43 protein-coding genes (1 of these 43 running past the window's edge) are annotated in these 57,671 nt (G+C 61.5%); 18 read left to right on the forward strand and 25 right to left on the reverse strand.

The features are described from left to right. The 18 genes from PRZ01_RS17815 to PRZ01_RS17900 all read right to left on the reverse strand — a co-directional run. Window positions 1-205, reverse strand: a 205-nt coding sequence (locus tag PRZ01_RS17815) for a hypothetical protein (RefSeq protein ID WP_273598193.1), incomplete at its 3' end; no start/stop codon positions are given. Between the two features lie 140 nt (window positions 206-345). After that, window positions 346-2,643 (reverse strand): RelA/SpoT family protein, encoded by a 2,298-nt coding sequence (locus PRZ01_RS17820; RefSeq protein WP_273598194.1) that lies wholly within the window; start codon window positions 2,641-2,643, stop codon window positions 346-348. 127 nt (window positions 2,644-2,770) lie between these two features. Further along, entirely contained in the window at window positions 2,771-2,974 is a 204-nt protein-coding gene (gene rpoZ, locus PRZ01_RS17825; protein ID WP_124452325.1) for a DNA-directed RNA polymerase subunit omega, read from the reverse strand. Window positions 2,975-2,998: 24 nt separating this feature from the next. Beyond that, window positions 2,999-3,619 (reverse strand): guanylate kinase, encoded by a 621-nt coding sequence (gene gmk / locus PRZ01_RS17830; protein WP_273598195.1) that lies wholly within the window; start codon window positions 3,617-3,619, stop codon window positions 2,999-3,001. Between the two features lie 131 nt (window positions 3,620-3,750). Continuing rightward, on the reverse strand, window positions 3,751-4,827 hold the full coding sequence (locus PRZ01_RS17835) for an HD domain-containing phosphohydrolase (RefSeq protein ID WP_273598196.1): 1,077 nt from the start codon (window positions 4,825-4,827) through the stop codon (window positions 3,751-3,753). A 12-nt stretch (window positions 4,828-4,839) separates the two neighbouring features. Further along, a complete protein-coding gene (locus tag PRZ01_RS17840; protein WP_273598197.1) occupies window positions 4,840-8,580 on the reverse strand; it encodes a PAS domain-containing protein in 3,741 nt (1,246 codons plus the stop codon). Between the two features lie 72 nt (window positions 8,581-8,652). Further along, complete coding sequence (locus PRZ01_RS17845) at window positions 8,653-9,873, reverse strand: FIST signal transduction protein (RefSeq protein WP_273598198.1); 1,221 nt, start codon at window positions 9,871-9,873, stop codon at window positions 8,653-8,655. Between the two features lie 174 nt (window positions 9,874-10,047). Continuing rightward, window positions 10,048-10,821 carry a tRNA-uridine aminocarboxypropyltransferase gene (locus PRZ01_RS17850; protein WP_273598199.1) on the reverse strand — a complete coding sequence of 258 codons (774 nt, stop codon included), beginning with the start codon at window positions 10,819-10,821 and terminating at the stop codon, window positions 10,048-10,050. Between the two features lie 25 nt (window positions 10,822-10,846). Further along, entirely contained in the window at window positions 10,847-12,346 is a 1,500-nt protein-coding gene (locus PRZ01_RS17855) for an MFS transporter (RefSeq protein WP_273598200.1), read from the reverse strand. Beyond that, a complete protein-coding gene (locus tag PRZ01_RS17860) occupies window positions 12,343-13,701 on the reverse strand; it encodes a GH1 family beta-glucosidase (RefSeq protein WP_273598201.1) in 1,359 nt (452 codons plus the stop codon). The genes PRZ01_RS17855 and PRZ01_RS17860 overlap by 4 nt, the downstream gene beginning before the upstream one ends. Window positions 13,702-13,770: 69 nt before the next feature. Beyond that, window positions 13,771-15,162: a GDSL-type esterase/lipase family protein gene (locus PRZ01_RS17865; RefSeq protein WP_273598202.1), complete on the reverse strand. Its 1,392-nt coding sequence runs from the start codon at window positions 15,160-15,162 to the stop codon at window positions 13,771-13,773. A gap of 19 nt (window positions 15,163-15,181) precedes the next feature. Beyond that, window positions 15,182-17,611, reverse strand: coding sequence for a glycoside hydrolase family 95 protein (locus PRZ01_RS17870; protein ID WP_273598203.1), 2,430 nt, complete (start codon window positions 17,609-17,611; stop codon window positions 15,182-15,184). Next, entirely contained in the window at window positions 17,608-19,872 is a 2,265-nt protein-coding gene (locus PRZ01_RS19280; RefSeq protein WP_273598204.1) for a WD40/YVTN/BNR-like repeat-containing protein, read from the reverse strand. Before PRZ01_RS19280 ends, PRZ01_RS17870 begins: the two co-directional genes overlap by 4 nt. Window positions 19,873-19,901: 29 nt before the next feature. Further along, complete coding sequence (locus PRZ01_RS17880) at window positions 19,902-21,596, reverse strand: DUF5597 domain-containing protein (protein WP_273598205.1); 1,695 nt, start codon at window positions 21,594-21,596, stop codon at window positions 19,902-19,904. A gap of 209 nt (window positions 21,597-21,805) precedes the next feature. Continuing rightward, a complete protein-coding gene (locus PRZ01_RS17885) occupies window positions 21,806-24,853 on the reverse strand; it encodes a TonB-dependent receptor (protein WP_338111484.1) in 3,048 nt (1,015 codons plus the stop codon). Between the two features lie 342 nt (window positions 24,854-25,195). Further along, window positions 25,196-26,512: a xylose isomerase gene (gene xylA, locus PRZ01_RS17890; RefSeq protein ID WP_273598207.1), complete on the reverse strand. Its 1,317-nt coding sequence runs from the start codon at window positions 26,510-26,512 to the stop codon at window positions 25,196-25,198. 43 nt (window positions 26,513-26,555) lie between these two features. Continuing rightward, the gene (gene xylB, locus PRZ01_RS17895) at window positions 26,556-28,046 is read right to left on the reverse strand and encodes a xylulokinase (RefSeq protein ID WP_273598208.1); all 1,491 of its coding nucleotides are present in this window, start codon (window positions 28,044-28,046) and stop codon (window positions 26,556-26,558) included. Window positions 28,047-28,048: 2 nt separating this feature from the next. Then, the gene (locus tag PRZ01_RS17900; protein WP_273598209.1) at window positions 28,049-29,320 is read right to left on the reverse strand and encodes an ROK family transcriptional regulator; all 1,272 of its coding nucleotides are present in this window, start codon (window positions 29,318-29,320) and stop codon (window positions 28,049-28,051) included. A 279-nt stretch (window positions 29,321-29,599) separates the two neighbouring features. Between PRZ01_RS17900 and PRZ01_RS17905 the strand changes: the two genes are divergently transcribed. The 15 genes from PRZ01_RS17905 to PRZ01_RS17970 all read left to right on the forward strand — a co-directional run bounded on the left by PRZ01_RS17905 (window position 29,600) and on the right by PRZ01_RS17970 (window position 44,986). Beyond that, the gene (locus PRZ01_RS17905) at window positions 29,600-31,150 is read left to right on the forward strand and encodes a tryptophan halogenase family protein (RefSeq protein ID WP_273598210.1); all 1,551 of its coding nucleotides are present in this window, start codon (window positions 29,600-29,602) and stop codon (window positions 31,148-31,150) included. 159 nt (window positions 31,151-31,309) lie between these two features. Then, window positions 31,310-33,595, forward strand: a complete 2,286-nt coding sequence (yicI, locus tag PRZ01_RS17910) for an alpha-xylosidase (protein WP_273598211.1) — start codon at window positions 31,310-31,312, stop codon at window positions 33,593-33,595. Between the two features lie 177 nt (window positions 33,596-33,772). Further along, entirely contained in the window at window positions 33,773-34,498 is a 726-nt protein-coding gene (locus tag PRZ01_RS17915) for a PEP-CTERM sorting domain-containing protein (RefSeq protein WP_273598212.1), read from the forward strand. Window positions 34,499-34,512: 14 nt separating this feature from the next. Continuing rightward, entirely contained in the window at window positions 34,513-34,803 is a 291-nt protein-coding gene (locus PRZ01_RS19330) for a DUF6916 family protein (protein WP_409993873.1), read from the forward strand. Window positions 34,804-34,815: 12 nt separating this feature from the next. Further along, window positions 34,816-35,328 carry a phage tail protein gene (locus PRZ01_RS17920; RefSeq protein ID WP_273598213.1) on the forward strand — a complete coding sequence of 171 codons (513 nt, stop codon included), beginning with the start codon at window positions 34,816-34,818 and terminating at the stop codon, window positions 35,326-35,328. Window positions 35,329-35,356: 28 nt separating this feature from the next. Continuing rightward, window positions 35,357-35,857 carry a phage tail protein gene (locus PRZ01_RS17925; protein WP_273598214.1) on the forward strand — a complete coding sequence of 167 codons (501 nt, stop codon included), beginning with the start codon at window positions 35,357-35,359 and terminating at the stop codon, window positions 35,855-35,857. Window positions 35,858-35,867: 10 nt separating this feature from the next. Then, entirely contained in the window at window positions 35,868-36,386 is a 519-nt protein-coding gene (locus PRZ01_RS17930; RefSeq protein WP_273598215.1) for a phage tail protein, read from the forward strand. 26 nt (window positions 36,387-36,412) lie between these two features. Then, on the forward strand, window positions 36,413-36,943 hold the full coding sequence (locus PRZ01_RS17935) for a GNAT family N-acetyltransferase (protein WP_273598216.1): 531 nt from the start codon (window positions 36,413-36,415) through the stop codon (window positions 36,941-36,943). Further along, window positions 36,940-37,371, forward strand: coding sequence for a DUF6916 family protein (locus PRZ01_RS17940; RefSeq protein WP_273598217.1), 432 nt, complete (start codon window positions 36,940-36,942; stop codon window positions 37,369-37,371). Before PRZ01_RS17935 ends, PRZ01_RS17940 begins: the two co-directional genes overlap by 4 nt. Before the next feature lie 117 nt (window positions 37,372-37,488). Next, entirely contained in the window at window positions 37,489-38,064 is a 576-nt protein-coding gene (gene greB, locus PRZ01_RS17945; RefSeq protein ID WP_273598218.1) for a transcription elongation factor GreB, read from the forward strand. 382 nt (window positions 38,065-38,446) lie between these two features. Further along, complete coding sequence (locus tag PRZ01_RS17950) at window positions 38,447-40,723, forward strand: TonB-dependent siderophore receptor (RefSeq protein ID WP_273598219.1); 2,277 nt, start codon at window positions 38,447-38,449, stop codon at window positions 40,721-40,723. Between the two features lie 20 nt (window positions 40,724-40,743). Next, complete coding sequence (locus PRZ01_RS17955; RefSeq protein ID WP_273598220.1) at window positions 40,744-41,751, forward strand: PfkB family carbohydrate kinase; 1,008 nt, start codon at window positions 40,744-40,746, stop codon at window positions 41,749-41,751. Further along, window positions 41,748-43,148 (forward strand): MFS transporter, encoded by a 1,401-nt coding sequence (locus tag PRZ01_RS17960; protein ID WP_273598221.1) that lies wholly within the window; start codon window positions 41,748-41,750, stop codon window positions 43,146-43,148. Before PRZ01_RS17955 ends, PRZ01_RS17960 begins: the two co-directional genes overlap by 4 nt. 61 nt (window positions 43,149-43,209) lie before the next feature. Continuing rightward, window positions 43,210-44,703, forward strand: a complete 1,494-nt coding sequence (gtfA, locus tag PRZ01_RS17965) for a sucrose phosphorylase (RefSeq protein ID WP_273598222.1) — start codon at window positions 43,210-43,212, stop codon at window positions 44,701-44,703. A gap of 76 nt (window positions 44,704-44,779) precedes the next feature. Then, on the forward strand, window positions 44,780-44,986 hold the full coding sequence (locus PRZ01_RS17970; protein ID WP_273598223.1) for a hypothetical protein: 207 nt from the start codon (window positions 44,780-44,782) through the stop codon (window positions 44,984-44,986). An 80-nt stretch (window positions 44,987-45,066) separates the two neighbouring features. Here the strand turns inward: PRZ01_RS17970 and PRZ01_RS17975 are convergent, their stop codons facing one another. The 3 genes from PRZ01_RS17975 to PRZ01_RS17985 form a co-directional block, all read right to left on the reverse strand. Next, the gene (locus PRZ01_RS17975; RefSeq protein ID WP_273598224.1) at window positions 45,067-45,645 is read right to left on the reverse strand and encodes a porin family protein; all 579 of its coding nucleotides are present in this window, start codon (window positions 45,643-45,645) and stop codon (window positions 45,067-45,069) included. Window positions 45,646-45,806: 161 nt separating this feature from the next. Then, complete coding sequence (locus tag PRZ01_RS17980; protein WP_273598225.1) at window positions 45,807-47,369, reverse strand: sensor histidine kinase; 1,563 nt, start codon at window positions 47,367-47,369, stop codon at window positions 45,807-45,809. A 204-nt stretch (window positions 47,370-47,573) separates the two neighbouring features. Further along, window positions 47,574-48,674 carry a GGDEF domain-containing protein gene (locus tag PRZ01_RS17985; RefSeq protein ID WP_273598226.1) on the reverse strand — a complete coding sequence of 367 codons (1,101 nt, stop codon included), beginning with the start codon at window positions 48,672-48,674 and terminating at the stop codon, window positions 47,574-47,576. Window positions 48,675-49,062: 388 nt separating this feature from the next. Between PRZ01_RS17985 and PRZ01_RS17990 the strand changes: the two genes are divergently transcribed. The 3 genes from PRZ01_RS17990 to PRZ01_RS18000 all read left to right on the forward strand — a co-directional run bounded on the left by PRZ01_RS17990 (window position 49,063) and on the right by PRZ01_RS18000 (window position 52,341). Continuing rightward, on the forward strand, window positions 49,063-50,244 hold the full coding sequence (locus PRZ01_RS17990) for an NAD(P)H-dependent flavin oxidoreductase (protein WP_273598242.1): 1,182 nt from the start codon (window positions 49,063-49,065) through the stop codon (window positions 50,242-50,244). 63 nt (window positions 50,245-50,307) lie between these two features. Then, the gene (locus PRZ01_RS17995) at window positions 50,308-51,228 is read left to right on the forward strand and encodes a DMT family transporter (RefSeq protein ID WP_273598227.1); all 921 of its coding nucleotides are present in this window, start codon (window positions 50,308-50,310) and stop codon (window positions 51,226-51,228) included. A gap of 105 nt (window positions 51,229-51,333) precedes the next feature. Beyond that, complete coding sequence (locus tag PRZ01_RS18000; RefSeq protein WP_273598228.1) at window positions 51,334-52,341, forward strand: quinone oxidoreductase family protein; 1,008 nt, start codon at window positions 51,334-51,336, stop codon at window positions 52,339-52,341. 46 nt (window positions 52,342-52,387) lie between these two features. On the opposite strand, the gene PRZ01_RS18005 is transcribed toward PRZ01_RS18000, so the two are convergent. From PRZ01_RS18005 to ileS, 4 genes are all read right to left on the reverse strand, one after another. Next, complete coding sequence (locus PRZ01_RS18005; RefSeq protein ID WP_273598229.1) at window positions 52,388-53,944, reverse strand: hybrid sensor histidine kinase/response regulator; 1,557 nt, start codon at window positions 53,942-53,944, stop codon at window positions 52,388-52,390. Window positions 53,945-54,140: 196 nt separating this feature from the next. After that, window positions 54,141-54,971 carry a DUF2189 domain-containing protein gene (locus PRZ01_RS18010; protein ID WP_273598230.1) on the reverse strand — a complete coding sequence of 277 codons (831 nt, stop codon included), beginning with the start codon at window positions 54,969-54,971 and terminating at the stop codon, window positions 54,141-54,143. A gap of 98 nt (window positions 54,972-55,069) precedes the next feature. Further along, window positions 55,070-55,579, reverse strand: a complete 510-nt coding sequence (gene lspA, locus PRZ01_RS18015; protein ID WP_273598231.1) for a signal peptidase II — start codon at window positions 55,577-55,579, stop codon at window positions 55,070-55,072. A gap of 23 nt (window positions 55,580-55,602) precedes the next feature. Continuing rightward, on the reverse strand, window positions 55,603-57,671 hold the 3' portion of the coding sequence (gene ileS, locus PRZ01_RS18020) for an isoleucine--tRNA ligase (RefSeq protein WP_273598232.1). 775 nt of this gene lie beyond the right edge of the window; only the last 2,069 of its 2,844 coding nucleotides appear in the window; its start codon lies beyond the right edge, outside the window — the gene reads right to left on this strand; it ends in the stop codon at window positions 55,603-55,605.

Genomic DNA, 57,671 nt, shown 5'->3' on the forward strand with positions numbered 1-57,671 from the left:
GACAGTGAAATGCCTCAGCGCCGATGATAGTGCGGATTCCCGTGTGAAAGTAGGTCATCGTCAGGCTAATATCCAGCAAAACCCCCTTCTCGTCAGAGTTGGGGGTTTTTTGCTTTTGTGGACTATTTTTTGTTTTGAACGGCTGGGGGCGCTCACGTTTTGAGGAATTGTCTGACCTGCCCCCGAGTTCGACATCAAATCCCATTTTTCTGCGATTTGCTATGCCCCCCCTATTTGAATCAAGTACGTAGTCGGACCTGCAAAACCCCGCCAGCCCACATGAACACTGGTGCTTCGGGGTGAATGCCGATAGCCGGAACTCCTAGGACGGTTGCCTGGGGCCGCTCATGGCCCGCTGGGCTTCACTCGCCATACCCGCAATACCGCAGGAGAACGCTTTAGGGTGCGCAATACGTCGGCCAGATGCAGTCGATCGCGCACTGACAAAAGCAGGTTCATTTCGGCAGTTTCCCGGTGCTGTGATTCATCGCTCATTTGAATATGGGTGATGTCAGCTTCGGCACTGCTGACGGCTTGGGCCACTTGAGCCAGCACGCCTTTGCCATTGTTAAGTAGCAGTGATACCGCAGCTTCAAAGGGGCGGGTCAGTTCGTCCGCCCAACTTACGGCGATCCAGTGTTCGCTGTCGCGTTGGAAGAGTTTCCGGCCCACCGCGCATTCGGCGGTATGGACCAGAAGTCCTTCGCCACGTCCTAGGTAGCCTTTGATTTCATCCCCAGGGATGGGTCGGCAGCAGGCCGCTAGGCGGACCGATGCGCCTTCGCTGCCGTCGAGCAAGACCTGTCCCTGAGAGGGCGCATCGTCGTTTACGTAGCGGCCCATCGTCAGCATGACGGCGTCGGGCTTTTGACCTTGATCGGCCAACAGGCGGGCCATTTTTTTGGCGACGATAGTGGCAATTTTCCGGCCAAGACCGATTTCAACCAACAAGTCATCAATGTTGCGGTTGCCCGCCCACCGGGCCAGTTGCTGCCACAGCAGGGCGTCGGCATCGACATCATCGTCCAGGCTCGGCAACGCCAAACCTTCGGCGCGCAAGGCCTGGGAGAGCATTTTTTCGCCCAGATCGCGTGACTCGTCTTGCTCCAGGTTTTTGAGGAAATGGCGAATCTTGGAGCGCGCTCGGCCGGTTCGCACGAAGCTCAGCCACGCAGGATTCGGGCGCGCGCCCGTGGCCGTCACGATTTCGATGACATCGCCGCTGCGAAGCTCTGTTCTGAGCGGGACCGGCTCTCCGTTGATCTGCGCAGCCACACAGTGGTCACCAACATCAGAGTGGATGGCATAGGCGAAGTCCACCGGCGTGGCGCCCCTTGGCAGGGCCATGATCTTGGATTTTGGGGTGAAGACGTAAACAGCGTCCGGAAACAAGTCGATCTTGACGTGCTCCAGAAACTCGTTGGCATCGCGGGTTTCGTCCTGAATGTCGATCAGGGATTGCAGCCATCGTGACCCGAGTTGTTGCGCACTTTGTGGGCCTAGCTTTTCCCCGGTGTTCTTGTAGAGCCAATGGGCGGCAACGCCGGTCTCTGCGACGAGGTGCATGGCTTCGGTGCGGATTTGAAACTCTACCGGTGTCCCCAGGGGGCTTACCAAGGTGGTATGAAGGGACTGATAGCCATTGGGCTTAGGAATGGCGATGTAGTCTTTGAATCGACCGGGCTGTGGCTTGTAGAGTTGGTGCAGCACGCCCAGCGACAAATAGCACTGGGGCAAATCGTGCACCACGATTCGAAACCCGAAGATATCGCTGACCTGGGCAAAGCTCAGGTGTTTGTCGCGCATTTTTTGGTAAATCGAATACACGGTCTTTTCTCGACCCTGCACTTCGACTTTCACCTCGGACTCACTGAAGGCTTTCAGGACATCGCTCTCGATGCGTGAAACTAGGTCGCGTCGGTTGCCTCTGGCTTTAGCAATGGCTTTGGTCAAGGCGCTGTGACGCCAAGGGTGGATGTGGGAGAAGCTGCGCTCTTGTAGTTCGCGGTAGATTTGATTCAAGCCCAGGCGGTGGGCGATCGGGGCGTAGATGTCCAGGGTCTCGCGGGCGATGCGGCGGCGCTTGATGGGGGCCATGGCGTCCATCGTGCGCATATTGTGCAAACGGTCGGCCAGTTTGATGAGGATGACGCGCACGTCGCGCGCCATCGCCAGCAACATCTTGCGGAAGCTCTCTGCCTGCGATTCTTCTTTCGTGGAAAACTGGAGCTTGTCCAGCTTGGTGAGACCATCGACCAGTTCCGCCGTAGGGGCTTCAAAGCGCTCGATCAGCTCGGTTTTGGTGATGCCGCAATCCTCCATGGCATCGTGCATCAGCGCGGCCATGATGGCTTGGGCGTCAAGCCGCCATCCCGCGCAGATGCCTGCCACCGCAATGGGGTGCGTGATGTAGGGTTCGCCGCTGGCTCGGAATTGCCCTAAATGAGCTTCGTCCGCAAATTTGTAGGCATCCCGGACGCGCTTGATGTCCGCCTTGGGCAAGTAGTGCAGGAGATGCAACAGCGCGTCAAATGACGCAGCCTCTGCCGCGGTCGGCTCGGCAGGGGGAGTGACAACGCGCAAGCCTGACAAACCGGAGAGGGCTGCAGGGAAGCGGGAGACAGCAAATGATCGGAAGCCCATGTGTCGAATTTACAGCATCAACGCCGCCAACTTGCACGCTAGGGCTGTTGCACCCATAAAAATGGGCACCCGGAGGTGCCCATTTTGCAATTTGTTCAATTTGCGCTCAGGGCGCGGCAAGCAATGCTCAGACCGGGACCTTGCGCAGCATTTCGATACCGACTTCACCGGCGGCAATTTCACGCAGGGCGGTGACGCCGGGCTTGTTCTTGCTTTCGATCTTGGGCGTGTGGCCTTGGCTCAGCATGCGAGCACGGTATGTGGCGGCCAGAACCAGCTGGAAGCGGTTGGGGATCTTTGTCAGGCAGTCTTCGACAGTGATGCGGGCCATATGTTTTTCCAGTCCAGGTTTCAATCAGGGAAGTTCGAGGGCGCGGAATACCGCAGAGCGGTTTCGTCGCTGAGCCGCGTATTTTAACCGCTGCGCGTGAACAATGGACTTCAAATCGAACACGGCGGTGTCAAACACCGCATTGACCACCACAAAATCGAAGTTTTGGGCTTGTGCCACCTCCAAGCGTGCGTTGCTCATGCGCTGTGCGATCACTGCGGGGTCGGTGTCGCCGCGGCGAGTCAGCCGCTGCTCCAATTCTTCCCAACTGGGGGGCAGGATGAAGATCAGCACTGCATAAGGAAACAATTGCTTGATCTGAAGTGCGCCCTGGAAGTCGATCTCCAGCACGACATCTTCGCCGTGGGCCATGCGTGCTTCAATGGCCGCCCGGGAGGTGCCATACAAGTTGCCATGCACTTCGGCCCATTCGAAAAATTCGTCCCTTGCCGCCATGGTGCGAAATTCGTCCACGGTCGTGAACCAATATTCGCGACCATGTTGTTCTTGGCCCCGTGGTGCACGCGAGGTGTGAGAAATGGACACATTCAGCTTGGAGTCCAATTCCAGCAAGGCCTTGACCAAGCTGGATTTGCCTGCACCACTGGGGGCTGCGACGACGAAGAGATTGCCTGGGTATTCCATCTAAAAATGCGTGTGAGTTCGGGACCGTTGCCGTTGCCGCTGCAGTCCCGCTAACTTTGATGTTTGGGGCCGAGGGCGCAGGATGTTCGTGCATTTTAGGTCTTGACCATATGATCTGTTCCGGTTGGCGGCTACAGGAGGGTGTTTAGCAGCGTTGTCCAGTCGTCTTCCTGGTCGTTGAAGCGTTCTCGGATGACAAGCACCTCGTCCCAAAGCTCCAAAAATACGGCGACACAGGCGGGATCGAAATGCTCGCCTGCGTTGGATTGAATGTGCGCACGGGCAGCCTCCAGCGACCACGCGGGCTTGTAGGGGCGCGCGGAGGTCAGCGCATCGAACACATCAGCCACAGCCACAATGCGGCTGAACAACGGGATGGCCTCACCGCGCAATTGCTGCGGATAGCCGCTGCCATTGAACTTTTCGTGATGACCTAGAGCAATTTCAGCACCCGCTTGCAGGATGGAAGATTTGCTGTCTTTCAGGATTTCGTAGCCGAAGCTGGCGTGCTTCTTCATCAGCTCGAATTCTTCAGGCAGCAGCCGCCCTGGCTTGAGCAGGATGTTGTCGGTGATGCCCACTTTGCCAATGTCATGCAGCGGGGCGGCGTGCAACAACAGATCCTGATCTGCTGCGGAAACGCCCAGTCCCCGTGCGATCAGCTGCGAGTAATGGGCCATTCGCAGAATGTGTGCACCCGTTTCGGGATCGCGATATTCGGCAGCTTTGGACAAACGGATCACCGTTTCTTGTTCACGCTGAAGAATGTCGGCGGTTGCCACACGCACTTCGGCCGCCAACGTCAACGCGTGGTCGCTGAGCTTGCGTTGTGCCGCGCTGAGGGCCAGCAGATTGCGCGTCCGTGCCAGAAACTCTAGGCGGTCGATGGGCTTGGTCAAGAAGTCGCTAGCGCCTGCATCAAGCGCTTGATAGCGCACATCTTTTTGATCATTTGCGGTCACCATCAAAATGAGTTGGTTCTCTTTGCCCGGGATGCTGCGCAGGCGCTGAATGAACTCAATTCCGTTCAGATTGGGCATCATGTAGTCCAGCACGATCAGGTCAGGTGTATGGGCTTGCGCCCACAGCAGCCCTTGAACCGGGTCGGCAAACGTGGTGGAACTGCAATTCGCCAGTTTTTTGACTAAGCCCTCAAACAACACGAGATTGATGGGTGTGTCGTCAACGATGAGAATTTCTTGTTTCATGTTGATGCGGGCCTATGTAGTGTGAGGTGTCAGCTGTGCTTGAAGGGCGACTACCAAGTGATCCACTTGCTCTGCAAGAGCCAAGATCAGGGGCTGTAGGTCAGAGGACGGGGGCGTGGCTCCGGGTGCGGACGTCAACTCATGCACGCTGTCGGGCGCTGGTGCAAAGGGCGTGGCCAGGGTTTCGATCTGCTCCATCAACTCCACGGCCGGCCTGGCGCCAAACATTTTCAAAGTTGACTTGGCAGAATGGCTGACATGGCGGATCGACGCCAGATTGCCGGTTAGAACGCCCTGATTCAAGGCTTGCAACTCACTGGGCCAATGGGTGATGAAGGTCTCACGAATGATGGCCACCATTTCTTGATCGGCCTCGCGCAGCGCTTTTGCGTAGTCAAACTGGCCCCGGCCGATGTGGGGGGCGTTGAGGCCAATCGCAGCAACATCCGCCGTCGATGGCGGTGCCGATGTCGACAGCGGTGTGCGCATTGTTGTTGACAGCAAAACTGTGGCTGCAGGCATGCCCACTGGCGTTGCGGGTGGCGTCCTCGGGTGGTAGCGGGCGAGCATGCGGTGGAACTCAGCGACATTGATCGGCTTGGCGATGAAGTCGTCCATGCCTGCTGCCGCACAGCGATCCCGGTCGGTTTGCATTGCGTTGGCGGTCATCGCCACAATCGGTGTGTGCCTGCCCGTGCCGATTTCCTGGGCACGAAAGCGCCGTGTGGCCTCCAGCCCGTCCATTTCGGGCATCATCATGTCCATTAGCACCAAGTCGAACGCTTGTGCGGTCAAGGCCTCGAGCGCCAAGCGGCCGTTGTCGGCCACACGGACTTGGTGGCCCCATCGCTGCAGAATTTCCGTAGCGAACTTTTGATTGATGGGGTGATCCTCCACCAACAGAATATGCAGCTTGTTGGCCGGCTGACCACTGGAATCGGCGCGAGGTTGGGGCAAGGCTGGCTTGATGGAGTCCTGGCGCGACACACGAGTGCATGCCTGCAAGAGTTCCGCACGCATCACCGGCTTTGACACGGTGGAGACGTTCAGCACAGCTGCATCCCAGCGGGCAATGGGTTTGATGCCCGCGACCGATAGCAGAATCACCTTGGGTGCGGGCTCGCTGCATTTACCGTCACTGCCTTGCCGAGGCGACAAGGCAGTGACGCCGTCTAGCAGATCTTGCACCTCAGGCAGATAGGCGTCCAACAGCACCAGATCGAAAGCTTTTTCTTGCTGGTGCGCCGCTTGCCAGGCGTTTAAGGCTGCTTGCGCACTGGCCTGCTGTGTAACCTGCGCGCCAGCGTCTTGCAGCATGTCCGCCAATATCTGACGGCAGGCGGGGTGATCGTCGACCAAGAGCACCCGCAGGTTGTCCAAGGGCGGCGGGCGTGTGACGGAGCTTTCTGGCGTTGCCGGCGGGCGTTGTTCAATCACAGGTAGCAGGTCGAGTGTGAAGTGGAACTTGCTGCCCTCGCCGAGCCTGCTGTCCACCCAGATCACGCCGCCCATGGCTTCCACCAGGCGGGAGGAGATGGTGAGCCCCAGCCCCGTGCCGCCGTACCGCCGGGTAATGGAGCTGTCCTCCTGCGTGAACGCGTCGAAAATGGTTTGCTGCTTTTCCGGCGGCAGGCCAATGCCGGAATCAAGGATGGTGAAAATCAATTGATGCGGTTGGTTCGGCGCATCGCCTTTACGCAATTTCAATATAACTTCACCGGCTTCGGTGAACTTGATGGCATTGCCGACCAGGTTGAGCAGCACCTGCTTCAATCGACCCGAGTCACCGAAGACGTGACGGGGCACATCAGCGCTTACATCGCAGATCAACTCCAGCGCCTTGTCCTTGGCCTTGGCGGCCAGGCCTTTGAGTGTGTCGGTCAATGTGCGGTCGAGGTCGAATGGAATGTTCTCGATTTCCATGCGGCCGGCCTCGATTTTGGTGAAATCGAGGATGTCGTTGATCACCCGTCGCAACCCTTCAGACGAAGACTTCACGAGCTCCAACTGCTCGCGTTGCTCCGGATTCAGCGTGCTGTCCAAAGCCAACTCCGTCATGCCGATGATGCCGTTGAGCGGCGTGCGGATTTCGTGGCTCATATTGGCGAGAAAATCCGACTTTGCCCGGTTCGCGCTTTCTGCGCCTTCTTTGGCGCGGCGAAGTTCTTCCGACACCTGTTTGGGTTCGGAGATGTCGGCCAAATAGCCGTTCCACAGGATGCCACCGTCATTGGCCTTCTGGGCCTGCCCTTCGCCGTGCACCCAGACCGTTATGCCATTGCGTCGATGCCGCAACCTGAAGTCCAATGACCAAGGTTGCAGCAAAACCGCAGACTGCTGAAATTTCTCCCTGAATTCCGCTGCATCCTCGGGATGCAGCAGCGCCATAAAGGGGGCGGTACTGTCCTTGACCTCGTCTGGGGTAAGGCCGCAGATCCGCTCCAGTGCCCGGCTGCAGAAGGGAATATGGAGTTGACCATGCGTGGTCTGATGGGCCTGAAACACCGCAACAGGGATGCTGGCCGTGATGTCATGCAGCCTGGACGTCGCTTCTTTCACCAAGGTAACGTCTTGCCAGATGCCCGTAAAAACGGTGGCGCCATCTGGGGCGAGTATGGGCTCCGGACGAATCTCTGTGCGGAGCCAGCGTTGACTGCCGTCGGGCATATTAATGCGGTATTCGTCCTGCCAACTGCTGTGCCGTCGCGCCGCAGTTTGTATGGACTGAATGCAGTGGGCGCGGTCCTCGGCACAGATCTGGCGCGTGGCGAGTCTTGCGTCGACCAATAGCTGCGCAGGCTCCAGCGCGCGAACTTCCCGAACGCGATCGCTGACAAAGGTGTACCGCGCACGGCCTGCGGTGGGTTCCACTTCACAGCGGAACACCACACCGGGTACCGCGTTGGTGATGCTCAGCAAGCGTGATTCGGCGGCCTGCACGGCCTCTTCCATGCGCTTGCGCAGCGTGATGTCGGTGCGAATTGCGATGAACTGCTGGGGCTGTCCCGATTCATCCGTCAGCGGCGCGATGGTGGCCTGCACCCAATACAGATGGCCGGATTTGGTGCGATTGCAGATTTCGCCATGCCACACCTTTCCCGACAAAATGGTTTGCCACAGCTGTGTAAAGAAGGCTTCGGGGTGGCTGCCGGAGTTGATCTTCTGGTGCGTCTGGCCAATCAGTTCTTCGCGGCTGTAACCGCTGATTTCACAGAATTTGTCGTTGACGTAATTGATTACTCCATTGGTATCAGTGATGCTGACGATGCCGTGCTGATCGAGGGCGAACTTCTGCGCGGCCAAGCTGGCCAAGGCTTCCTGCAACTTTTTCTGGCTGTTGTCCTTTTGTCGCACCAGATCTGACATCTGGGCCGACAGAGATTCGAGGGTGTCAGCATTCGGCGCCGGCAAGTCGGCATTGATGGATTGCGACAGGCCTTGCGCCGTCTGCCGCAATGAGTCGATAGCGCGAGTCCGGCTCAGCAACTCATGACGCAAGCGCTCATTGCTGCTGGTCAGCTCTGCCGAGCTCAGCGCCAGGCTGCGGGAGCGCAACTCCAGGTCACGATCGTTTTGCGCGTAAGCGCCGTCGACGCGTTGCAGAAAATCATCCAGCCTCTGCAAAAGGCCGGCGGCCTGCACCGATAAACCGGGTTGCGTTGCGAGCGCGCTGATTTCCGTCAATACAGCGGCCAACTGCGACTCATCGCTGCCCAGCGAGCGTTTGATTTGACGAAGCAGTAATTTGTGCATGAAGACTCGCCCGTGGCGGGATGTCAAGCTGGGTGCAGGGTCGGTGGCAAGATCAGGGGGAGGTGGTTCAGATCAGTCGACCAGCGCTTGGCGCACAGGCGCATTGGCCTGGAATTCAGCCAAGTGGGTGATGGTCATCGTCTGGTTGTGCAAGAGGCAATTTCGGGCGGGATCGGGCGCGTCAGCGGACGCCACCGAGGGCAACGCGACCCTGGGGCTGATTTCACCGTTGGAATAGAACCCCGCCACGACCGTGTGTGGCCCGAATACCTCTGCTACTGCTTCGACTTCTTCATCCACCCGGTCACCCATGACCAATTTCCGGCCCACGCAACTGACCAGTAGGGCGAGGGCGTCGCCTGGGCCTTCCCATGGGGCGGGTTGCCCACGCAAGGTATTGAGCGCGGCCGTTTCGGCGCCATCGACCAAGGCGTCGGTACTGGCGTGCATCAGGCGCAGATAGCCCTCCGGATCGATCTCTCCAGCCAGCGTCAAGCTGCCCACCTTGTCGTCTACGCCAAGAATGGTGCGAATGAGGCCCACTTCTGTGTGATCGCTGCCCAGCATGGCGAAGGGAAAGAGCAAGCCCGAGGCCGGCAAATCCTGTGCATAGGCGCCGAGGTAACGCTTGTAGACATCCAGGGCGGGTTCGCCGTCGAGCTCATACAGGATGTTGTGATCGCAGCGGGTGACGCGCCGCGCCGGGCCAAAAGCCGACCAACCGCCAAATGAAGCGTGAGAGAAGCTCAGGGCATCACCGTACAAGCCAATGCAGATCAGTTGATCGTCCCGCAAGCCGGTTTGACCCAACACCCAGGTCTGCTTGAAGGCTGCGGCATCGCCCGCCAGCCCGCCGGTAATGGGTACATGCGCATCGAGGTTTTCTGCCAGGCCTTGAATCAAGGCGCTGCCGTTGACATTCACACCCTGGCCGAACAGCAGCACGGCCCGTAAGCCGGCCCGTGGCAATTGAACGGCGAGCCGGCGGCCGGCGGCCAAGGAGTCCGCCATGCTGATCAGTCGCGTGCCAGCTTGCACCAGGGTGCTATGTTCAAAATGCACGGCGGTGACCACGCAGGTGCCGTCGCTCATACCTTGGTCGGAAATCTCACCCGCCGTGGAGCACCCCGCTACCGTAGCTTGTGAAAAGGTTTCCAAGAGCAGTGGGCTGAGGGTTTGCAGCAGGTCTGCGGCACCAAAAGCTAGCAGCAGTTGAGGGGCAATCGCTTGCAAGGGGGCCAAGGACTCGCCGATCGACGCACCTGGGTGCAAAACTACTTGGGCGATCTTCATGGCAACACACCCTTCATCTTGAAGCTTGGTTGAACAATTGTGCACCAGCTAATCGATGCGTTAGGACCGCATAACTGCCGGAGTTGCGGCCCTTTTAGGGCCTAGTTGGCTCAATTTGCCCGGTTTAACCCAAGGGGCGGTCGGCCTGCTTGCGTTCGGCGCAGCGCCCAGTTGTCAGATGCCGAGTGTGTGAAGCTTTTGCAGGCTTTGCAAGTGCTGGTGGACGGCATTATGGGGATCCAATTTTTGCGTCTGTTTTGCCAGCAAGTAGCGGTGTGTGAAGACGTCGAGGTAGGCGTCCAGGGTTTGTGCGGCCCAGGTTTCTCCGGCCAGCGCCAGGCACAAGGCCGCCACTTCGGCGGTACAAAAATGGTCGTCGCGGCAGTGGCGCCGCAGACGATAACGAGACAACTGCTCGGGCTGCAAACTGAGCACCGGAAACGCGTCCAGATAGGGGCTCTTGCGGAACATCTTGCGCGCCTCGGACCATGTCCCGTCGAGCATGACGAACAAGGGCCGCTTGCCGCTGCCCTCAAGTGGGGCCGCAGACTGTGGGGCTGAAGAATCGCCGGTCAGCACCTCGGTGCAGACCCGCTGCGCGTCGGCAAATTCCCCCGGAAACACCACATAAGGCTGCCACTGCGGGTCTGCCAGCAAGCGCAGCAGTGCCGGGTCCACACCGGTGCGCGCCCAGGCGAATGCTGACGTTTGTTCAATCACATCGGCAATCAACCAACCGGTGTTGCTGGGTTTGAGCGCCTCAAATTCCGCCATGACCAAACAGACGCCTGCCCGGGTGGGCACCCTGGGGCGACAGCCACACATGCAGTAGTCCGGGGGCAGGCGGCAGGCCTCGCAGCGGGGCTTGCGGGGGCCCGCCCGGTCCAGGCCGGGTTTGGTGGGGAGCGCGAGGCGGGAGGCGCGCAGGCGCGATACGGCATGAGGCATGCCGGAGTTTATCGTGGCTACGGCTTTAAACCCGCCCGCGCCGGGCTTCCAGGCCAACGCGAATCTCGCGCATGCGTTCTTCGGTCAAGCTGAATTTCAGGATGGCGATCAGCGCGATCACCAGGCCGATCACCGGAATGCCCGACAGCAGAATGCGGATCATGAAAATCGCATGCTCGGTTTGCACCGGCGCTTTGGAGTCGAAGCCGGTGAGCTGCAAAATCCAGCCCGACGCGCCCACGCCCAAGGCGATGCCCACTTTGGAGATCCACGACTGGCAAGCCGCAAATGAGCCTTCCCGGCGTTGGCCGGTTTCGAGTTCATCGTAGTCAATCACGTCCGCCACGGTCGAGCCGTACAAGGTCCAAAAGCCCGCGCCGGTGAAGGCCACAAAGCCGCACGCCAACAACTGCAGCGCCGGGTGCGCCGGGTCGTACAGCCACCAGTCACCGATGAAGGCGCAAATCGCCAGTGCGAACACGGTGGCCAGTGCATTGCGCTTGCTGTAGCGGCGGGCCAGCCAGGTGAAGAATGGAATGCCCGCAAAACCAAAGGCCATGCCGGCAATGCCCATCGCCGTATTCCACTTGGTGGCCAAGCCGATATCGCCATGGCACACGTAGTAGACGGTTGCGTAATAGCCCAGCGCCGCCACCATGGCGGTGCCGATGCCGTAGGCCATCATCATGGCGAGCACTTGGCGGAAAGGTTCGCAGCGCAGGGTGCGCCACAGCGTGTCGGAGAAGGGGATCTTTTCCTGCTTCTGGCTGACCAGGGTGTCGTAGTAGCGCTCGCGCACCAAGTAGAAAATGGCAACGGCTGCCACCACCATGATGGCGCCGAGAATGGCGCAATAGGTTTGCGCCCCGCGCAAGATATCGGGCTTGCCATTGGCGTCGTTGAAGATGGCCAGGGTAGTGAACTGCGCAGCGAAGAACATCGCCAACTCAGGAATCTTCTGGATCGCGTTGCGGGTGGACATCACGCTGGTGCGCTCGTGATAATCGGGCGTCATCTCCGAGCCCAGGCTGGACCAGGGCAGATTGAAGCAGCTCATGATGGGCACATAGATGGCCGTGGAGACGATCATGAAGATGAAGTACTCCATGTCGCTCCAACCGCGTCCGACGGCAAACATCAGCGGCAAACCGATGCCCGCCAGTACGCCGCCCACCAAAATGAAAGGCCGCCGGCGCCCGTGCCGCGTGCGTGTGTTGTCCGACACCCAGCCAAAAAACGCATCTGAAGCCGCGTCGATCAAGATCTTGATCGACTGCGCCGTGGAAATCAGCCCTGGCGCCATGCCCAGAAACACGTTGTAGACGTGAAAGGCGAGGGTGGGGTACAGCCAATGCCCCCACATGTCGATGAAGGCGCCCAGCCCGTAGCCCAGCTTTTGGGGCAGCGGCACGCGGTCTGAAACGGGTGATGCGCACATGGGTGGGGCCTTGGGGGCATCCAAGGTTTCATCCAGGCTGACACTGGCAGGCAGCGTGGCGACAAGGTCAAGCGAAGGTGAGTTCATAGCACAGTGCGCAGACGCATCACGTCCGCGTAGTAGTAGGCGGAAAGCTTGGGCGTGCGCACCTGCGTCTGAAAGTCGCAATGCACGATGCCGAAGCGACGTTGGTAGCCATCCTCCCACTCGAAATTGTCGATGAAGGACCAGAGGAAATAACCGTCTATGGGGACGCCATCGGCGATCGCGCGGTGCACCTCGCGCAAGTGGTTGCGCAGGTAGTCGCGGCGGTGCAGGTCGACCACCTCGCCATTGACCACAGGCTCTTCGTTGTAGCCGCAACCGTTCTCGGTGATGTAGATGGACGGATAGCCGTACAGCTCATGGCACATGCGGGGCGCCCAGTAGATGGCCTGCGGCACCAGGTTCAACCAGCTGCTGTCGGCGCGTGGGTAGTTGGCGGGCAGCTGCACTGCCTCGTAGGCCTCGCCCTGGCGGCCGGCGCGTACATAGGTGGCGGTGTATATGTTGAGGCCCAGAAAATCGGTGGGCAGGCTGATCAGCTCGAAATCACCCGCTTCGACCAGAGGGGCGTCAGCGCCCACTCGGTCCAGGTAGGCCTGCGCATAACCCTTACCATGGATGGCGCCCAGAATGTGCAGATTCTTGTCGGCGAACCAGGCCTTGGCCGCGGCGATGTCCGCCGGGGTTTCGGTCACCGGCACGCTGACGTCGACGTTGTCGGTCAAGCCGACGCGGGCACCTTCGCCGCCAAACATGCGCACCGCGCGCACCCCGTGACCATGCGCCAACAAAGCATGGTGGTAGGTTTGGTTCACCACCGCAGCGCTTTCCTTGCGGCCGGGGGCTTTGAGCCCGTAGGCATAGGCCAGCAGGGTGAAGCAGCGAATCTCGTTGAGCGTGATCCAGTCCTTCACCTCGCCGCTGAAGGCCTTCACCACCGTGTCAGCGTAGCGGGCAAAGGCGTCCACCGTGCTGCGGGCGGTCCAGCCGCCCTGGTCTTCCAGCGCTTGCGGCAAATCCCAGTGGAACAGTGTGACCCAGGGCTTGATCCCATGCTTAGACATGCTGGCGAACAGGCGATGGTAGAAGTCCAGGCCGGCCGGGTTCACATCTCCGTCGCCGCTGGGATAAATGCGCGGCCAGGCGATGGAGAGGCGGTAGTGTTTGACGCCCAAGGAGGCCATCAACCCAAAGTCTTCGTCGAAGCGGTGGTAGTGGTCGCAGGCCACGTCAAGGGTGTCGCCGCCGTGAATGGCGCCCGGGCTGCGGGCAAAGCGATCCCAAATGGATTCACCCTTGCCATCGGCGAAGGCGCCGCCTTCAATTTGTGCAGAAGCCGCAGCAACGCCAAAGACAAAGTCGGACGGAAAGGGAGACGAGTAGGTGATTGATTTCATGGGTCAGGTGCGGGAGAAGCAGTGGGCCTGTGCGGCGTGCTTGTGGCGATGTGCGGTTCTTGTTGACGATCAGGGCTTGCTCAGCAGCTTGAGCAAAGTGGGATTCATGGCGCTGGCCCAAAGGTCATAGCCTTTTTCGCTGAGGTGCAGCAGGTCGGGCATCACGTCTTTGGTGACCGTGCCGTCCGGGTGCATCAGCACATCATTGATGTTCAGGAAATGAACCTTGTCGCTGTAGCCCAGACCGGCGATCAGCGCGTTCACGCGGGCATTCAGTCGGCGTGTGGGGTCCTCAGGCTTTTCGCCGCGCGGGAAAACGGCCAGCAGCAGAATTTGGGTGTCTGGCAATCGCGCCCGAATTTCTTCGACGATGCGCTGCACGCCTGCTGCGGTGGTGCGGGGGTCTTCATAGCGGTCGCCAGTGTTGTTGGTGCCGATCATCAGCACCGCCACCCGGGGATGAATGCCGCCCAGCTCGCCGTGCTGCAGGCGCCACAACACGTTCTCGGTGTGGTCGCCGCCGAAGCCCAAATTCAAGGCGTGGTACTGCTCATAATGCTGCGCCCAGACGGCGCGGCCTTCATTCTCCCAACCTTGCGTGATGGAGTCGCCGATGAAAATCACCTCGGTGTGCTGGCTCGCTTGGCTCAGCTGCTGGATCTCTGCCAGTTTTTTCCGGTGGCGCGGCAACCACCAGTTGATGGCCCATGATTGATTGAGCATGCTGGGCGTGACCGACTCGGTGCGGTAGTCTGGGCAGGTGGCATTGGGCTGGCCTTGTTTCACGAAGCGCACATTCGCGACGGAGACTTTTCCTGTGCCGCTGCCGTCCAGGCTGAAGGGTTGTTTGACTGCGCTGAAGTCATCCCCTTCGCGAAAGAAGCACGACATCGCAAACGCCATGGCGTGCCAGCCGGTACCGGCCAAGGCGCGGGCGGGCACGAGGTAGGGCAGCTTGCGCTCGCAGTCCGTACCGCAGTTGATCTTGAAGGCCAGGCCGCCTTGCGCCATGTCGTCCACCCGCAAGTCAAAGTTCAACGTGCCTTGGGCCAAAAAAGGGCGCAGGTCCACGGCGTTGGTGCTTTCAAGCCGCAGGGCGGCGTACCAGGCGTCCTTCCATTGCAGAGTCAAGGCGTCGCCGGGGCTGTCTTTGTCGCTGCGGCTGGCGCTGACTTGGCTCTCCGGCACGCGGGCTTGTGCAGGCTTGGGCACGGTGGCGCTGTTGCCTGTCAAAACTTGCTGCGCCTCGAAATCAGCGACGACGATGGAGCTGCCAGGGTTGGCTTGTCGCGAGAGGAGGATCAGCGTGTCCGTAGAGTTAGGTGCCTGGGTGCCGAGCGGCGGCGGCTGGTGGGCCGTGGCGCAGGCCGACAACGCTGCAATGAGCGCCGGCATACCCAGTGTGGCGAGCGCGCGTATTGCCTTGCCAGGGGCGTGCTTCTTCAGGAAGGGAGAGGTCATGGTTGAGGCAGTCCTTGAGTCAAAGCTCGTTGCCAAGTTCACGGGTTTCACCCGGCTTGAGATGGAGGTCCAAAGTTTTGTTGTCGCCGTCGGCGCTATAGCGAACACGAACTTGATCGCTGCCGCTAGCCGCCAACGCACGAATGCGGGCGGCCTTGAGCCGGCCGTCGGCCCAGCGGAGGTCGACTTCAAAGCCTCCGCGTGCGCGCAGGCCTTTGACGCTGCCGGATTTCCAGGCGTTGGGCAGCGCCGGCAGCAGATGAATTTCGCCGTTATGGGACTGCAGCAGCATCTCTGCCATTGCGGCGGTGGCCCCAAAATTGCCGTCGATCTGGAAGGGCGGATGCGCGTCGAACAAATTCGGATAGGTGCCGCCGGCGTTGTTTACCTCGCTGCCGGTGCTGCTTTGCTGCGCAGCGCGTGCACCCGGCTTGGCGAGCAAGCCGCCCAGCATGCGATAGGCATGGTCGCCGTCGCCCAGCCGCGCCCAGTAGGCGGCCTTCCAGGCCATGGACCAGCCGGTGCCGGCGTCGCCGCGGGACTCCAGCGTTTTTCGGGCGGCTCGTGCCAACTCGGGCGTGCGCGTGGGTGAAATTTGGCGGCCCGGAAAGAGCGCGAACAGGTGCGATACGTGGCGATGCGTGTCGCCCGGTTGGTCCAGCACGGGGTCTTGCTTTTCGTCCAGCCACTCCAGCAACTGACCCCAACTGCCGACGCGAGGTGCGGCGAGGCGGTCGCGCAGGGCGGCGATTTCATCGCGAAAGGCGTGGTCGATGCCCAGCGTGTCAGCAGCGGCTACGGTGTTGTTGAACAAGTCCCAAACAATTTCCTGGTCGTAAGTCACGCCATCTTCGATCGGGCCGTGCTCCGGCGACCACCCTTGTGGCGCAACGAGGCGGCCGTCCGGCAGGGCCTTGAGATGGTCCTGCCAGAACTGGCTGACCTCTTTCATCAGCGGATACGCCGAATCGCGCAGGAAGGCCCGGTCCTGGGTGAAGGCAAAGTGCTCCCAGAAATGCAAGGCATACCAAGCGTTGCCGGTCTTGTTCCACACATAGCCCAGCGCGCCAAAGGGGTTGGACTCGGTGCGCACGGTCCAGCCGCGCAGGGGCTTGCCCGCGCTGCTGACAAAGGTTTCTTCAGGCGGTGGCACCATGGCGCCCAATTGATCGCCAAAGGGCATCAAACCCGGGCGGGGCGGGGTGCCTGGGTGGGCCAGTGCATCGGCGGCCGTTTGGGCCAACTGCTGGCGATAGATGGGCGCCAGGTGCTCGACGAAGTTGAAAAACGGTCGAGCCATCTCGCTCAGATTGGCGGGCTCGGCCGGCCAATAGTTCATCTGCAGATTGATGTTGGTGTGATAGTCGGCATTCCAGGGTGGGGTCAAGCTGTTGTTCCAGAGCCCTTGCAGATTGGCGGGCAGGCTGTCGCGAGAACTGGCGATGAGGAGGTAGCGGCCCATTTGAAAGTACAGCGCCTCCAACTCGGGGTCTTGGCCGTCGCGGGTGTAGGCCTCAATGCGGGCATCAGTGGGCAAGGTGCGGCGCTCGGGCGGGCTTTGCCCGAGGTCCAGTGCCACGCGCCCAAACAGGCGGCGATGGTCGCTTTCATGCGCCGTCCGCAGGCGGCCCCATGAGCGAGCGGCCGCCGCATCGACCTGCGCGCTCACGCGGGCCCGTGGGGTTTGCGCTTGCACCGGCGCTGGGGATTCCTGCAATCGCCGGGCAGCATCGGCCGCGTAGCTGGTGCCCGCACCCAGAATCAGGGTCAAGGCATCGCAGCCCTTGAAGGTGAGTTGGTGGCCTTTGATCGCCACCGTGCCTCCTTCATGTTGGAGTTGGAGTTGGCTGGCATAACGCATACCTTGCGCTGACCCCTCGGCCACCGCCAAGGCGCCATCGGCGTAAAGGCGTTGGCCTGCTGCGAAGAGCGCCGCGCCGTGCATGTCCGTCAGTGAAATCGAGCCCGTGTACTGTCCTTTTTTTTCCGCCGTCAGCCGCATCACGATGACTTGCGCGGGGTGGCTGGCAAAGGCTTCGCGGTGAAAGTTCACCCCGCCCAGCGTGTAGTCCAGGCTGTGAATTCCGCCGTCGAGATGCAGGGCGCGCCGGTAATTTGATACCGTTTTTTGATGCCCCGCCAGCTCAATGAACACATCACCAAAGGGCTGATAAGCGCCCATCACCTGGGCGTTGCCGGTCCACAGGGTGATGTCGTTGAACTGAATGTGCTCGCGGGCGACCTGGCCAAAAATCATCGCGCCGAGGCGGCCATTGCCGATGGGCAGCGCCTCGCGCTCCCAGCCGTGTGCGGTGTCCTGGGCGGCTTGCTCATAACGGAGGATCAGTGGGGCCATGTCTTGCGCAGCTCCGGCCGTAGCGGGCAAGCCAGCGGCCAGCAAGGTGCCGGCCCAGGCCAGCAGCCTCCACGCGCTTGGGCGCCACCTCACGAGATGCCCGCCTTAGGGCGGCCCATGATGATGCCGCGGCCATGGGGCGCCAGATAGACGGTGCCATGTTCCAGCGGGTCGGCGGTCATGGAGAGCAAGAAGCCATAACGGTGGCGATCGTCGTTGATGCGCAAGAAATTGCGGCCTTCATCATCCGTGCGGAACAGGCCTTCGCTTGTGGCGCCCGCCGTGCGGACCTTGCCCCACACATACAAGCTGTGCAGCCCCGCCCCGCTGCCGGGGGCCGGGCCTTTGCCCACTGCGATCAACCAGGGCTCGGCCACAGATTTGATGGCTTTGGCGGCTTTGTCCAGGCCCGGGAAATGCAGCAGCACGTCAGGCAGGGCCAACCAGAGGTCGCGCAGGGTGCCCGGCGCGCAGATCAGCTGCGCGCTTTGGTAGCTGGCCACGCTGGGCAGGCCGGTGATGCAGGGTTTGAAGGCCTTGCCGCCGTCCACGCTTTGCAGGATCTGACCATTCGCACGGTCATGGACGTAGAACACGCCGTCCAACGTTCGGTCGGCCACGGGGTCCAGGCTCACCTCGCGGGCGTCGGGCCAGCCTTCACAGCGGTGCCAGGTCTTGCCTTGGTCGTGCGAGTACAGCGCGGCTTGCTTTTCAGGTACCCACACAAAGGCCGAGCCCTTGGCCGATACGGCGATGCGGCCGGTGGGCATGTGCTGCCCCTGCGGCGACTTGGCCACGCGCGGTGAGGGCCCGAAGGGGCGCCAGCTGGCGCCGCCATCGGCCGACGCATAACCGCCCGTGGCGGCGAAGTCGGAGGTGCGGGCGAGGAGGGCGGGGTTCAGCTCCGCAAAGTCCACCGAGCGGTTGGTCTCCGAGCTGGGGGCGAACAAGCCCGCGCCGGGCGTCTTTCTCACATCGTCCCAAGCGGCGCCGGAGACATCGCCCATCGCGCCGAGCAGGGCGGCCCCGCCGGAGGGGCTTTTGATCTCCAGGGTGGCGGTTTCTTCCAGATTGGCGACCGTGAAGTCCCAGTGGACGGGGTCGTTGCTCTGCGCCGCACCCAGCGCGTCGCTCATCCACAGCCCGAAGCCGGTGCCGTAAAGCGCCCGCTCGCTGTTGAAGGGGTCCATCTTCACGTCTGAAATCCAGTGCCCCATCCTGTCTTCACCGCGCATGAAGTTCATGAGCCAGGGATAGGCGCTGGCGTCGTGGCGCGAGCGGGGGCCAAGTGCCGCCCAGTGATCGCCGTGGTCGTCGGTGATGAAGAGCTCGTCACCCTCAGTCCAGCGTTCAATGGTGGAGACGATGATGCGCCCGGGTTTTTTCGGGTCTGCGTCGAGCCCGGAGTAGCCGAAACCGAACTTGCCGGCGCCGGGCTTCACCGGCGTGATGTCGTGCCAGTGGCCTTGGGGGTCGCGCCGCCAAACCCCGCCGGTTTGGGCATTACCCGGGTTGCCCGCAAAGGGCTCATCACCGTGCGCGAAGCACACGAGCAGGGCACCGTCTGCCGTGAAGACAGCGCGCTGCGGCACCTGCGCAGGCGTGCCGGGCTCCCGCGTGAAACTGCGGCCGCCGTCGTGCGAGGCGTAGAGACCCGGTTGGTCGTGACTGCCCACATAGACTGACTGAGAGGCCTCGCCCGGCGTGCCGCTGCGGGGATCGAACACCACCAGCGACACATGGCGCGGCGCGAAGCTCAGGCGACTGAAGCTCTTGCCGCGATCGGCGCTTTTCAGCAAACCGTCGCGTGAGCTGCCCAGCAGCAGAATCTCACCCAGATTGGGATCCACCTGCAGGCGCTCGCCGGTGCCACGCCCGGGCTCATTGCCTCCCAGCTTGATGCCCAACTCCGTCACCTGCCAGCTGGCACCGCGGTCGTTGGAGGCCAGCAACGCGCCGGCGCGTGCCCAGTCGCCCAAGTACAGGCCGCAGGCCAGGTACACCCTTCCTGTGTCATTCGGGTCCAGCGCCAGGCTCAGTACGCCCATGAGGTCGCTGTCGGCACGGGGCAGGTGGTCGAGCAAGGGCTGCCACGACTTCGCGGCGGGGTCGAAGCGGTAGGCGCCGCCAATGTCCGTGCGGGCATAGAGCAGTCCGCGCTCTTTCGGATGAAAGACAAAGCCGTTGATGAAGCCGCCGCCGCCAAATGGCACGCTTTTCCAGTCGTAGGCGTTCGCCGCTGCGCTGGCAAGGGGGGCGTCTTGCGTTCGCGCGGCGCTGCCCCATGCGGCAGCGCGAGGGCCGAGGACGGCACACAAGCCCGCCCCTTGGATGAATGCGCGTCGAGAGCTCACGGCTTGAGTCCTTGTGGTGCGGCCATGGGTCAATACCGGCCCATGCGCACTTTGAGCACCACGGGCTGGGCGGGCAGGTTGAGCCCCCAGTCCACCTGGTCGCCATTCCAGTTGCGCTCCATCACCCAGGCCCCCGAGGGCGTGAAATGGCCCTCTTCGACGCGGAGGTGCATGCTGCCGTTGAACGGGGCGCCGGTGCCGGACGTGGCGGGCAGGGCGTCCAGCCGCACCCGTGCGTGTTGGCCGACGATCACGAATTCGTCGTCGCCGATCTGCGCGATGGAGACGCCGCCCACAGGCTTTTCAGTGCCGTCCGGGCGCTCGGCGCTGTTTTGCGGCCAGTCCTTTTCGCCAAACTGCCACTGACCGAATGAGACCTTGGCCGACCAACCCTTCATGTCAACGCGCTGGTCGCCACGGTCATCTCCTTCCGCCACGCCATGGGTGCGGCCCTCAAAGGCCCATTGCGCCCATTGGCGCTGCATGGGCGCGAAGACGGCGTAAATCCGGGCGAACGGCGCCACCATGCGTGCATCGGTGAATTTGGAGCCCAGCGGAAAGTTGCGGTAGTCCGCATAGTCGATGCCAAACGGTGCAATGCCGAGCGAGCCGCGCCCCAGTACCTGGTAGACATAACGGGCATACGCCTCGGCATTGCTCATCTCCGGCACCCACAGCGGGTTGTCGGCGCGTTGGAAGAGCTTGAGCGTCGCGTCCATCTGTACCGACTCCGGGTTGTAGATGTCCGGCCCGACGATGTCGAGATGTGGCGCAGCGGCCTTGTAGATGTCGATCACGTCATAGCCGGGGCCGCCGCTGGAGAAGTTGTTCTTCCACGGCGCCAGGGCTTCAATCGGGTTGCGCTGCGCGTTGTTGACGTACATCGGCAGGTCGTAGGCAGCGCGACCGGCCTTGGCGATTTCTTCGATATAGCGGGCGATGGCGTAAGCGTGAAAATACTCATCGGCATAGTCGCCATACACCGCGCGCCAGTTGCCGGCGCTGGCCAGTGCCACGGGCGACTTCTTACGCTGCAGCACCTCGGGTGGCACGGCTTGCTCAAAAGCGGCCTGCGCCTTGGCGCTGAAATCGCGCACCAGGCCGTAGGTGCCGACTTCGTTTTCCACCTGCACCATCAGCACCGTGTGCTGCGCCTGGTCGATCTTGCGCAGGTGCTGCATCAGGGCCACAAAGGCTTTGCGATCGGCCTTCAGCGTTTCTTCACCAAAGGGCGAGAAGCAATAGCTCAGCTTGCCCTCGCGGTCCTGCATGCGTGGGAATCGCTGGTTATTGGACTTCACCCATTCGGGGCTGTATTGCGGGCTGGTGTTCTTCCAGGTGCCAAACCACAGCAACACCACGTGCACCTGCTTGTCGCGGGCCTGCTTGAGCAAGGTGTCGATAAAGTTGAAGTCGAAATGGCCTTCCACAGGCTCGATTTGCTCCCAGGCCACCGGCACCTCGACCGTGTTGGCGTGCAGGTCGTGCACAGCGGGCCAGACTTTTTCCAGGGCTTGCGGGTAATTGCTGGAGTTGTGAACCTGCGCACCCAGGATCAGATAAGGCGCGCCGTCAACCATCAAGGCATGCCGACCCGCATGCTCGACCAGATGCGGTCGATTGACTGGCTTGTCTGCGGCCAGGGCCCAAAGGCTGGCCGTGGACAGCGTGACGAGGGCGAGGCCTCGGCGCGCGGCGTTCAGGATCGGGTGTGGCTTGTGCATGGCAGGCAGGTGGAGCGTGGGAGAAAAATGCCAGGCCGCACGCGCAGCCTGGCCAACAGACCCCTGAGAACAGGGGGCACCCATAAACACGTTCTTAGAGAAAACAAAGAAAAGGTGGCGTGATGGCGGAGAGAAGACGCAGAGAAAGCGCGCTTCTTTTGAGGGCCGGCACGTGCTTCAGGTCGAGGTGCGTGCCGACCCTCACCGCATCAGAACGAGTAGCTCGCTTGCACGCTGTAGCTCGGGCCCACTGCAAACCAGGCGCGGCCCTTCATGCCGATGTGCTGGTCCATCAGCTGCTTGTAGGTCGAGTCGGTGAGGTTGCGACCTTCCAGGCCGATGGTGAACTTGTCGGTGACCTTGTAGAAGATCGACGCGTCCATCTGCCCATAGGCATCAGCCCACACCGGCAAGCCCCAGGCCACGTTGTGCTGACCCACGGTGGAGCTGGCGGGGTTGGTGTCCGTGCCATCGGTGCCCTGTGTGCCGTTGACGTTCACGGCTTGCAGGTATTTGGAGCGCCAGCTGTACGCGATGCGCGCCGAGATCGGGCCCTGGTCATACAAGAAGGCCAGGTTGTACGAGTGGCGGGACATATTGGCCAGCGGCAGGTCGCCGAAGGTGCGGCCGTTCACGTCGCAACCGTTGAGGTTCAGGTTCAGATTGGCTGCAGTGCCGTCGCCGCCCGAGCAATAGGCCTGGTTGACGGGGTTGTACAGGGACTGGTGGCTGTCCACAAAGGTGTAGTTGGCCGACACGCCGAAGCCTGACATCCAACCCGGCAGCTTGTCGAAGTACTGCTGGAAAGCCAGCTCCACGCCGCGAGCCGTGCCATTGGCGCCGTTGACCGGGCCAGTCACGGTGAAGTCTTGCGGCTTGCCGTTCACGTCCATCAATTGCTTGACATAGGTCTGGTTGATGATGATGTCGTGCATCTGCTTGTTGAACGCGGCGACCGTGAAGGAGCCGGTGCGGTCGAAGTACCACTCCGCCGTCAAGTCCGTGTTCTGCGCCGTGATGGGCTTGAGCATCGGGTTGCCGGAAGCGGTGCCCGTTTGATGGACGGCATCGATGACGATGGAGGTCGAGCCATCCGGGTTGGCCACCGTGTGCTTGTCGACCGTCTGCGTCAGCGAGGTGTAGGCCTGCAGCTGCGAGAAGTCGGGGCGCGACATCGACGTGGCGAAGCCGAAGCGGAACTGCAGCTTGTCGCTGGCCTTCAGACGCAGGTTCAGGCTGGGCAGGGCGTTGGTGTAGGCGTTGCTGAAGTTCTGCGCCTCTGCGAAGGCGGGGATGATGGGCACGGGGCTGCCGGCAAGGCTGCTACCCGATGGCGGGGTCGGCACGTTGGACGTGAAGACGGTGTAGCCATGTGCGGTGGCGTCGGTGTGTACCAGGCGCAGACCCACATTGCCGTCCACCGGCAGCTTCCAGTCATCAAAGCCGAAACGCAGCTGGCTGAACGCGGCTTGCGTGCGCTCGCGCTGGTCGTTGGTGCCGGCAGGGTCGGTGCCAAAAGTGGCCGCCTTCCAGGCATCGCAACTGCCCCAGCCTTGCGCGGCCGTTTGCTCAGCACACAAGATGTCGTGGTACTTGTGCAGAGCTGTATAGCTGTCCGGGAAGCCGGAGGCGGTGGAGGTGTTCGGGAAGACCAGCGATGGAACCGAGGTGTTGTTGTTGAAGAAGTTGTTGAAGGCGTGCAAGTTGGTGTTGCCGCTGAAGCGCGGGTCGCCCAACTTGGCCAGCCCGCTGATGTTCCAGCCCACTTGCCACGGTTGTGTGATGGCGGCCCAGTTATAGCCAGGGTTGGAGTTCTGGGTCAATGCATCGCGGTCGGTCAGCCGCACGCCAAAGCGCAGGTCGATCAGCACCGGGTCTTCAAACTTGAACAGGGCATCACCCTTCCATGACTTCTCGTTGGCGACACTCTTGTCCATGTGTTCCATGGTGAAGGCCCAGTAGTAGCTGGACGGGTCGGCCAGGGCGGCGCGGTCGGCGGCATCAAAGCTCAGGCGCGGCACGCCACCCGAGAGGTCGATGTTTTCCTTGGCCATCTGCACGCCGGTGGCGACGGTGGAGTCGAGGCTTGAGGTCTCGGCCTTCACGAATTGCAGGTCAGAGCGGAAGGTCCAGCGGTCGGAGGCGTGCCAGGTAAATTTCCAGGCCAGATCCTGGGTACTGGAGTTGCGTGTGGCCACACGGGTGTCGGCGCCGAAGTTGATGCCACCATCGGCGGCATCACGCAAGGTGCCCTTGACCAGCGCGCCGTTGGCATCGTAGGTGGCGCCGGGATCGACCGTGATGTTGTAGGGGGTGGACTGGGCGAAGATGGCGTTCTCGTTCCAGGTCATCTTGTACTTGGAGCGGAAGTAGGTCACGTCGGACGCGAACTTCTCGTTCTTCCACTGCAAGGCGAGGTACTGGCCGTCGCGCTTGCGGTCGAACTCCAGGGTGCGCCATTGCGAGCCCTTGGGAATCCACACGGTCTGGCCGGCCACCACATCGCTGCGGGGGTAGTAGGGCTCGACCTGGAAAGCGTCGGTGCGCAGGGCGCTCTCTGAATGCGCCAAGTCGACCAGCAGGCCGAAGTCGCCCACATCCGTCTTCCAGCGGTTCGAGAACATGCCCGACACCGAGGGCGAGGACTTGCGGCGCAGCACGGAGTAGGAGTCTTGCACCGAGACCGCGGCCTTCATGCCGTCGAAATCAAAGGGCATGGCGGTGCGCAGATTGACCAAGCCGCCGATGGAGCCTTCGATCTGCTCGGCCGACGGGTTCTTGTACACATCCACGCCGGCCATCAACTCGGGCGGCACATCCTCGAAGTTGAGTGAGCGGCCCCCATTGGCGGAGAAGGCGTCGCGGCCGTTCAACTCCGAGCGCACAAAGGTCAGGCCGCGGATGGTGATGCCCGAGCCTTCGATCGAGAAGTGCTCCGGGTCGCCCTTGGCCATGGTGCGGTCGATGGCCACGCCGACAATGCGTTGCAGCACCTCGGTGACCGAGCGGTCGGGCAGTTTGCCGATATCGTCAGCGACGATCGAATCGACGATTTCGTCCGAGTTTTGTTTGATCTTTTGCGCGGATGCCAGTGCGGCCCGTTGGCCCTTGATCACCACCGTTTCCAAAGCCATGGGTGACTTTGAATTGCCGCTGGCTGCCGGGGAGGCCGCAGCATCAGGGGAGGCGGGCGGCGTGGATTGCGCCATCGCAGCGGCGCTCCAAAACAGGGCGGCTTGGGCGGCCGCGATTGACAACGCTGTCCTTTGAAATTGTCTCATATCGTTTAGTTTGTTAGTTGGTTTCAGGACTCTCCCCAATCACTTGGGGCCACAAGCGCAAAGCGGGGTCAGCCGCCACAAAACAAATTCGCCGAATCGATACGATTGAAAATCGTGGTGGCGATCATCAACATCGCCAATAGAAGCCGCCGGGTCGCCGGGTAGGCGGGGCAGCTTTTGATGCGCTCCAATAACGCATTACGTAGGCGGACTCTACAAAAATGGCAAGCGCTGGCTCAAACTCAAGCTGCACGCTCGGGGTGCAGCCCGACCGTGGTGTGGCGAGACGGTTGAGCGGCAGGCACAAGCACATGGGGTTCAGATGCAAATGCGGTTGAAGAGGTTCTCAAGCATTTCCTGGCGGCCTGAGACTGGCATCACATCGGCGTTCTGGGTCAGTACCTGGTCGGCCAGTTGGTCCAGCGAGACGCGGCCGGCGAGGATGTCTTGCCCGGCCTTGGTGTCCCATCCGGCGTAGCGTGCGTCCAGGGCTTGGCCCAGGCGGCCGTCGTTGATCATCTTTTCGGCGATCAGCAGGGCACGGGCGCAAACGTCCATGCCGCCGATGTGGCCGTGGAACAGGTCTTCAGGGTCGATGGACTGGCGGCGCACCTTGGCGTCGAAGTTCATCCCGCCACTCCCCAGGCCGCCGGCGCGCAAGATGTGGTACAGCGCCGTGGCGGTTTCGGGCACGTTGTTGGGGAACTGGTCGGTGTCCCAGCCCAGCTGAGGGTCGCCCCGGTTCATGTCGATGCTGCCCAGGATGCCCAGCGCCGCTGCAGTTTCAATCTCATGCTCGAAGCTGTGGCCTGACAAGGTGGCGTGGTTGGCCTCGATGTTGACCTTGACTTCTTTTTCCAGGCCGTAGCGCACCAGGAAGCCGTAAACGCTGGCGGTGTCGAAGTCGTACTGGTGCTTGGAGGGCTCGCGCGGCTTGGGCTCGATCAGAATGGTGCCCTTGAAGCCGATCTTGTGCTTGTACTCAACCACCATATTGAGGAAGCGGCCGAGTTGGTCCAGCTCCTGGCCCAGGCGCGTGTTGAGCAGGGTTTCATAGCCCTCGCGGCCGCCCCACAGCACGTAGTTTTCGCCGCCCAGCTTCAGGGTCGCGTCCATGGCGTCACGCACTTGCGCGGCGGCCATGGCGAAGATGGCGGGGTCAGGGTTGCTGGCCGCGCCAGACATGAAGCGGCGGTGGCTGAACAAATTGGCCGTGCCCCACAGCAGCTTCATGCCGGTGCGTTGTTGGTGGGCGCCGAGCACGTCCACCATACGCAGGAAGTTCTCGTGGCTCTCGCGCGGCGTGGCCCCTTCGGGTGCCACGTCTCGGTCGTGGAAGCAGTAGTACGGCGCACCCAGTTTGGCGAAAAATTCAAACGCGGCTTCGGCCTTGGCGTGCGCCAATTCCATGGGCGTGCCGCCCTCGAACCAGGGCCGTTGGAAGGTGCCGCTGCCAAAGGGGTCCAGCCCCGTCCAGCAGAAGGTGTGCCAATAGCAAACGGCGAAGCGCAGATGCTCTTCCATGCGTTTGCCCAGTACGAGGCGGTCTTTGTCGTAGTGCTGAAAGGCCAGAGCGTCAGTGCTGTTCGCGCCGCGGTATTCAATCTTTGAGATGTCTTGGAAGTAAGTCTTCATGAGCAAGTGGGGCTGGACAGTTGGGGGCTTGGCGACGCTCAGTTCAGGCCAATGGGGCTGAAAGTGATTGCAGCTGCGAATAAATCTTGCGAAATCTCTGCAGCCGCAGCTGCAAGGTTTGATGGCGTTGGGCTTGAGGGGTGTGGCGGGCCGCAATGCCCGGCTTGCTGCACACCTGCGCCGGATCGCCGCCGGCGGCCAGCCAGCCCAGGCGCGCGGCACCCAGGGCGCCGCCGGCTTCAGCGCCGGTGTGCCGCACGATGTCGACATTCAAGGTGTCTGCGATGAGTTGCGCCCAATAGGCGCTGCGGGCACCGCCGCCGACCAGCGGCAAAACCTGTACCTCGGTGCCGGAGGCCTGCAGTGCGGCCAGGCCGTCGGCCAGCCCGAAGGTCACGCCTTCGAGCACGGCATAGGCGCAGCGTGCGCGGTCGCTTTGGTGGTTCAGGCCGTAGAACATGCCTTGCGCGAAGGGGTCGTTGTGGGGCGTGCGTTCGCCGGCCAGATAGGGCAGAAAAGTGGGCGCGTCAGCGAGCGCCTCGGCGGGCAGGGCTTCCACCTCGGTCAGCAGTTGGGCCTCATCGGCGGCGCCGCTGAGTTGCACAAACCATTTCAGGCAACTGGCCGCTGACAACATCACGCTCATCTGGTGCCAGCGTTGCGGCAGCGCATGGCAGAAGGCATGCACGGCGGATTCAGGATTAGGGCGGTAGCGGTCGTTCACCACGAACAGCACGCCCGAGGTGCCCAGCGAGATGAAGCCGTCGCCCGGCTGCGTGGCGCCGATGCCGATGGCACTGGCCGCGTTGTCGCCCGCACCGCCGGCAATCACCACCTCGTGCGTCAGGCCCCAGGCGGCCGCCAGTTCAGGGCGCAAGCGGGCTGAAATTTGATTGCTTTCAACCAGGCGTGGCATGTGCGCGCGGCTGAGGTGGCAGGCGGCGAGCAACTCGTTCGACCAATCGCGTGCAGCAACGTCCAGCCACAAGGTGCCGGCTGCGTCCGAAGGGTCAGACACCTTTTCACCACTGAGCAAGAGGCGCAGATAGTCTTTGGGTAGCAGCACGGTGCGGATCTGCGCAAAGAGTTGCGGCTCGTGCTTTTCAAGCCACAACAACTTCGGGGCAGTGAAGCCGGGCATGGCGAGGTTGCCAGCAATGGCGTGCAGTTGCGGGGCGCGCTGGGTGAGCTCGACGCATTCGGCGTGGCTGCGGCCATCGTTCCACAAAATGGCAGGGCGCAGCACTTGGTCTTGCGCATCGAGCAGCACGGCACCATGCATCTGGCCCGACAAGCCGATGGCGCGCACTTGTGAGAATGCGAGAGGATGCGCCGCCCGCAATTGGGCGACTGCGCGCTCGGTGGCAACCCACCAGTCCTGCGGCGCTTGCTCGGCCCAAAGCGGTTGCGGGCGTGACACGCCGAGTGCCGCGCCGGCCTGCCCGACGACGAGGCCATCGGCATTCAAGAGCAGTAGCTTGACTTCGGAGGTGCCGAGGTCGATGCCGAGAAAGCTGGCTTGCTGCGCGCCCATCGTCATGCCCCTGCGGTGCCGCTGAAGGCGGGTGCCGCCAAGGGGCGGGTCAGGCGGTAGCGGGCTAGGGCGGCAGCACCCACGGCGACGGCATCGGCGCCGAAGCGGGACACCCGAACGTCCGGGGGCGCCAGATTGGCGGCGGCGGCATAAGCATTCAGCGTTTGCAATGCAGGCTGCACAAACCCGTCACCCAGCTCAACGCCGGCACCCCCCAACACAATGCATGCGGGGTCGTAGGCGGCGGTGAGGTTTTGCAGCAAGACGCCCAGATAGGTACCGGCCTTTTTGACGGCGCGCATCGTGCCGGTGTCACGGGCTTGCAGGCCGCGCTGGATGGCGGCCCAGGGCGATTCGCCTGATGCCGTTGGGGCAGTTTGGGCGGCCTCGCCTTGGTTGACCTTGTCGGACTTTTCCGACTTATCGGCGCCGCGGCTCATGGCGCGCAGGCCGATCAAGGCCTCGGCGCAACCCTTGCGGCCACACGAACACAGGGGGCCGTTGAGCTGCAGAATGATGTGGCCGACTTCACCCGCGAAGCCGTGCCAGCCCGTCAGCAGGCGGTCGCCCACGATGACGCCAGCACCCACGCCCTGGTTGACGCTGACGTAGAGCAAGGGGTCGGACGCCCGCGAGGGGTTGAATTCCATCTCGCCGAGCACGGCAACATCGGCTTCGTTTTGCAGAAACATCGGGATGCCGGCCAGGGCCGTGCTTGCCAGCTTTTCGCCCAGCAGGGTGCCGAAGGGCACATCACGCCAACCCAGGTTGGGTGCAAAGTTCAAGACCCCGCTGAGTTCGTCGACGCCGCCAGGCAAACCTACGCCGATGCCGATGATCTGGTGCTCGGCCGACTCCAGTTGTTTGCGTACCTTCAGCAAGGCCGCCGACAAGCCGGCGATGCAGGCCTTGGCGCTGTTGTTGGCGCCATGCCGCGAAACGGTGGAGGCCAGGATCTCGCCAGTCAAGGAGGTGGCCACCACACGCGTGGTGTCGATGCCCACTTCCGCCCCCAGCAGGAGCAGGCGAGACGGATGAATGAACAAGGGCGTGGGGCGGCGCCCCAAGTCGCCGGAGGCCACGATGTCTCGCTCGACCAGCCAGCCTTCGTCCAGCAGCTCGCGCACCAGCAGGCTGACGGTTGATTTGGTCAAGCGCACCGCCACGGCCAAATCAGCGCGGGAAACACCTGGGTTTGCGCATAGATGCCGCACCAAGGCCATTCTGTTGATGCCCTTGAGCAGCTGTTGACTTCCTGCGGTATCCGTCAGCAAGGCTTGTCTCCTGAATTTTTATGAACTTCTTATGGATTGTGATAATAGTTCGATCGATGAACTAACTAAAGCAGGTGAAAACACCTAGCCCCGAAAATTCGCGGCTCCACTACCTTTGCGCGTTAGCAATACCGGCTGGGAGGGCGCGCACAAGCCGCCTTTATCGCCGCCGATGTATCGGCAGCGGCCAGCCAAATACAAGCACCCAACACCCGAAAAGGGGCAAAGCCATTGGCGCCGCGCAAAGCCCGCAGGCGCAGGGGGCTTGAAAGGAGACGCATGAACGACAAACGCATTCGCAAGATAGTCATCGTGGGCGGTGGCACGGCCGGGTGGATGGCTGCCGCACCTTTGGCGCAGAAGCTCCGCCCGGGCGGGCAGAGTGGGTGTGAAATCGTGCTGATCGAGTCGCCCGATATCGGGACGATCGGGGTGGGCGAGGCCACCTTGCCAACCATCCGCTACTACAACCTGGCCCTGGGCCTGGAGGGGGCGGACTTCGTCAAAAAGACCCAGGCCACTTTCAAGCTTGGCATCGAGTTCAGGGACTGGGGGCATCTGGGGAATCGATTCTTTCATGGCTTCGGCGACTTTGGCCCGGCCATCGACAACCGGCCGGCTTATATGCACTGGCTGCGTCTGTTGCGGACGCAGGGGGGAGGAGCGCTCCCCCCCTATGAAGACTGGTCCACCGCGACGGTCATGGCCCGGCAGAACCGGTTCACGCCGCCGCAGGGGGAGCAACCGTCGGCGGCCAACGCGTACTCGTTTGCTTACCACTTTGATGCCGGCCTCTATGCCGCTTATTTGCGTGATTACGCGATGCAACGGGGGGCGTCCCGCGTTGAGGGCACGGTGGTCGATGTAGAGCTGCGTTCCACCAACGGCTTTGTGACCTCGGTGAAGTTGGCAGACGGCCGCCGGATCGAGGGCGATCTGTTCATCGACTGCTCGGGGTTTCGGGGTCTGTTGATCGAGGGCGTGATGCAGGCCGGCTACGACGATTGGAGCGATTTGCTGCCCTGCAACAGTGCATTGGCGGTGCCCAGTGAACGGGTGGGGCCGTTGACGCCCTACACAAGGTCTACCGCCAAGGCCAGTGGTTGGCAATGGCGCATTCCGCTGCAGCATCGCACGGGCAATGGCCATGTGTATTGCAGTGGCTACACCAGCGACGAAGACGCACAGCGGGTGCTGCTGGAGGGTTTGGACAGCAAGGCCCTGGCGGAGCCCCGGCAGTTGCGCTTCACCACCGGGCGCCGGCGCAAATCGTGGGTCAAGAATGTCGTGGCTTTGGGTTTGGCGGCAGGCTTTCTGGAGCCGCTGGAGTCCACCAGCATTCAGCTGATCATGGATGGTGTGGGGCGCTTGATTCAGAATTTTCCGGACCGTGATTTTCACCCCACCCATGCGGCGGAGTTCAACCGCAAGGTCTTGTCGCAATACGAGTCGATCCGCGATTTCATCGTCATGCACTACAAGCTGACACGCCGCACGGACTCGGCGTTTTGGCGCTATTGCGCGGCCATGCCGATCCCGGAGCGTTTGCAACACCAGATCGAACTGTTTCGCCATACCGGCCGGGTGGCGGTGCTCGATCCAGAAGGCTTTTTGGAGCCCTCGCTGGTGTCCATCATGATGGGCCTGGGCGTGACGCCAGAGCGTTATGACCCGATGGTCGATTTGATCGACGAGGTGGCCTTGAAAACGCATTTCGCGCGCCTGCGTGCCGCCATTGCTCAAACAGTGCAGAGCATGCCGGATCACGCGCAATACATCGCCCGCCATGCGCAGGCCGAACCTGCAGCGGTGGTGGCCCAAGCCGCATGAGTACTTGGTCTTGGTGCTCATGAGGCGGCCGGCTCAGACGCAGCAGAAATACGCAGCAATTGACAGATGCCCTGGCCACATCGTGGGGCTGGCGAGGGCGGACTCCCTGGTTTGTAGGGAATGCGCGCCCCTTTTTTCTTATAGCTATTGGATTGTTTTATGAAGTTCACCGATGGGCAGTGGATGTTGCAGCCCGGGGTCACCGCGCACTACGCCGCGCAGGCGTATGACGTTGAGGTGGCCGGCGATCAATTGGTGGTGTTGGCGACCACGCGACCCATTCGCCACCGCGGCGATACCTTGCAGGGGCCGACTTTGACGGTCACCTTGAGCTCGCCCTTGCCCGGCGTGATCCGCGTGCAGGTTCAGCACTACGCCGAAGCCGATGCACCGCGCCTGCACATCCCCATGCCGGGTGCCACGCGGCCGACGGTCACGATTGAAAACGGCACCGACCGTGCTGTTCTGCGCAGCGGCGGTTTGTCGGTGGAGGTGAACAAGGCGGAGGGATGGAGCCTGATCTTCCGCGAGGGCGACCGCGTGTTGACTCGCAGCGACTGGCGGGGCCTGGGTTATGTGCAGTGGGCGGACAAGGGTAACTTTGTGCACGAGCAGTTGTCGCTGGGGGTGGGCGAGAACGTTTACGGCTTGGGCGAGCGCTTCACGCCCTGGGTTAAAAACGGTCAGGTGGTGGAGAACAGCAACCGCGACGGCGGCACGGCGTGCGAGCAGGCCTACAAGAGCGTGCCGTTCTACCTAACTAGTAAAGGCTACGGCGTGCTGGTGAACGAAGCCGGCCCGGTGTCTTTCGAGGTGGCGTCTGAAAAGGTGGCGCGGGTCCAGTTCAGCCGTGAAGGCGAGAGTCTCGACTACATGGTCATTCAAGGACCCACACAGAAGGACGTGCTGCAGCGCCTGACCGCCTTGACCGGGCGCGCCGCCTTGCCGCCCGCCTGGAGCTTTGGCCTGTGGCTGACCACTTCCTTCACGACCAATTACGACGAAGCAACGACCACCTCTTTCATCGACGAGATGAAGCGGCGCGAACTGCCGCTGAGCGTGTTCCACTTTGACTGCTTCTGGATGCGTGAGTTCCAGTGGTGTGACTTCGAGTGGGACCGCCGCCAGTTCCCCGAGCCCGAAGCGATGCTGCGCCGCTTGGCCGAACGCGGCCTGAAGATCAGCCTCTGGATCAACCCCTACATTGCGCAGAAGTCGCCCTTGTTTGCCGAGGGCGCCCGCGAGGGCTACTTCATCAAGCGCAGCAATGGCCGCGTGTGGCAAACCGATCTGTGGCAGCCCGGCATGGCGATTGTTGATTTCACCAACCCTGCCGCCATCACCTGGTACCAGGGGCATCTGCGCCGCTTGCTGGCCATGGGCGTGGATTGCTTCAAGACCGATTTTGGTGAACGTATCCCCGACACCGGCGTGGTTTATCACGATGGCTCCGACCCGGTTGAAATGCATAACCTCTATGCGCTGCGGTACAACGAGGTGGTCTACCAACTCATTCAAGAGGTGCGTGGCGTCGATGATGCGGTGGTGTTCGCGCGCTCTACCTATGCGTCTGGTCAGCGTTTTCCAGTGCACTGGGGCGGCGACTGTTGGTCCAACTTCGAGTCGATGGCGGAGAGCCTGCGTGGCGGCCTGTCGCTCACCAGTTGCGGCTTCGCCTTCTGGAGCCACGACATCGGCGGCTTCGAGGGCAACCCGCCGCCTGCCGTTTACAAGCGCTGGATTCAGTTCGGCCTGTTGTCGTCACACAGCCGCTTGCATGGCAGCAGCTTCTACCGTGTGCCATGGCTGGTGGACGAAGAAAGCTGCGTGGTCCTGCAGGCCTTCACCCGCCTGAAGCACCGCTTGATGCCCTATCTGTACGCCAAGGCCATCGAGGCGACGCAGACCGGCGTACCGATGATGCGCTCGATGGTGCTGGAGCATCCGCAAGATCCCGCCTGCGCGAGCCTGGACCGCCAATACCATCTGGGCGAATCGCTGCTGGTGGCGCCGATTTTCACCGAGAGCGGCGAGGTGGATTTCTACCTGCCGCAAGGCACGGGCGAGGGCCGCTGGACGCACCTGCTGTCGGGCCAGACCGTGCCTGGCGGGCGGTGGCATCAGGAGGCCCACGACTTTCTCAGCCTGCCGCTGTACGTGGCGCCCAATACCGTGCTGCCCTGGGGGGCTGAAACCGAGCGTCCTGATTACGACTACACAAAGGGACTGACGCTGCGTGTCTTCGCGCTGGCGGACGGTGCCACGACCTCGTTCGAGGTGGCTTCAGTGCAAGGGCAGATCGCCGCACGCGGCACCGTTCATCGGCAGGGGCCGTGCTACACCACGTCGATCACCGAGGGCACTTTGCAGGACTGGTGCCTGGAGGTCGACGGGCAGCGCAGTTCCGTGCAGGCCAGCGCCAACAGCTTGGTTTGGCAGCCGTGATTTCGTATCGCACATAGGCGCAATCAAGGGCAAATCAACGCGGGCAAACCCCTGCAAATGCGGGCGCCCGCGTGCTGACATGCTGCTTAATTAACCCCCTATTTAAGGGGGGTGACCCAGAGCGGGAAAGCTGTTCAGATGCACCTTGCTGATCCAGCGCAAGGCAGGGGTTGTCATATGAGCACTTCGCATCGACTGATTTGGAGCCTTGTTTCGGGGCTGTCGGGTTTGGCCTTGGTCAGCACTGCGCAAGCCAGCCTGATCGGGTCTGTGACCGTTGACTTGTATGCGCCCGGCGGATTGACCTCTGACGGCACGCCGGGCAACACTGTTTCAACGGCAATCCATGTGACCGAGAGCACCTCGGTGTCAACGGGCATTTTTGCCAGTTCGCTGGATCCGGGGCCGATCGGCGGCGCAGCGGGGTTCATGCTCGACCATGAGCAGATCACCTTTGTGGGTAACTCCATCTTGCTGCATGTCGATGCCGGTGAACAAACGCCTGGCAATTTGTTCTACACCGGTTACCTGGGCAGTGGTGCAGAACATGCACGTTATCAATTCTCTGGCCTCAACATTCCTGGTGAAACCATCACCGGCTTCAAGGTCTATGACTTTGATGGTTATGGCACGTCGGGCACCACGGGTGCAGTGAACCTGACAGACCCCAATGATCTGGTCCACCTGATTGACGCCAGCACGCTGAGTTTCGATCTGGACACTCTGCAATTCAAAGATCGTTTGAGGGAAACCTACAACTACGCGGAATTTCGAATTGACCTAATCACCCAAGCGAATGGCAACGGTGGCGGTGGCGATTTGCCGGAGCCATCATCGCTGGCGTGCCTGGGGGCCGCTGGCTTGATGATGTTTGCGGCGCGTCGTCGTGGTTGGCTGCGCTAGTTGGGGGCGGCGAGGTGCTGTCCCTCACGCATTTCAGCCCCTTTGTGGGCGAGCATTTTGGATTTAGCACGGCGGCTGAAGGGCCAGCCCAGGCGCATGCCACGTTGATTGAGGCCGCCTTGTTGACGTCGCCAGCGTTCGGGGCGCGTCAACCGTTTCACCTGATTTTTGAAGGCCCGGTCGAGTCACTGTTGGACCAGCGGACCTATCAAGTCCGGCACGCCGCGTTTTCAGGCCTGGAATTGTTCATCGTGCCAGTCGGCCAAAGTCGTTCAGGCATTCGCTACGAAGCCGTTTTTAATTAGGAGTCGACGACCATGGGAACACCCTATCTCGGCGAGATCCGCTTGATGAGTTTTGCCTATGCTCCCAGAGGCTGGGCGCAGTGCAATGGGCAGTTGCTGCCCATCAATCAGTACCAGGCGCTTTTCGCGCTCTTGGGAACGTATTACGGCGGCAACGGCCAAAGCAACTTCGCGCTGCCCAATCTGCAAGGACGCACCCCTTTGCACGTGGGGCCTACCACCGTTCAAGGCCAGTCAGGCGGCGCGGAAAACGTCACACTGCTGCAGGCCCACTTGCCCGTGCATTCTCACGGGCTCAGTGGCACGAGTGACTTGGCCAACGCCAGCGCGCCCGGCTTGGCCGTGCCGGCCGCCAAAGGCCGCGGTGGTGTCAATCACTATGCGGGCGCGGGCTCGGTCAATGCGAGCCTGGACGCTTCGTCGGTCAGCTTGGTGGGGGGCAACCAGCCGCACAGCAATATGCAGCCCTACCTGGTGATGAATTATGTGATTGCCCTGCAGGGCATCTTCCCGTCACGTAACTGATGTCGATCGGACAGGACAGGAGGTCCAAATGTCAGAGCCTTATGTGGGTGAAATTCGTTTGTTCGCAGGGAGTTTCGCGCCTGTCGGTTGGTATTTCTGCAACGGCGCGCTGTTGCCGATTTCCGAGTTCGACACCTTGTTCAATTTGATTGGCACCACCTATGGTGGCGATGGTCAAAGCACGTTTGCCCTGCCGGATTTGCAAGGCCGTGTGCCGGTGCATCAAGGCAGTGGCCATGTGATGGGCGAGCGTGCGGGCGTCGAAGCGGTCACGCTCAGCGTGAGCCAGATGCCCATGCACACCCACACACCACAGGGCAGCAGCACGACCGCGATTGCCGGGTCGCCGGGTGGCAATGTGCTGGCCGCGCCGCCCATCAATTCTTACGGGCCCGGGCCGGCCACGGTGGCCATGGCTGACGCCGCTATTGCAGTGCAAGGCGGCTCGCAGCCTCACAACAATATGGCGCCATTCACGACGCTGAACTACATCATTTCATTGTTCGGCGTTTATCCGTCACAGAACTGAGGAGTTCGTCATGGCAGACCAATTTGTTGCCGAGGTCCGGATGTTTGGCTTTGGCTTTGCGCCAACGGGGTGGGCGGCTTGCAATGGGCAACTCTTGCCCCTTTCGCAAAACACGGCGCTGTTCTCCCTGCTTGGCACGTTCTACGGCGGCAATGGCACCTCCAATTTTGCCTTGCCCAATTTGCAGGATCAATTCGCGGTGGGCATGGGCAGTGGGCCCGGGCTTTCGCAGCGAAGCCTGGGGGAGCAGGGTGGCGAGGCGACGGTGGCTTTGTCGCCGTCAACAATGCCGCAGCATACCCATGCCTTGAAGGCCGGCGCGGCGGCCAGCAGCACCAATCCGACCGGCGCAGTCATGGCGCCGCCGGCCGGCGGGGCGCTTGAATACCGCATTCCTGCCAACCCAACCCCGATGGCGGGGGCGAGCCTGGCAAATGCCGGCAATGGACAGCCTCATGAGAATCGCCAGCCCTTTTTGGCCGTGAACTTTTGCATCGCCATGCAGGGGATTTATCCCGCCCGCGGCTGAGCGGCTGAGCGGTTGAGCGCTTGATCATGCGAGTCCAACTCCGCCCCGCCGACGCTGTACACGATCAGGCCTTGATGCGCCAGATTTATGCCAGTACCCGCGAAGACGAGTTGGCCTTGACCCCGTGGTCGGCGGAACAACGCCGCGCCTTCACGGACATGCAGTTCAACGCCCAGCAGGCGCACTACCTTCTGCATTACCCGCAATCGATCTGCCAAGTGATTTCTGTCGTCGAGGGTGATGCGCTCAGGGGCGGCGTGCAAGACGTTGGCCGCCTTTGGGTGGATCAGCGCAGCAACTCGGTCCATGTGCTGGACATCAGCGTCTTGAGTGCGGCCCGAGGCCAGGGCATTGGCACCTTGTGCCTGGAGCAACTCCAACGTGAGGCGCACCAGCGGGGGCATTCGGTGACCATCTTTGTCGAGTTGCACAACCCCGCCCGCCGACTTTATGAGCGCTTGGGATTTGAGGCCGAGGGTGCACCCCAGGGCCTGTACCAATTCATGGCCTGCAGGCAGCCGGTCAGCCACACCGTCAATGAGGAATGTCTATCATGAAGAAGAGATCCTTTGTCTTGGGGGCTTGCGCCGTGCTGGTGGCGCCGCATGCAATGGCTTGCCCGTCGCCAGTGTCCTTGGCGTCCTCGGCTGGCCACAGTGCCGCAGGTGCAACCGGAGCCCAAGTACCGGGTTTGGGGCAGTTGCGTGACGGCGAAGCTTGGCAGCAATGGGTCCAGCAGGAGTTCGTCATCCACGGTGCAGACGGTAGCCGCAGCGTCGCTGTTCTCGACCAGTGTGCACAGGCTGCGGTGGCCGACGGCGTCAGCCACCAATTCGTGTTGGGGTTCAGTTGCGCACAGGCCTTGCCGTCGGGGCTTTACCGGCTTGAGCACCGCAACGGTGAACGGATAGACATTTTTCTCAACGAGTCGGGCCTGGCGTCTGCGGCCCGGATGCGCGCTGAGTTCAATGTGTTGACGACGTAGCCCTCGGCAGTTGTTGCTGATCGTGCTGATGGTGCTGACAACGAGGGGCGCCGAGCACGTCTGAGCTCGCGGTTGGGTGCCCACAAACAGGGAGGGCATTCGCGGCACAATAGTCTTATGAACAAGGCATTTACGCGCGAGAGTGACTCTCAGGACGATGACGACGACGAAGTGGGCTTGCCCGCTGTTCCTGCAGGTGCCCGCAACTACATGACGCCGCAAGGGTACGCGCGCCTGAGGGCGGAGTTCATGACCTTGCTGGACGACGAGCGCCCCAAGATCGTGGAGATTGTTTCCTGGGCGGCCAAGAATGGCGACCGTTCGGAGAATGGCGACTACCTCTATGGCAAGAAGCGTTTGCGGGAGATTGACCGCCGGCTGCGCTTTCTCACCAAGCGGCTGGATATTGCGGAGGTGGCGGATCCTAGCGCCCATTTTGGCAGTGACCAGATCTTTTTTGGCGCCACGGTCACCTACGCCAACGCCCGGGGTGAGGAACGCACCATCACCATCAAGGGCATTGATGAGTCCAACAGCCTAGCGGGTGAGGTGAGCTGGGTATCGCCCATTGCCCGGGTCTTGCTGAAGGCCCGGGAGGGCGATGAACTTCAACTCTTGACGCCGGGAGGCGTGGAGCAGATTGAGGTGGTGGAAGTGCGCTACCCGGCGCCCAAGGCGGCCGGCGCGGCGTGACACCTGCTTGATTGCTGACCGGTCATTTCCCGGTCATGTTTAAGCCCGCTTTATTGACTGATTTCGGGTTGATTCCAGACTGGCTTCCGGTTTGTTGACGCGGTCCACTTTTCGCCTTAGTGGGCGTAGCGCCGTCTGCGCTATCGCATTTAGCAGCTTGCTTCATGCATTGCAATCGATTTCCATAAATACGGGTTTACTATTGTTTGCAATCGATTGCAATTTTGATTTTTCAGTTTCACAATAGCGCCACGGTTGACGCCTGCTGCAATGTTTGCCTCCTTCACGGAATATTTGCAGTGCGGACGAGCCGCCACAGAGCACCGAAGTTCCAAAGTTGCGATCACCAAGGCTTTTCAGACCTTGCAAGCGGAGACAAACCATGCATACCCCCATTCAACGTGTTCTTTTGAGCGCCACGCCACTCGCCTTGGCCATTTCTCTGGCGTATTCGCCGGCCAACGCGCAAGAAGTGCAGCCGGCGGTTCCGCAGGGCGCTGCCGCCAATTCGGGAGACACACTCAAGCTCGACCAAGTGGTGGTGACTGGCGCGTCCACCCGCGTTACCAAGATGCAGCAAAGCTTGTCGGTCAGCTCCATGGACGCCGAGCAAATCACCAAATCCGGCGCCACCAATGCTGCTGAGTTGCTGCGTTCGGTACCCGGCTTGCGGGCCGAATCAAGCGGCGGCGAGGGCAATGCCAACATCACCGTGCGGGGCGTGCCGCTGTCAGCCGGTGGGTCGCGTTATGTGCAGATGCAGGAAGACGGCTTGCCAGTATTGTTGTTTGGCGATATCGCCTTCGGTACGGCGGACGAGTTTGTTCGCGCCGACATCAATACCGATCGCCTCGAAGTGGTACGCGGTGGGTCGGCGTCGACGCTGGCTTCAAACTCACCGGGCGGTGTCATCAACTTCATCAGCAAGACCGGGAAGGAGCAGGGTGGATCGATCGGCCTGACGGCGGGCCTGGGCAACAAGCTGTGGCGCGTGGACGCCGATTACGGCGGCAGCCTTGGGAACGGGACGAGCTTCCACGTGGGCGCCTTTCAGCGCATTGGCGAGGGCGGCCGTCCGACCGGGCAAGACCTTGAAAAAGGCGGGCAACTCAAGGCCAACATCACGCAAAAGTTCGACGGCGGCTTTGTCCGCGTGAACTTCAAGGCGCTGGACGACAAGACCCCTTCGCTCATGCCGGTACCTGTCACGGTCAGCAACGGCAAGATCAACACCATCGCCGGGATTGATCCCCGCACCGCGTTCTTCATTTCGCCAAGTCTGAATTCCGACAGCACCTACAACAAGGATGGGGGCACCTCGGTGTCTGATCCGCGGGACGGCTTGCGGGTGAAAAGCACGGCCATTGGTTTTGAAGCAGGGCTGGAACTGGGCCAGGGTTTCAATGTGGACGAAAAGTTCCGCACGGCATCCAATTCGGGGCGCTTCATCGCCTTGTTCCCGGCCGACAACGGCAGCAACGGCACTGCGAAGTTTTTCACCGGCACCTTGTTCAACACCTCGTTGGACAATATGAACAACACCTTCAACGACTTGAAGGTGAGCAAGGTCATCAAGGGTGATGACATCAAGACCACCTTGGTGGGCGGCTTGTTCTATGGCAAGCAGACAGTGGCGCAAACCTGGTTCTGGAATCAGTACAACATCACCATGAGCGGCGAAAACTCGCATGTGGTGGACGCCAACGGCAACGCGTCGTCAGCGCCGGTCGCGCAAGGGTGGTCAACCTGGGGTGGCTGCTGCACCCGCACCTTCAATGTGGATTACACCGAAACCTCACCCTACGCCGCCGCTACAGTCGAGGTGGGCAAGCTGATCATCGACGGCAGCTTGCGCCGTGACGAACAAAAGGCCAAGGGCTACACCTTCAGCGGCGACAACACCAACAAGGTTTGGGATGCGGCCAGCAAGAAGTTGGTGGACTACAAGGTTTCACATACTTCCTATTCGCTGGGCGGCAACTACACGCTCAACAAAGATCTGGCGGCTTTTGCACGCGAGAGCAACGGCGTGGCCTTCAGCGCTGACCGGTTGCTGTATGGCAATCCGCTGGACGGCTCGGTGCCCATCAGCATCAACGAGATTGATCAGGTGGAAGGCGGCCTCAAATGGCGGGGCCAAGGCATGAGTGTGTTTGCCACCCTGTTCAACGCCCGTACCAAAGAAAGCAATTTTGAGGTGACGACGCAGAAATTCACTGCCAACAAGTACGAGGCCAATGGCCTAGAGTTGGAGATGGCCTACCAGATGGGAGAATTCCGCCTAGCGGGCGGCGCGACTTATACGCACGCCCGAATCAAGGACTCCAGCGACGCCACCACGGTGGGCAAGACACCGCGCCGCCAAGCTGATTTTGTGTACCAGATTTCGCCCAGTTACGCCTTTGGCAACCTCGATCTGGGCGCCGCCTTGATCGGCTCAGGCAAGTCCTACGGCGATGATGCCAACACCATCACCATGCCGGCCTATGTGGTGATTAACGCCTTTGCAAACTACCAGTTCAACGACAAGATGCAACTCTCCTTGTCGGCCAACAACCTCTTCAACGCCTTGGCTTACACCGAGATTGAGGGTGATGGGCATGCGGCGCGCGCGTTGACGGGCCGCACCGTTCGGGCGACCCTGAAGTACAGCTTCTGACCTGCGCCGAGGAGACCCACGTGACTGCAATTGAAGGGGGCGTCTGCCTGCTGGGGGAAACCTTGGTGGATGAGTTTCACGACCGGAAGGTTGCGGGCGGGGCGCCCTTCAATGTGGCGCGATCGCTGGCGGCCTTGGTCGCCCCGGCGAAGGTTTTGTTGCTGTCGGCACTCAATTCAGACGATACAGCGGGTCAGTGCATTTTGGCCAGTATGCGTCGATTCCATCTGGATGAAGCGGGCTTACAGCTGACACCGGCATGGCCCAGCGGCCGAGTCAGCGTCAGCGAGCAAGCGGGTGCAGGGAGCCCGGATGATGCAGGTGAGGGCAGCGGGGCCCATGTTTTCACCATTCATGGGCCCGCCGCCTGGGAGCACATTGCGCTGGCGCCCGCGCAGGCCTTGCTTGCCCACACGCGGCCGCGTATTTTTTATTTTGGCAGCCTGGCGCAACGCAGCGAACCCTCACGGCGGAGCGTGCGCGCGCTGGCCGAGCAAGCCCGGGCTCAGGCGGCGCTGTGCTATTTGGACCTGAATCTTCGTCCGGGCAGCAGTGAGCCAGATCTGGCGGCGCAGAGCTTGTCTCGCGCTGATTGGGTCAAGGTCAGCGAAGGCGAGTTGGCGCAGCTGTTCGCATGGTTCGGCCGGGCGAGTGATGCCGAGTTGGACCCTCTCGCGGCACCGATTGAATTGAGTGGCGCGGTGGACGCCTTACAACAGCGCTTTGGTTTGCGCATGCTGGTGTTGACGCGCGGTGCGGCGGGCTACGCTGCCTTCGGCGCAGGGGGGCAGGTCTTGATGGAGGGCGCTGCGGCGCCGGTGCCGCGCTTGGTGGATACGGTTGGCGCGGGCGATGCCTTCTCCGCCATGTTGTTGGCGGCGACCCTGCGTCGCCAAACCCTGGTACAGGCCCTGGCCTTGGCAAATCGCTACGCGGCAGCGCTGTGCGGTGAGCGAGGGCCGATACCGGATGGTGACGCGTTCTTCGCGCCTTGGCGGGCGGCCTTGGCGGAGGAGACCCGTACATGAACACCTCTTCGGCAGTGGCCACGACAACGACAACGACAACGACAACGACAGCGGCAGCGGCAACCGCGTCGGACCCGGCCAAACCGCATTTGAGCTTCTGGCAGATCGTCAACATGAATGTCGGGTTCTTCGGCATTCAGTTCAGCTTTGGTCTGCAACAAAGCAATATGAGCCCCATCTACAAATACCTGGGGGCGGACGAGGCCAGCTTGCCTTTGCTGTGGCTGGCGGGGCCGTTGACGGGCTTGCTAGTGCAGCCCCTCATCGGCGCGATGAGCGACCGCACGGTCACGCGGTGGGGGCGCCGCACGCCGTACTTCATGATTGGCGCGCTGCTCTGCAGCTTGGGGCTGTTGCTGATGCCAGGCAGCCCCACGCTGTGGTTTGCCGCTGGATTGTTGTGGATTCTGGATGCCGCCAACAACGTGACCATGGAGCCTTATCGCGCCTATGTCAGCGACCGCCTGAATCCCGCCCAACATGCGCAAGGCTTTCTCACGCAGAGCGCGTTTACCGGGCTGGCGCAGACACTGGCCTACCTCACGCCGTCTCTCATGGTGTGGCTGGGCATGGATCGTGACGCCGTCAACGGCAGCCATATTCCGCAGACCACGGTGGTGGCCTTCATGGTCGGTGCGGTTTTTTCTTTCACCACGGTGTGGTGGTCGGTGCGGCGTGTGCCTGAACTGCCGCTGAGTACCGATGAGTTGCAGCGTTTGGCGCAGTTGCCACGTGGCTTGGGGTCGACCTGGCGGGAGATTGTCGGCGCCATCAAAGACATGCCGCCCACCATGCGCCAGTTGTGGTGGATGAAACTGTTTCAGTGGTACGGCATGATGTGCTACTGGATCTACATCGTGCCAGCACTGGCGCAAACGATCTTTGGCAGCAGCGACGCCACCTCAAGCGGTTTTCGTGAGGCCGGTTTGTTGAATGGGCAGATCGGGGGCTTCTATAACTTCGTCGCCTTCTTCGCGGCCTTTGCGCTGCTGCCCTTCACCCGCCGCTTCGGTGCGCAGAAGGTTCACGCGCTTTGCCTGACGCTGGCCGGCGTGGGCCTGTGGGCCGTCCCCGAGATCAGCAACCGCTGGCTGCTTTTTGTCCCCATGGTGGGCATGGGGCTGGCTTGGGCCAGCATCATGGGCAACCCCTATGTGCTTTTGGCGGGCAGCATTCCGCCGCAGCGGGCGGGCGTGTACATGGGCATTTTCAATATGTTCATCGTCATCCCGATGCTGATCCAGATGTTGACGTTGCCGCTGATCTACAACAGCTGGCTCGGCGGGCAACCCGCAAACGTCATCCGCCTCGCCGGTGGCCTGTTGCTGCTTGCCGCTGTGGCGGTGCTGCGCGTTAAAACCGCGCCCTCGGCTTCTACGCCGGTTGATGCCGGTTGATGCCCGCTGAACGCACCGGCTCCCAAATTTCGCCCCGTCCTTTCGCCTGAATTGCTCTGCCATGAAGAACCAAGTACAACTCATTACCTATGTCGACCGGATGGGCGGCGGCGACATCGCCAGCCTGCGCCAATGGCTCAAAGGCCCCATGCAGGGCGTGTTTGGTGGCGTTCATCTGCTGCCATTTTTCTACCCTATTGATGGTGCGGACGCTGGCTTCGATCCGATTGATCACACGCAGGTGGACCCTCGGCTCGGCGATTGGTCCGACATTCTGGCGCTCAGCCAAGACACGGAGGTGATGGCCGATGTCATCGTCAATCACGTGTCTGCGGACTCGCCGCAATTTCTGGACTATTCGGAGCGGGGCGATGCGTCGCCCTACGCTGGCATGTTTCTGACCTTGGACGCGGTGTTTCCTGACGGCGCCAATGAGCGGAGTTTGCTGAAGGTCTATCGCCCAAGGCCAGGGCTGCCGCTGCATTGCGTGCAGCTCAAAAATGGCCAGAAAAAAATTCTCTGGACCACCTTCACGCCCAAGCAGTTGGACATCGACGTGCAGCACCCGGAAGGGCGAGCCTATCTGGACAGCATCTTGCAGCGCTTTGCGGCGTCAGGCATTCGCATGGTGCGCCTGGATGCTGCGGGTTATGCCATCAAAAAAGCGGGCGACAACTGCTTCATGATGCCCGAGACCTTCGACTTCATCGCCGAATTTGCCGGGCGCGCCAAGGCGCTGGGCATTGAGGTGCTGGTGGAAATTCATTCTTATTTCCAAAGGCAGATCGAGATCGCGCGGCAGGTCGACTGGGTGTACGACTTCGCCTTGCCGCCGCTGGCGCTGCATGCCTTCTTCTTCAAGACCGCCGAACCCTTGAAGCGCTGGATTGCGCAGCGGCCCTGCAATGCCCTGACCGTGCTGGACACGCATGACGGTATTGGCATCATCGACATTGGTGCCGATGGCGCGGATCGGGTCGGTTCACCCGGTCTGGTGCCACCCGCGGAGTTGGATGCCCTGGTGGAGCGTATTCACAGCCTGAGCCAAGGGCAGAGCCGCCAAGCCACGGGCGCTGCGGCCTCCAATCTGGATCTGTATCAGGTCAATTGCACTTTCTACGACGCCCTGGGCCGCGATGATTGCCGCTATCTGCTGGCGCGGGCCTTGCAGTTCTTTCTGCCCGGTGTGCCCCAGGTCTATTACGTGGGCTTGTTGGCCGGGCATAACGACATGGAACTGCTGTCCCGCACAGGCGTCGGGCGCGACATCAACCGACATCGCTACGACGCGGCTGAAGTCGAGTTGGCGCTGCGGCGCCCGGTGGTGCAGTCCTTGGTCCAGTTGATTCGCCTGCGCAACGCGCATCCTGCGTTTACTGGCACCTTCGAATTGTTGCCCTCAAGCGCACAAGCCTTGCACATGCGCTGGCGCACCGGCATACATGAGGCACGTTTGAGCGTGGATTTTGAGACGCTGGCACATGAGCTTTTCTTCAGCGGGAATGGTGAGGCTGGCGTTGAGGGCGCTGGTCGGTTGATCCGCTATCCGCAATAGTCGTCGTGATGCTCAGGTCGGCGTCAGCTTTGACGTCAACAATCGCGCATCGAAATTGACTTGCGAGATACGCACCATGTGGAAATTATTCGTCGGCTTCATCCTCTTCGCAGCGCTGGCGCTCTTCATCTTGAGCAAGAGCGGCGGCAGCATCGACATGGGCGGAGAAAAGCATGATGTGGCCGCACAACACACCGACGCCCCGGCCTCCGCGGCCAGCGAAGCTGCTCCGGTGGACGGCGCTGCGTCGGCAGCCCCTGCAGCCTCAGCGGCTTCCATGTAAGTCCCAAGAGACCCGAAATGAACAAAGGGCCGATGCCATTGCCGTACCGACCCTTTGTTATTTCGAAGCGCTGAAAGCGCTCAGAAACGATAGTTCACGCCCACCGTCCAGGTGTCGAGCGTCTTGTCGTACAGCCCGGCGGTAGGGGCGTTGTTGTAACGGGTTACTTCGGTGCGCAGCGACCAGTTTTTATCCAAAGCGTAGTCGGCGCCCAAACCTACTTTGAGGCCAGTGGAGTTGCCGCCGTCGATGGTGCTCAGGCCTTTGAAGTCGCGATCCAGATGCGCAACACCCAGGCGCCCGAAGAGGCTGAACTGGTCGTTGACAGGCAGGCGCCCGATGGCATCCAGCGAAATCACGGTGGTTTTGGCCTCGGTGTCGCCGATCTTGTGCTTGCCCAGTGCGTTGAGGCTCAGTTCCGTGCCGAAATATTGATTGAACTGGTAGCCGCCGTGGATGCCGTAGCTGGTGTCACGCTTTTCCAGGCTGGGGGCCGGAGATTGGGCGCTGCTCAGGTCGGTGTTTGAGCGACCGATTTCGCCGCCAACGTAATAGCCGGTATCGGCTCGACGGGGCTCATCTGCGGATGCCGCCGTGACCATGGCCGCCAGCGTTGTGAACGCCAGCACAGTGACAGAGTTTGTTTTTTTGAAGTTCATGACTAATGCATTCCTTGAACGGTTCACCAGAAATTTGGCTTCGCCCTAAACGGCCTGAAAAGCAGTTTTGTGACGATGTCTTCATTGTGGTGATGGTGTCCGGAATACTCGGTACAAACCCTGTATTGCGAGTGTGACCTCTTTTGACGTTGAGTAAATTTCTACAAAGTGCTGTCGGTGGCCTCGGTGGCGCGCTGCGGCGCAATACACGGCATGCGAATCACCATGCTGGAGCCCTGGCCGGGGCTGCTGATGACTTCGATCTGGCCGCCCAGCACGTGGGTGACGAGGTTGTGCACGATGTGCATGCCCAGGCCCGACCCGCCGGTGCCCAATTTGGTGGTGAAGAAGGGGTCGAAAATCCGCCGGCGCACGGCTTCGTCCATGCCGCCGCCGTCGTCGGTGACAGTCAACTCCGCTTCGCCAGGGCTCAGGCGCCGGCATTGCAGGGTCAGCACGCCATGGTCTCTACCGTCAAAGCCGTGCACGAGCGCGTTGATCATCAGATTGGTCAGCACCTGGCCCAGTGAGCCGGGGTAGCTGTTCATCAAAATGTCGGGGCTCAAATCGATTTGCAACTTGTAGGGGGTGTGCTTGAAGCTGGGCTCCACCATCACCAGCACGTCTTCCACCACTTTGGCGAGGTCGAAGTCCCGGCGCAGGTCTGAGGTTTGGTCGATCGCCACTTGTTTGAATTCGCGCACCAAATCCGCCGCCTTCTGTACGTTGCGCTGCAGAATGTCTTGGCCTCGGCGGGCGTCACGCACCAATTCTTCGAGCACACTGCGGCGCATGGGCGTGTTGTTGGCGAGCATGTCTTCCATGCGGCGGAAGCGGTCCTCCAGCGAGGACACCACGGTCAGCGAATTACCCAGCGGTGTGTTCAATTCGTGGGCTACGCCAGCCACCAAACGACCCAGAGAGGCCAATTTTTCGGACTCCACCAATTCGTGCTGGGCGGTGCGCAGGTGCCCAAGCGCTTGACGGAGGTCTTCGTTGCTGTGGGTCAACTCGAGCGTGCGTTGTTTGACTTGATCTTCCAGTGTGCTGGCATGCTGGCGCAAGGATTCGAAGGCGTGCAGAAGCGATTGGCGCATGCGCTCCATCGCCAGGCCGACGCGGGCAATCTCATCGCTGCCGCCTAAGCGGAGCGGTTTGTCGAGTTCACCTGCGGCGAGCGCCTCGGCGGCTTGGGTCAGGCGCGTCATGGGTTTGAGCACCCTGGACTGCATCACGATCAGAATCAGCACCAATGAAAAGGTGAGGGTGGCACCGCTGCGCCACAGGGTTCGCACCATGTCGGCCTGTTTTTCGGCCAGCAGTGGCGCTGCGCTCATTTGCACCGTGACGGTGGCGATTTGGCGGCCGTCTCGAATGACGGGGTGCGATGCTTCAAGTGTCAAGTCTTGCTCACCCGCCGGTTGCGCCCTGCGGTGTTCTTGGAAGGGCACCGGAGTTGATGGTTCCCGCACGACCACGGAGACAAAACGAGGGTCATCGAATTGGGCCTTGATCATCGGCTCCGCCAAATCGGGTGACACCTGCCACACCGGTTCCGCCAAAGAAAGAGCCATCACTTCGGCGCTGCGATTGAGGTCGCGCTTGACGTCTTCAAGCGCCACACGCCGGGTTTTTTGCAGGTCAAACAACAACACCAAGGTGGTCGGCAAGAGCAAGCCCAGCAACAGAGCCAGCACGACAGCAAAGCGCAGAGACGACCGCATGTTCAGGCCTGAAGAGGGTTGCGACCGAAGATGCGGCGGGGCTGTTTTCGGGATGAACTTTGTCTGTGCAGATAGAGCGTCATGGTGAGGCGATAAAGCACATTGCGCGGTGAACGCAGTGTAGGCCCAAGCTGCTTATTTCAGAAGCCGGGCATACCCGCCAGTTGCAAATTCCCTGCCATTGGCCAAGAACTTGTTCTTAACCTAAGCCCTTAATTTGACGGGTTCTTGCGCGTCGTTGCTGTCGGATGTCAGTACGGTGACGCGATTGCGGCCTTGATGTTTGGATGCATAGAGGGCACGGTCAGCTCGGTTGAGAAAATCGTTCGCGCTCTCGCCGGGGGCGAGTTGTGTCACGCCGAAGGAAATGGTGACGTTCTGCTGCTCCTGCGCTTGTTCGCCTCGGCGAATTCGGCCCTTGGCCACGGTGCTGCGCATTTTTTCCGCCAAGCCTTCTGCCTGGTCGAGACTGCTGCGGGGCAGCAGGAGTGCAAATTCTTCGCCCCCGATGCGGGCGGTGATGATGTCGTTGGCGGCGACAGTTTTGAGTGTTTGAGCGACAGCCCGCAGCACCTGGTCGCCAAATCCATGGCCGAAGCTGTCGTTGATTCGCTTGAAGAAGTCAATATCGCCCAGCACCAAGCAGGGCGCGGTGCTGGCGGCGGCCTTGGGGTCATCGGGCTTGTGCGCGCTGTTGGCAAGGCATGTACTCAAGGCCTGATCGAAGGCGCGGCGGTTGGATAGGCCCGTCAACGCATCAACCAACGCTTCATTGCGGGCGTGTCGAACTTCTTGGCGAAGGGCTTCAATCTCGTGCTGACTCTGGCTGAGTTGGCTTTGAAGCGCGCCCACGGCGCCGCGAATTTCGCGACTGCCACTGAGTAGTTCTTGAAGTACGTCGGCTTGTGTCTGTTGGTTGGGGTCACCCAACAATTGTTCGACCCAGGTGTTGAGCGAGTTGTCGAAACGGGCAGTTTCTTGTCCGGCTTCGGCCGCTGAAGCCGCCATGGTGTCGAGCACCCGGGCCAGGCCGTCGCCGACTTTTTGGGCAGTTGCGGCGTCCAGGGATGTCAGTTGGCTGCCAATGTGGTCCTGATAGAGCGCCCAGGTTTGTGCTTCATCCAGCGTGGCGCCGTCGCGGGTGTGCGTCAACACAGCTTGGTGCAAAGCCAGGTTGCGGGCACTAACGAACTCATACCAAACCGCATAGCTGACCGGATGCAGGGCGGCGCGTTGGCGGGTCATTAGGGGCAAGGCAGCGCGCAAGTGTTCGGCACTGCGGGCAAGACTGTCTGTATATCTCATCATCCGATTCCTTCGAGCGCGGTTCGTGTTCGTGGTGTTCGACCTGGCCGCTCCTTGTCAGGGCGCTTGCGGCTGCTGGCGGGCGGCGAGCTTCAAGCGCCCTGTGGGTCGGCGCTTGAAGCGGGGCCACCTCGGCGCCTTTCATGAAGACTTGATGGGCGCCAACCCCTGATGGTTGGGCTATCGGTCATCAGCGCATCCAAAAAAAGTTCAATTTAGGGGGACGAATCGAATCTGGCCTGATATTTGTCAACTATTCCCGCAGTGACTGGCCTTACGGTGTCGACTTGGCAATTTTTCGCGCCAGGCGGCGGCGTGGTTCTTTCCTGGAACTGCGTTGCGGTACTCGCGCATCATCATGACTGTGAATTCCATTGCTCCCGATTTGATGCCTTTGTTTGAGCGTAGCGGCTTGGCGCCCCTCATCATCAAGGGACGGCGCCTGTTGCCGGTGGTGCAGGGCGGCATGGGCGTTGGGGTCAGTGCCCAGCGTCTTGCGGGCAGCGTGGCATCCCTGGGCGGCGTGGGCACGCTGAGTTCGGTCGACTTGCGGCGTCATCACCCTGATTTGATGGCTCGTACCGAAGGGCACAACGCGGGTGACGCGGCCAAGGCATTGATCGATGAAGTGAATCTGATCGCCCTGGAGCGTGAAATCGCTGGCGCGCGTGAACGCAGTGGCGGCATGGGCCTGGTGGCCTTGAATGTGATGCGAGCGGTGACTGAATACGCCTCCTCGATCAAGCGCGCCTTGGAGCACGGTGTCGATGCGATCGTTGTTGGTGCGGGCTTGCCCTTGGATTTGCCTGACTTGGCGGTTGATCACCCGAATGTTGCACTGATTCCCATCTTGAGCGATGCGCGGGGCGTGCAACTCATCGTGCGCAAATGGGAGCGCAAGAACCGCTTGCCCGATGCCATCGTGATTGAACACCCCCGCTTGGCAGGCGGCCATCTGGGTGCGGCCAAGGTGGACGATTTGAATGACCCCCGCTTTGATTTCGAGCGGGTGATCCCTGAATGCTTGGCGTACTTCGAGAAAGCAGGCATCGCGGGCAAGATCCCTTTGATCGTGGCCGGTGGTGTGCGCAGCTTTGAAGACATTCAACGCCTGCAGGCACTGGGCGCGGCGGGCGTGCAACTGGGCACGCCGTTCGCCGTGACCACCGATTGCGATGCGCACGCGGAATTCAAGCGCGTTCTGGCCGAAGCCAGCGATGAGGATCTGGTGGAGTTCACCAGCGTTGCCGGGCTGCCCGCGCGGGCGGTCGGCACCCCCTGGTTGCGCAACTACCTGCGCGCCGCACCCAAGCTGCAGGCCGTGGCGCAAGTCAAGAGCCGCTGCACCAAGGCGTTTGACTGCTTGGCGCAATGCGGCTTGCGCGATGGCTTGAAGGATTGGGGCCAGTTTTGCATCGACAACCAATTGGCTGCCGCCCTGCGCGGCGACACTCACAAGGGGTTGTTCTTCCGTGGCGCGGGTGCGTTGCCATTTGGCAAGGAAATCCGCTCGGCACGTGAATTGATGATGCGTTTGCTGGGCGCACCCTTGCAGCCTTACACAGCCTGAGTTGCCCATTCGGCAAGCGTAAGGACAGGGGCTTGAAAGCCCGGGCTCTTAAAATGCCCGGACATGACTGCACACGCCCTGCCTAAAGTTTCGTCCAAGCCCATCTGGCCGGGTTTGTTGTTGGCCTCATTGGGCGCTGTTGCCTTCTCGGGCAAGGTCATCATCGTGAAGCTGGCCTATCGCTACGGCGTTGACGCAGTCACCTTGATCATGTTGCGCATGTTGTTTGCGCTACCGCTGTTTGTTGTGCTGGCCTGGTGGGCAGGGCGTGGCCAACCGGCGCTGACCCGCCGAGACGGCTGGGTGATTCTGGGCCTGGGTTTTTCGGGCTACTACTTGGCGAGCTTTCTTGATTTTGCGGGTCTGGCCTATGTCTCCGCCAGCTTTGAGCGCCTGATCCTGTACCTCAACCCCACCCTGGTGCTCTTGCTCGGTTGGGTGTTTTTCAAACGCCGGGTCAGCACGCGGCAGTTGGTGGCTTTGGCTGTGAGTTATTCAGGCGTGCTGCTGGTGTTTGGCCAGGAGTTGCATGTCCAGGGCAGCCATGTCTGGCTGGGTGCGGGGCTGGTGTTTGGCAGCGCTGTCAGCTATGCGCTGTACCTGCTGTTCAGCGGTGAGGAGGTTCGGCGCTTGGGCGCTTTGCGCCTGACTGGGTTGGCCTCCAGTGTGGCTTGTGTGCTGTGCATTGGGCAGTTCTTGTTGGTACGCGGCACGCACAGCTGGAGCGCGCTGCAGGCGGTGGACCCGCAAGTGATTCGTCTGTCGATCTTGAACGCGACGGCCTGCACATTTGCACCGGTGTTGATGGTCATGATGGCCATCGAACGCGTCGGGGCCACCCTGGCCGCGCAGACCGGCATGATTGGGCCGATGTCTACCATCTTGATGGGCGTGGTGATTTTGGGCGAGCCCTTCACGCCCTGGGTGGCGGCGGGTACCGTGCTGGTGATGGGCGGCGTTTGGCTGCTGACGCGCTGGCGCTGAGATAGAGGCTGGCAAGAGCGCAGGCAAGAATCATGGCCCTGCGCAAGCAAGATTCCTGCGGCCGTGGCAGCATCGTGCGCATTGATTCCATGGGAGCATGTTGCGATGACAAGTACTTGGACCTCTAGCGAAAAGGTCGTGCGTATCGACCAGGTCGGCGGGCCGGAGCAGCTCAAGCTGGTGAGCATTGAAGTGGGCATGCCTGGCCCTGGCGAGGTGCGCATCCGCCACAAGGCGTGTGGCCTCAACTTCATCGACATCTATCACCGCAATGGTGTCTATCCGCTGCCCATGCCGCACAGCCTGGGCATGGAGGGCGCGGGCGTGGTGGAGGCGGTGGGCGAGGGTGTCACCCATCTGGCTGTGGGCGACCGTGCGGCTTATGCCAGCCCGCCGCCCGGCGCATACGCGACCGCTCGGGTGCTGCCCGCCCGTTCGGTTTGCAAGCTACCTGACGACATTTCTTTTGAAACCGGTGCCGCCATGATGCTCAAGGGGCTGACGGCTCAGTACCTGCTGCGCCGCACCTTGCCTCAGGGCGGCTTGCAGGCTGGTGACACGGTCTTGTTTCATGCCGCTGCCGGGGGTGTGGGCTTGATCGCCTGTCAGTGGGCCAAGGCGTTGGGGCTGCAATTGATCGGCACAGCGGGCTCGGACGAGAAGTGCGAGCTGGCCCGGCAAGCCGGCGCGGCCCATGTCATCAACTACCGCAGCGAGCCTGATTTTGCGACCCGCGTGCGTGAAATTACCGAAGGCCGGGGCGTCAAGGTGGTTTACGACTCGGTGGGCGCTGACACCTGGGAGGGCTCTTTGAACAGTCTGGCGCCTTTTGGCCTGATGGTGAGCTTTGGCAACGCGTCGGGCGTTGTGCCGCCGGTCAATCTGGGTACCTTGGCGGCCAAGGGGTCTTTGTATCTGACCCGGCCTACCTTGTTCACCCATCTCGCCACCCGCGAGGCCAGCCAGGCCATGGCCGATGAATTGTTCGCCATGGTGAGCCGTGGCACGCTGAGAATCCCTGTTGAACAGCGCTACCCCTTGGCGGAAGTCGTCCAGGCGCATCGCGACATGGAAGCGCGGACCACCGTGGGCTGCGGCGTGCTGTTAACCTGACGCGAGCTGATATCGCTAGAGGTGGCTTGAATCAAGCCGCGGGGCATCAGGCTTGGGGCGCGGTCTGGGAGGCCGGCGCTGTGGGCCCCGTATTGGCTGCGGCTGCGGTAGGCGCCTCTTCCACGGCCTTGCTCTGGCGGTGCAGCGGCACTTCAAAGCTGAAGCAAGAGCCGGTGCCCGAGAGGCTTTCCACCTGCACCTGACCGCCCATCAGCAAGACCAGGCGCTGCACGATGGTCAGGCCCAGGCCGGTGCCACCAAAGCGGCGGGTGATGCTGCCGTCCGCCTGGGTGAAGGGCTCGAAGATTTTCGAGATTTGCTCGCGGGTCATGCCAATGCCGGTGTCATGCACCGCAAAGCGCAGGCGAAGTTGCGGAGATTCAGGATCGATTTCTTGGCCGTCTTCGTTCAGGTCAAGGCGTTGCACTTCCACCCGTACTTCGCCTTTTTCGGTGAATTTGAGGGCGTTGCCGACCAGATTGACCAGCACCTGGCGCAGCCGCAAGGCGTCCCCCACGGCATGCTGGGGCACACCGGGTTGCACGCGGGCATTGAGCTGAATGCCTTTTTCATGCGCCTGCAGCAGCAGCGGGTGAAGGGCTTCGCGCAGGCAGTCGTGCAGGGAGAAGGGGGCTTGTTCAATCACCACCCGGCCCGACTCGATCTTGGCCACGTCCAGCAAGTCGTTGATGATGACCATCAGCCCCTTGGCCGAGCTGTGGGCCAGCTCGATGAAGCGGCGCTGCTTGTCATTCAGCTCGGTTTGCAGCACCAATTCGGTCAGGCCCAGCACACCATTCATGGGGGTGCGGATCTCGTGGCTCATATTGGCCAGAAAACTGCTTTTGGCCAGGCTGGCCGCCTCAGCGGCTTCGCGGGCGGCCACCAGGGCGGCCTGGCTGGCCTTGAGGTCGGCAATGTCACGGGCGTTGAGCAGCAGCGTTGGCTCGCCCGTCACCGGGTCGCGCATGGGGCGGGCGTTGACCGCGTGCCAGCAGGGGCCTTGCGCGGTCATCAACTCAACCTCGTTGCGGTAGCTTTCATCTGCATGCACTTGGGCGAAGATGGCTTGCGCGTCCGAGGGGTCGACAAAAATGCCGGCAAAGTCGTTGAACACCGCCGCACCTTGGCCGGTGAAGGCCAGCGCGGCCGCGGGGTTGCGCATCAGCACGCTGCCGTCTTTGAGGCTGAAGACGGCAATGCGCACCGAAGTGTGCTGCAGGGCTTCCACGCCACGTAGCAAACCCAGATCGTCGCCACTGGCCAGTGAGTCCGCCGCAAACAGCATGACTTGGCGGCGGTCCGGGGTGCGAATGCCCCGTGACACCAGCATGGCCGTGGTGGGTTGGCCTTTCGGGTAGAGCGTCCATTGCTCGCGAACGATTTTTTCTTGGGCGTGGTCGGCGGCGGTGACGGCCAGGCGCTCGCGCACGGCTTCGGCCGTGTCGGAGTAGTCTTGCGACAGAAACTCTTCGGCGCTGCCGGCCTGCCAGAAGCGCAATGCCGCTGCATTGGCCCACAGATTGCGCTGTCGTTCATGGTCGAACACCCACATGGGCACGTCGAGCCAGTCGTAGTGGGTCAGGCAGGAAAAGTCGAGCATGGCTGTGTGGGCGGCGGTATACAGCGGAGGAGGCAAACGCCGATTGTCTCTTGCCTCACCGAGCTTGGCCGCTGGGGCTGGCCCGCCAAATTCAATTAATTCGGCATGATTTGCTCAACTAACGGGCAATGTCTAACGGGCAATGTCAGCGGAGGCTGTGTTCGTGAGGGCGATGTCTGTGGAAGCGACGGGTCACTCAAGCGCCAGGGGCGTCAACCACTGCTTCGCGGTAAGCGTGCCAACTGGCATGGCCCAGCACAGGCCCCACCACCAGCAGCCCGGCAAAGCCAGGAATCATCGCCAGCACCACGAGGATTGTGATCAGGCTGCCCCACAAAATCATGACGCCGGTTTGGGTCAATACCAGGCGCAAGCTGGTGAGGCCGGCGGTGATGGCATCGGTGTCCCGGTGCAGCAGCATGGGGATGGAGATCACGCAGACGGCGTAGATCAGCCCGGCAAACACGGCACCAACGGCCAGGTAGGCGACAATGAAGCCAAGGTTTTCGAGGTCAAGCAGCTTGGCGATGGAACCTGCAAAGTCTGGCATGCCGTTGAAGCTCACTGCAAACACCACCAAGGCGGAGCGGGCCCACAGCATCTCCAGAATCAACAAGACAAAGCCAAAGATGGCGAGTTGCGATATGCGGCGGCGCCAGGAGGTCAGTGAATCCAGCAACCCCGGCACCTCACCTGCCTCCAAGCGATAGCTCACTTGATACAGGCCCAGGCACATGAAGGGGCCGACCAGCAAAAAGCCTGCAGACAACGCCAGGGTGTACACCGGCGCTGTTTGAAATACCCGAAGCACGGCCCAGCCCATCAAGGTGAAGCACAAGCCGTAGAAGAGGCCGATGGCGGGCGCGCGGCGAAAATCACGCCAACCGGCCTTCAGCCATCGCCAAGGAGCACTCCAGGGCAAGGGCCGCAATTCGATGTCGAAAACGCTGTCGGCGGGGCGGGCTTCCGGTGTGGGAATGGACACCGGAATGGGCTGGGATGGGGCGGGAGTATCGTGGGGCGTCATGCCCTCAGCTTAGGGCAGGCCCGGGCGCACAGAAAGCGGGGTTTTCAGCAGGCAAGCCTGATGGAAAACCCGCTCTGTTGGCGAAGCCGCCTGGGCAATTAGCTGCGGCGCACCCGGCGTAATTCGTCCCAAATCAGCAGCGCCGCACCGACGGTGATGCCGCTGTCAGCGATGTTGAACGCCGGGAAGTAGTACGCATTGCGCCAATGCACCTGAATGAAGTCGACCACATAGCCGTGCAGCAGGCGGTCAATCACATTGCCGATGGCGCCGCCCAAGATCAGGCTCAGCGCCGTGGCAAACAGGGTTTGATGGCCGTGACGGCGCAGCATCCAGACAATGACGCCCGTGGCCACAACCCCCAGCCCGACAAAGAACCAACGCTGCCAGCCGCCCGCGTCATGCAGAAAACTGAAGGCCGCGCCCAGGTTGTGCACCCGCACCACGTTGAAGAAGCTGGTGACATAGCGGCTGTCTCCCAGTTGAAAGGTGCCAACGATCAGCACCTTGGTGAACTGGTCCAGCAAAATGACGATCAGTGCCAAAGCCAGCCAGCGGTTCAGGCTGATCTGCTGGCTTGAACCGCCCCCCGATTTTCTTGTTGCCATGTTTGAATTGCTTTCGGGCCGGGTCAGGCGATGAGACGGGTTTCACCGGCACCATGCAGATTGCTGTCGCAACGGCTGCACAGCGTCGGATGCTCGGGGTTGCTGCCCACATCGGCGCAGTAATGCCAGCAGCGTTCGCATTTGGCTTGGGCGGATGGAGTGACGGCCACGGTCAACTCAGGCGCCTCGACGAGACGGGCGGCCGAGGTGATGAAGACGAACTTCAAATCCCCGCCCAGCGACTGCAGCAGTTGCAGATCGGCGGCGGCCACACCGAGGGTGACTTCGGCTTGCAAGGAAGAACCTACCGCGCCTTCGCTGCGCACGGCCTCGATGGCCTTGTTGACTGCCTCGCGGATCTCGCGGATGCGCGACCATTTGGTGCGCAAGGCCGCATCGGGTTCCGCAAACTGCCAATAGGTTTCGGTGAAGATGCTGTCACCCGGCTGGGCGCCGGCGAAAACCTTCCAGGCTTCTTCGGCCGTGAAGCTGAGGAAGGGCGCCATCCAGCGCAGCATGGCATTGGTCAGGTGCCACAAGGTGGTCTGTGCCGAGCGGCGTGCCAAGCTCTTGGGTGCGGTGGTGTAGAGGCGGTCTTTCAGCACGTCGAGGTAGAAGGCGCCGAGGTCTTCGGAGCAATAGACCTGCAGCTTGGCCACCACGGGGTGAAATTCATAGCGTTCGAAGTGGGCGAGGATGTCGGCCTGCAACTCTGCGGCGCGAGCCAGGGCAAAGCGGTCCACTTCCAGCAACTCTGCCAGCGGCACGGCGTCGGCCTGGGCGTCGAAGTCGCTGACGTTGGCGAGCAGGAAGCGCAAGGTGTTGCGGATGCGGCGGTAGCCGTCCACCACACGGGCGAGGATTTTTTCGTCCAGGCCAAGGTCGCCTGAATAATCGGTCGAGGCGCACCACAGGCGGATGATTTCAGCGCCCATCTTTTCGCTGACGGTTTGTGGCGCCACCACATTGCCCTCTGACTTGCTCATCTTGCGGCCCTTGCCGTCAACGACAAAGCCGTGCGTCAGCAAGCCCTTGTAGGGCGCGCGGCCGTACAAGGCGCAGGCGATCAGCAAGCTGGAGTGGAACCAGCCACGGTGCTGATCGTGGCCTTCCAGATAGAGGTCGGCTTCGGGGCCTTGCGCGTGGGCTGCACCCTGGTGGCTCCCTTTGAGCACGTGCTCAAACGTGGAGCCGGAGTCGAACCACACGTCCAGAATGTCGGCGCCCTTGCTGTAGGACTCGGCTTCAGCGCCCAGCCATTCGGCGGCGTCCAACTTGGCCCAGGCTTCCACACCGCCGGTTTCCACCAAAGCGGCGGCGCGTTCGATGAAGGCCAGGGTGTCGGGGTGCGGCAGACCGGTGTCCTTGTGCAAGAAGATGGGCAGGGGTACGCCCCAGCTGCGCTGGCGCGAGATGCACCAGTCGGGGCGGCCGGCGATCATGTCGCGCAGCCGGGCGCGGCCATTTTCGGGGTAGAAGCTGGTTGCTTCGATGGCGTCCAGTGCGGTTTGCCGCAGGCATTTCTCCGGCGCCTCTTGGGCAAATACGCCCACGCCCTCGTCCATGCGCACAAACCATTGGGCTGCGGCGCGGTAGATCACTGGCGTCTTGTGGCGCCAGCAGTGCGGGTAGCTGTGGGTGATCTTGGTGTGCGAGAGCAGGCGACCGGCGGCTTCCAGCGCCTCGGCGATCACCGGGTTGGCCTTCCAGATGTGCAGGCCGCCGAACAGCGGCAGCGCAGCTTCGTACTGGCCGTTGCCTTGCACCGGGTTCAAAATGTCTTTGAACGCCATGCCGTGCGCAACACAGCTCTGGAAGTCGTCCAGGCCGTAGGCTGGCGCGGAGTGGACCACGCCAGTGCCGTCTTCGGCAGTGGCGTAATCGGCCAGGTAGACGGGGCTCACGCGGTCGTAGCCGGCATCCACATGGGCGAGAGGGTGTTTGAACTGCTGCATCGCCAGGTTCTTGCCCAGAGTGGTGGCCAGCACGCGGCCTTGGCCTTCAAGCTGCCAACGGATCAGGCACTTTTCCACCAGCGCTTCAGCCACCATGAAGATGCCGCGCGGCGTGTCCACCAAGGCGTAGCTCAGCT

Source organism: Roseateles koreensis (genome assembly GCF_028595305.1).
Taxonomy (GTDB): Bacteria; Pseudomonadota; Gammaproteobacteria; order Burkholderiales; family Burkholderiaceae_C; genus Paucibacter_A; species Paucibacter_A koreensis.

Excerpts from the sequence above, each read along its gene's own strand:
- PRZ01_RS17840 (WP_273598197.1), bottom strand. The coding sequence starts at position 8,580 with ATGCACAAATTACTGCTTCGTCAAATCAAACGCTCGCTGGGCAGCGAT.
- PRZ01_RS17995 (WP_273598227.1), top strand. The coding sequence starts at position 50,308 with ATGACTGCACACGCCCTGCCTAAAGTTTCGTCCAAGCCCATCTGGCCG.
- PRZ01_RS17865 (WP_273598202.1), bottom strand. The coding sequence starts at position 15,162 with ATGACCTCTCCCTTCCTGAAGAAGCACGCCCCTGGCAAGGCAATACGC.
- rpoZ (WP_124452325.1), bottom strand. The coding sequence starts at position 2,974 with ATGGCCCGCATCACTGTCGAAGACTGCCTGACAAAGATCCCCAACCGC.
- PRZ01_RS17920 (WP_273598213.1), top strand. The coding sequence starts at position 34,816 with ATGGGAACACCCTATCTCGGCGAGATCCGCTTGATGAGTTTTGCCTAT.
- PRZ01_RS17950 (WP_273598219.1), top strand. The coding sequence starts at position 38,447 with ATGCATACCCCCATTCAACGTGTTCTTTTGAGCGCCACGCCACTCGCC.
- PRZ01_RS17970 (WP_273598223.1), top strand. The coding sequence starts at position 44,780 with ATGTGGAAATTATTCGTCGGCTTCATCCTCTTCGCAGCGCTGGCGCTC.
- PRZ01_RS17880 (WP_273598205.1), bottom strand. The coding sequence starts at position 21,596 with ATGCACAAGCCACACCCGATCCTGAACGCCGCGCGCCGAGGCCTCGCC.
- PRZ01_RS17915 (WP_273598212.1), top strand. The coding sequence starts at position 33,773 with ATGAGCACTTCGCATCGACTGATTTGGAGCCTTGTTTCGGGGCTGTCG.
- PRZ01_RS17980 (WP_273598225.1), bottom strand. The coding sequence starts at position 47,369 with ATGCGGTCGTCTCTGCGCTTTGCTGTCGTGCTGGCTCTGTTGCTGGGC.
- PRZ01_RS17935 (WP_273598216.1), top strand. The coding sequence starts at position 36,413 with ATGCGAGTCCAACTCCGCCCCGCCGACGCTGTACACGATCAGGCCTTG.
- greB (WP_273598218.1), top strand. The coding sequence starts at position 37,489 with ATGAACAAGGCATTTACGCGCGAGAGTGACTCTCAGGACGATGACGAC.
- PRZ01_RS17820 (WP_273598194.1), bottom strand. The coding sequence starts at position 2,643 with ATGGGCTTCCGATCATTTGCTGTCTCCCGCTTCCCTGCAGCCCTCTCC.
- PRZ01_RS17845 (WP_273598198.1), bottom strand. The coding sequence starts at position 9,873 with ATGAAGATCGCCCAAGTAGTTTTGCACCCAGGTGCGTCGATCGGCGAG.
- PRZ01_RS17960 (WP_273598221.1), top strand. The coding sequence starts at position 41,748 with ATGAACACCTCTTCGGCAGTGGCCACGACAACGACAACGACAACGACA.
- yicI (WP_273598211.1), top strand. The coding sequence starts at position 31,310 with ATGAAGTTCACCGATGGGCAGTGGATGTTGCAGCCCGGGGTCACCGCG.
- lspA (WP_273598231.1), bottom strand. The coding sequence starts at position 55,579 with ATGGCAACAAGAAAATCGGGGGGCGGTTCAAGCCAGCAGATCAGCCTG.
- PRZ01_RS17990 (WP_273598242.1), top strand. The coding sequence starts at position 49,063 with ATGCCTTTGTTTGAGCGTAGCGGCTTGGCGCCCCTCATCATCAAGGGA.
- gtfA (WP_273598222.1), top strand. The coding sequence starts at position 43,210 with ATGAAGAACCAAGTACAACTCATTACCTATGTCGACCGGATGGGCGGC.
- PRZ01_RS17855 (WP_273598200.1), bottom strand. The coding sequence starts at position 12,346 with ATGAACTCACCTTCGCTTGACCTTGTCGCCACGCTGCCTGCCAGTGTC.
- PRZ01_RS17985 (WP_273598226.1), bottom strand. The coding sequence starts at position 48,674 with ATGAGATATACAGACAGTCTTGCCCGCAGTGCCGAACACTTGCGCGCT.
- PRZ01_RS18010 (WP_273598230.1), bottom strand. The coding sequence starts at position 54,971 with ATGACGCCCCACGATACTCCCGCCCCATCCCAGCCCATTCCGGTGTCC.
- gmk (WP_273598195.1), bottom strand. The coding sequence starts at position 3,619 with ATGGAATACCCAGGCAATCTCTTCGTCGTCGCAGCCCCCAGTGGTGCA.
- PRZ01_RS17925 (WP_273598214.1), top strand. The coding sequence starts at position 35,357 with ATGTCAGAGCCTTATGTGGGTGAAATTCGTTTGTTCGCAGGGAGTTTC.
- PRZ01_RS18000 (WP_273598228.1), top strand. The coding sequence starts at position 51,334 with ATGACAAGTACTTGGACCTCTAGCGAAAAGGTCGTGCGTATCGACCAG.
- PRZ01_RS17850 (WP_273598199.1), bottom strand. The coding sequence starts at position 10,821 with ATGCCTCATGCCGTATCGCGCCTGCGCGCCTCCCGCCTCGCGCTCCCC.
- PRZ01_RS17860 (WP_273598201.1), bottom strand. The coding sequence starts at position 13,701 with ATGAAATCAATCACCTACTCGTCTCCCTTTCCGTCCGACTTTGTCTTT.
- PRZ01_RS17975 (WP_273598224.1), bottom strand. The coding sequence starts at position 45,645 with ATGAACTTCAAAAAAACAAACTCTGTCACTGTGCTGGCGTTCACAACG.
- PRZ01_RS17940 (WP_273598217.1), top strand. The coding sequence starts at position 36,940 with ATGAAGAAGAGATCCTTTGTCTTGGGGGCTTGCGCCGTGCTGGTGGCG.
- PRZ01_RS17905 (WP_273598210.1), top strand. The coding sequence starts at position 29,600 with ATGAACGACAAACGCATTCGCAAGATAGTCATCGTGGGCGGTGGCACG.
- PRZ01_RS18005 (WP_273598229.1), bottom strand. The coding sequence starts at position 53,944 with ATGCTCGACTTTTCCTGCCTGACCCACTACGACTGGCTCGACGTGCCC.
- PRZ01_RS17835 (WP_273598196.1), bottom strand. The coding sequence starts at position 4,827 with ATGAAACAAGAAATTCTCATCGTTGACGACACACCCATCAATCTCGTG.
- PRZ01_RS17930 (WP_273598215.1), top strand. The coding sequence starts at position 35,868 with ATGGCAGACCAATTTGTTGCCGAGGTCCGGATGTTTGGCTTTGGCTTT.
- xylA (WP_273598207.1), bottom strand. The coding sequence starts at position 26,512 with ATGAAGACTTACTTCCAAGACATCTCAAAGATTGAATACCGCGGCGCG.
- xylB (WP_273598208.1), bottom strand. The coding sequence starts at position 28,046 with ATGGGCGCGCAGCAAGCCAGCTTTCTCGGCATCGACCTCGGCACCTCC.